Annotated in this window: 52 protein-coding genes (1 of these 52 cut by a window edge); 36 read left to right on the top strand and 16 right to left on the bottom strand. The window is 67.4% G+C overall.

Going from position 1 to position 56689, the window contains the following annotated elements; translation table 11 throughout:
• Window positions 1-1563, top strand: the end of a protein-coding gene (ceoB, locus tag CFB40_RS30350; protein WP_089433382.1) for a multidrug efflux RND transporter permease subunit CeoB. 1638 nt of this gene lie to the left of the window's left edge; 1563 of the gene's 3201 nt are visible here — the last part of the coding sequence; the start codon falls outside the window, past its left edge; its stop codon occupies window positions 1561-1563.
• Window positions 1564-1573: 10 nt separating this feature from the next.
• Window positions 1574-3109, top strand: a complete 1536-nt coding sequence (gene opcM, locus CFB40_RS30345; RefSeq protein ID WP_089428987.1) for a multidrug efflux transporter outer membrane subunit OpcM — start codon at window positions 1574-1576, stop codon at window positions 3107-3109.
• 101 nt (window positions 3110-3210) lie between these two features.
• On the opposite strand, the gene CFB40_RS30340 is transcribed toward opcM, so the two are convergent.
• A complete protein-coding gene (locus CFB40_RS30340; protein ID WP_089433381.1) occupies window positions 3211-3807 on the bottom strand; it encodes a TetR/AcrR family transcriptional regulator in 597 nt (198 codons plus the stop codon).
• 125 nt (window positions 3808-3932) lie between these two features.
• On the opposite strand from CFB40_RS30340, the gene CFB40_RS30335 reads away from it, so the two are divergent.
• On the top strand, window positions 3933-4364 hold the full coding sequence (locus CFB40_RS30335; RefSeq protein ID WP_089433380.1) for a Tautomerase enzyme: 432 nt from the start codon (window positions 3933-3935) through the stop codon (window positions 4362-4364).
• A 65-nt stretch (window positions 4365-4429) separates the two neighbouring features.
• On the opposite strand, the gene CFB40_RS30330 is transcribed toward CFB40_RS30335, so the two are convergent.
• Window positions 4430-5320: a LysR family transcriptional regulator gene (locus CFB40_RS30330; protein WP_089433379.1), complete on the bottom strand. Its 891-nt coding sequence runs from the start codon at window positions 5318-5320 to the stop codon at window positions 4430-4432.
• A 99-nt stretch (window positions 5321-5419) separates the two neighbouring features.
• On the opposite strand from CFB40_RS30330, the gene CFB40_RS30325 reads away from it, so the two are divergent.
• On the top strand, window positions 5420-5869 hold the full coding sequence (locus CFB40_RS30325; RefSeq protein WP_089429227.1) for a PACE efflux transporter: 450 nt from the start codon (window positions 5420-5422) through the stop codon (window positions 5867-5869).
• 149 nt (window positions 5870-6018) lie between these two features.
• Here the strand turns inward: CFB40_RS30325 and CFB40_RS30320 are convergent, their stop codons facing one another.
• The 5 genes from CFB40_RS30320 to CFB40_RS30300 all read right to left on the bottom strand — a co-directional run bounded on the left by CFB40_RS30320 (window position 6019) and on the right by CFB40_RS30300 (window position 12223).
• A complete protein-coding gene (locus CFB40_RS30320; RefSeq protein ID WP_089433378.1) occupies window positions 6019-6870 on the bottom strand; it encodes an alpha/beta fold hydrolase in 852 nt (283 codons plus the stop codon).
• A 271-nt stretch (window positions 6871-7141) separates the two neighbouring features.
• Window positions 7142-7471: a DUF3579 domain-containing protein gene (locus CFB40_RS30315; protein ID WP_089433552.1), complete on the bottom strand. Its 330-nt coding sequence runs from the start codon at window positions 7469-7471 to the stop codon at window positions 7142-7144.
• Between the two features lie 25 nt (window positions 7472-7496).
• Window positions 7497-8858, bottom strand: a complete 1362-nt coding sequence (locus CFB40_RS30310; protein WP_089433377.1) for a sigma-54-dependent transcriptional regulator — start codon at window positions 8856-8858, stop codon at window positions 7497-7499.
• Entirely contained in the window at window positions 8848-10731 is a 1884-nt protein-coding gene (locus CFB40_RS30305) for a sensor histidine kinase (RefSeq protein WP_089428994.1), read from the bottom strand. The genes CFB40_RS30310 and CFB40_RS30305 overlap by 11 nt, the downstream gene beginning before the upstream one ends.
• A gap of 127 nt (window positions 10732-10858) precedes the next feature.
• A complete protein-coding gene (locus tag CFB40_RS30300; RefSeq protein WP_089433376.1) occupies window positions 10859-12223 on the bottom strand; it encodes a 2-hydroxycarboxylate transporter family protein in 1365 nt (454 codons plus the stop codon).
• A gap of 433 nt (window positions 12224-12656) precedes the next feature.
• Between CFB40_RS30300 and CFB40_RS30295 the strand changes: the two genes are divergently transcribed.
• From CFB40_RS30295 to CFB40_RS30245, 11 genes are all read left to right on the top strand, one after another.
• Complete coding sequence (locus CFB40_RS30295; protein WP_089433375.1) at window positions 12657-13487, top strand: MetQ/NlpA family ABC transporter substrate-binding protein; 831 nt, start codon at window positions 12657-12659, stop codon at window positions 13485-13487.
• An 11-nt stretch (window positions 13488-13498) separates the two neighbouring features.
• Window positions 13499-14917: an LLM class flavin-dependent oxidoreductase gene (locus CFB40_RS30290; RefSeq protein ID WP_089429229.1), complete on the top strand. Its 1419-nt coding sequence runs from the start codon at window positions 13499-13501 to the stop codon at window positions 14915-14917.
• 18 nt (window positions 14918-14935) lie between these two features.
• Complete coding sequence (locus tag CFB40_RS30285) at window positions 14936-16126, top strand: methionine ABC transporter ATP-binding protein (RefSeq protein WP_089428997.1); 1191 nt, start codon at window positions 14936-14938, stop codon at window positions 16124-16126.
• The gene (locus CFB40_RS30280) at window positions 16119-16775 is read left to right on the top strand and encodes a methionine ABC transporter permease (protein WP_046546161.1); all 657 of its coding nucleotides are present in this window, start codon (window positions 16119-16121) and stop codon (window positions 16773-16775) included. Before CFB40_RS30285 ends, CFB40_RS30280 begins: the two co-directional genes overlap by 8 nt.
• 54 nt (window positions 16776-16829) lie before the next feature.
• A complete protein-coding gene (locus CFB40_RS30275; protein WP_089428998.1) occupies window positions 16830-17672 on the top strand; it encodes a hypothetical protein in 843 nt (280 codons plus the stop codon).
• The gene (locus CFB40_RS30270; protein ID WP_089433374.1) at window positions 17669-18880 is read left to right on the top strand and encodes an acyl-CoA dehydrogenase family protein; all 1212 of its coding nucleotides are present in this window, start codon (window positions 17669-17671) and stop codon (window positions 18878-18880) included. Before CFB40_RS30275 ends, CFB40_RS30270 begins: the two co-directional genes overlap by 4 nt.
• Window positions 18881-19016: 136 nt before the next feature.
• The gene (gene zigA, locus CFB40_RS30265; protein ID WP_089433373.1) at window positions 19017-20225 is read left to right on the top strand and encodes a zinc metallochaperone GTPase ZigA; all 1209 of its coding nucleotides are present in this window, start codon (window positions 19017-19019) and stop codon (window positions 20223-20225) included.
• Window positions 20226-20283: 58 nt separating this feature from the next.
• The gene (folE2, locus tag CFB40_RS30260; RefSeq protein ID WP_179255321.1) at window positions 20284-21204 is read left to right on the top strand and encodes a GTP cyclohydrolase FolE2; all 921 of its coding nucleotides are present in this window, start codon (window positions 20284-20286) and stop codon (window positions 21202-21204) included.
• The gene (locus CFB40_RS30255) at window positions 21198-21776 is read left to right on the top strand and encodes a 6-pyruvoyl trahydropterin synthase family protein (RefSeq protein ID WP_089433371.1); all 579 of its coding nucleotides are present in this window, start codon (window positions 21198-21200) and stop codon (window positions 21774-21776) included. Before folE2 ends, CFB40_RS30255 begins: the two co-directional genes overlap by 7 nt.
• Window positions 21776-22336 (top strand): gamma carbonic anhydrase family protein, encoded by a 561-nt coding sequence (locus CFB40_RS30250; RefSeq protein ID WP_089433370.1) that lies wholly within the window; start codon window positions 21776-21778, stop codon window positions 22334-22336. The genes CFB40_RS30255 and CFB40_RS30250 overlap by 1 nt, the downstream gene beginning before the upstream one ends.
• A gap of 3 nt (window positions 22337-22339) precedes the next feature.
• A complete protein-coding gene (locus tag CFB40_RS30245; protein WP_089433369.1) occupies window positions 22340-23716 on the top strand; it encodes a dihydroorotase in 1377 nt (458 codons plus the stop codon).
• Here the strand turns inward: CFB40_RS30245 and CFB40_RS30240 are convergent.
• A complete protein-coding gene (locus tag CFB40_RS30240; protein WP_089433368.1) occupies window positions 23713-24177 on the bottom strand; it encodes an Lrp/AsnC family transcriptional regulator in 465 nt (154 codons plus the stop codon). The two genes, CFB40_RS30245 and CFB40_RS30240, sit on opposite strands and share 4 nt — an antisense overlap.
• 154 nt (window positions 24178-24331) lie before the next feature.
• Here CFB40_RS30240 and CFB40_RS30235 point away from each other — a divergent pair, with 154 nt between their 5' ends.
• The gene (locus tag CFB40_RS30235; protein WP_089433367.1) at window positions 24332-24961 is read left to right on the top strand and encodes a LysE family translocator; all 630 of its coding nucleotides are present in this window, start codon (window positions 24332-24334) and stop codon (window positions 24959-24961) included.
• A gap of 32 nt (window positions 24962-24993) precedes the next feature.
• Here the strand turns inward: CFB40_RS30235 and CFB40_RS30230 are convergent, their stop codons facing one another.
• A complete protein-coding gene (locus CFB40_RS30230; RefSeq protein WP_089433366.1) occupies window positions 24994-25842 on the bottom strand; it encodes a helix-turn-helix domain-containing protein in 849 nt (282 codons plus the stop codon).
• 196 nt (window positions 25843-26038) lie between these two features.
• Here CFB40_RS30230 and CFB40_RS30225 point away from each other — a divergent pair, with 196 nt between their 5' ends.
• Together CFB40_RS30225 and CFB40_RS30220 are read left to right on the top strand one after the other, a co-directional pair.
• A complete protein-coding gene (locus tag CFB40_RS30225) occupies window positions 26039-27001 on the top strand; it encodes a DUF2167 domain-containing protein (protein WP_089433365.1) in 963 nt (320 codons plus the stop codon).
• Entirely contained in the window at window positions 26998-27723 is a 726-nt protein-coding gene (locus CFB40_RS30220; RefSeq protein WP_089433364.1) for a site-2 protease family protein, read from the top strand. The genes CFB40_RS30225 and CFB40_RS30220 overlap by 4 nt, the downstream gene beginning before the upstream one ends.
• A 78-nt stretch (window positions 27724-27801) precedes the next feature.
• Here the strand turns inward: CFB40_RS30220 and CFB40_RS30215 are convergent, their stop codons facing one another.
• A complete protein-coding gene (locus CFB40_RS30215; protein ID WP_089429008.1) occupies window positions 27802-29181 on the bottom strand; it encodes an MFS transporter in 1380 nt (459 codons plus the stop codon).
• A gap of 247 nt (window positions 29182-29428) precedes the next feature.
• On the opposite strand from CFB40_RS30215, the gene CFB40_RS30210 reads away from it, so the two are divergent.
• Both CFB40_RS30210 and CFB40_RS30205 read left to right on the top strand, forming a co-directional pair.
• A complete protein-coding gene (locus CFB40_RS30210; RefSeq protein ID WP_089433363.1) occupies window positions 29429-31006 on the top strand; it encodes an aldehyde dehydrogenase (NADP(+)) in 1578 nt (525 codons plus the stop codon).
• Window positions 31007-31262: 256 nt separating this feature from the next.
• Complete coding sequence (locus CFB40_RS30205; protein WP_089433362.1) at window positions 31263-31814, top strand: hypothetical protein; 552 nt, start codon at window positions 31263-31265, stop codon at window positions 31812-31814.
• Between the two features lie 136 nt (window positions 31815-31950).
• Here the strand turns inward: CFB40_RS30205 and kdgD are convergent, their stop codons facing one another.
• The gene (gene kdgD / locus CFB40_RS30200; protein ID WP_089433361.1) at window positions 31951-32865 is read right to left on the bottom strand and encodes a 5-dehydro-4-deoxyglucarate dehydratase; all 915 of its coding nucleotides are present in this window, start codon (window positions 32863-32865) and stop codon (window positions 31951-31953) included.
• Window positions 32866-33094: 229 nt separating this feature from the next.
• On the opposite strand from kdgD, the gene garD reads away from it, so the two are divergent.
• The 4 genes from garD to CFB40_RS30180 all read left to right on the top strand — a co-directional run bounded on the left by garD (window position 33095) and on the right by CFB40_RS30180 (window position 36486).
• On the top strand, window positions 33095-34648 hold the full coding sequence (garD, locus tag CFB40_RS30195; RefSeq protein ID WP_089429012.1) for a galactarate dehydratase: 1554 nt from the start codon (window positions 33095-33097) through the stop codon (window positions 34646-34648).
• A 279-nt stretch (window positions 34649-34927) separates the two neighbouring features.
• A complete protein-coding gene (locus CFB40_RS30190; RefSeq protein WP_089429013.1) occupies window positions 34928-35320 on the top strand; it encodes a nuclear transport factor 2 family protein in 393 nt (130 codons plus the stop codon).
• Between the two features lie 79 nt (window positions 35321-35399).
• Window positions 35400-35855, top strand: a complete 456-nt coding sequence (locus tag CFB40_RS30185; protein WP_089429014.1) for an RbsD/FucU family protein — start codon at window positions 35400-35402, stop codon at window positions 35853-35855.
• A 193-nt stretch (window positions 35856-36048) separates the two neighbouring features.
• Window positions 36049-36486: a DoxX family protein gene (locus tag CFB40_RS30180; RefSeq protein ID WP_069260786.1), complete on the top strand. Its 438-nt coding sequence runs from the start codon at window positions 36049-36051 to the stop codon at window positions 36484-36486.
• A gap of 133 nt (window positions 36487-36619) precedes the next feature.
• Here CFB40_RS30180 and CFB40_RS30175 read toward each other — a convergent pair whose 3' ends face one another.
• Window positions 36620-37927, bottom strand: a complete 1308-nt coding sequence (locus tag CFB40_RS30175) for an MFS transporter (protein WP_089429015.1) — start codon at window positions 37925-37927, stop codon at window positions 36620-36622.
• Window positions 37928-38256: 329 nt separating this feature from the next.
• Window positions 38257-39393, bottom strand: a complete 1137-nt coding sequence (locus CFB40_RS30170; protein WP_089433550.1) for a branched-chain amino acid ABC transporter substrate-binding protein — start codon at window positions 39391-39393, stop codon at window positions 38257-38259.
• Window positions 39394-40051: 658 nt separating this feature from the next.
• On the opposite strand from CFB40_RS30170, the gene CFB40_RS30160 reads away from it, so the two are divergent.
• Window positions 40052-40846 (top strand): AraC family transcriptional regulator, encoded by a 795-nt coding sequence (locus tag CFB40_RS30160; RefSeq protein WP_089429017.1) that lies wholly within the window; start codon window positions 40052-40054, stop codon window positions 40844-40846.
• 79 nt (window positions 40847-40925) lie between these two features.
• Here CFB40_RS30160 and CFB40_RS30155 read toward each other — a convergent pair whose 3' ends face one another.
• Together CFB40_RS30155 and CFB40_RS30150 are read right to left on the bottom strand one after the other, a co-directional pair.
• Window positions 40926-41189, bottom strand: coding sequence for a hypothetical protein (locus tag CFB40_RS30155; RefSeq protein WP_039367795.1), 264 nt, complete (start codon window positions 41187-41189; stop codon window positions 40926-40928).
• Window positions 41190-41477: 288 nt separating this feature from the next.
• Window positions 41478-43370: a bifunctional sugar phosphate isomerase/epimerase/4-hydroxyphenylpyruvate dioxygenase family protein gene (locus CFB40_RS30150; RefSeq protein WP_089433360.1), complete on the bottom strand. Its 1893-nt coding sequence runs from the start codon at window positions 43368-43370 to the stop codon at window positions 41478-41480.
• Window positions 43371-43626: 256 nt separating this feature from the next.
• Here CFB40_RS30150 and aroQ point away from each other — a divergent pair, with 256 nt between their 5' ends.
• From aroQ to CFB40_RS30130, 4 genes are all read left to right on the top strand, one after another.
• Window positions 43627-44082 (top strand): type II 3-dehydroquinate dehydratase, encoded by a 456-nt coding sequence (gene aroQ, locus CFB40_RS30145; RefSeq protein WP_089429019.1) that lies wholly within the window; start codon window positions 43627-43629, stop codon window positions 44080-44082.
• Window positions 44079-44933: a shikimate dehydrogenase gene (locus CFB40_RS30140; RefSeq protein ID WP_089429020.1), complete on the top strand. Its 855-nt coding sequence runs from the start codon at window positions 44079-44081 to the stop codon at window positions 44931-44933. Before aroQ ends, CFB40_RS30140 begins: the two co-directional genes overlap by 4 nt.
• A 32-nt stretch (window positions 44934-44965) precedes the next feature.
• Window positions 44966-46309, top strand: coding sequence for an MFS transporter (locus tag CFB40_RS30135; RefSeq protein WP_089429021.1), 1344 nt, complete (start codon window positions 44966-44968; stop codon window positions 46307-46309).
• 131 nt (window positions 46310-46440) lie between these two features.
• Window positions 46441-47466 (top strand): IS110 family transposase, encoded by a 1026-nt coding sequence (locus tag CFB40_RS30130; protein ID WP_089431894.1) that lies wholly within the window; start codon window positions 46441-46443, stop codon window positions 47464-47466.
• A gap of 282 nt (window positions 47467-47748) precedes the next feature.
• Here CFB40_RS30130 and CFB40_RS30125 read toward each other — a convergent pair whose 3' ends face one another.
• Window positions 47749-48858: a 2-aminoethylphosphonate--pyruvate transaminase gene (locus tag CFB40_RS30125; protein WP_089433359.1), complete on the bottom strand. Its 1110-nt coding sequence runs from the start codon at window positions 48856-48858 to the stop codon at window positions 47749-47751.
• Between the two features lie 259 nt (window positions 48859-49117).
• Here CFB40_RS30125 and phnS point away from each other — a divergent pair, with 259 nt between their 5' ends.
• Genes phnS through CFB40_RS30090 form a run of 7 tightly spaced genes read left to right on the top strand, consistent with a single transcriptional unit; the run spans window position 49118 to window position 56406 of the window.
• Window positions 49118-50206, top strand: coding sequence for a 2-aminoethylphosphonate ABC transporter substrate-binding protein (gene phnS / locus CFB40_RS30120; protein WP_089429023.1), 1089 nt, complete (start codon window positions 49118-49120; stop codon window positions 50204-50206).
• A 34-nt stretch (window positions 50207-50240) separates the two neighbouring features.
• Window positions 50241-51344: a 2-aminoethylphosphonate ABC transport system ATP-binding subunit PhnT gene (phnT, locus tag CFB40_RS30115; protein ID WP_174974178.1), complete on the top strand. Its 1104-nt coding sequence runs from the start codon at window positions 50241-50243 to the stop codon at window positions 51342-51344.
• A complete protein-coding gene (locus tag CFB40_RS30110) occupies window positions 51322-52242 on the top strand; it encodes a 2-aminoethylphosphonate ABC transporter permease subunit (protein ID WP_089433358.1) in 921 nt (306 codons plus the stop codon). Before phnT ends, CFB40_RS30110 begins: the two co-directional genes overlap by 23 nt.
• A complete protein-coding gene (gene phnV, locus CFB40_RS30105) occupies window positions 52232-53092 on the top strand; it encodes a 2-aminoethylphosphonate ABC transport system, membrane component PhnV (RefSeq protein WP_089429024.1) in 861 nt (286 codons plus the stop codon). The genes CFB40_RS30110 and phnV overlap by 11 nt, the downstream gene beginning before the upstream one ends.
• The gene (gene phnA, locus CFB40_RS30100; protein ID WP_089433357.1) at window positions 53089-54396 is read left to right on the top strand and encodes a phosphonoacetate hydrolase; all 1308 of its coding nucleotides are present in this window, start codon (window positions 53089-53091) and stop codon (window positions 54394-54396) included. The genes phnV and phnA overlap by 4 nt, the downstream gene beginning before the upstream one ends.
• Window positions 54393-55847, top strand: coding sequence for a phosphonoacetaldehyde dehydrogenase (gene phnY / locus CFB40_RS30095; protein WP_089433356.1), 1455 nt, complete (start codon window positions 54393-54395; stop codon window positions 55845-55847). The genes phnA and phnY overlap by 4 nt, the downstream gene beginning before the upstream one ends.
• A 4-nt stretch (window positions 55848-55851) precedes the next feature.
• The gene (locus CFB40_RS30090) at window positions 55852-56406 is read left to right on the top strand and encodes a phosphonate degradation HD-domain oxygenase (protein ID WP_089433355.1); all 555 of its coding nucleotides are present in this window, start codon (window positions 55852-55854) and stop codon (window positions 56404-56406) included.
• Window positions 56407-56689: the final 283 nt, after the last annotated feature.

The following is a 56689-nucleotide window of genomic DNA, read 5'->3' as shown; positions in this document are numbered from 1 at the left end:
ACGCTGATGCTCGGCGTGTACCTCGTGCTGGTGGGCGCGACCGTGCTCGTGTCGAAGGTCGTGCCGGGCGGCTTCGTGCCCGCGCAGGACAAGGAATACCTGATCGCGTTCGCGCAGCTGCCGAACGGCGCGTCGCTCGACCGCACCGAGAAGGTGATCCGCGACATGGGCTCGATCGCGCTGAAGCAGCCGGGCGTCGAGAGCGCCGTCGCGTTCCCGGGGCTGTCGGTGAACGGCTTCACGAACAGCTCGAGCGCGGGCATCGTGTTCGTCACGCTCAAGCCGTTCTCGGAACGGCACGGCAAGGCGCTGTCGGCCGGCGCGATCGCGGGGGCGCTGAACCAGAAGTACGGCGCGATGAAGGACTCGTTCGTCGCGGTGTTCCCGCCGCCGCCGGTGCTCGGCCTCGGTACGCTGGGCGGGTTCAAGATGCAGGTGGAGGATCGCGGCGCGGTCGGCTATGCGCGGCTCGCGGATGCGACCAACGACTTCATCAAGCGCGCGCAGCAGGCGCCTGAGCTTGGCCCGTTGTTCACGAGCTACCAGATCAACGTGCCGCAGCTCAACGTCGATCTCGATCGCGTGAAGGCGAAGCAGTTGGGCGTGCCGGTGACCGACGTGTTCAACACGATGCAGGTGTATCTCGGCTCGCTGTACGTGAACGACTTCAACCGCTTCGGCCGTGTGTATCAGGTACGTGTGCAGGCCGATGCACCGTTCCGCCAGCGTGCGGACGACATCCTGCAGTTGAAGACACGCAACGACCGTGGCGAGATGGTGCCGCTGTCGTCGCTCGTCACCGTGACGCCGACGTTCGGCCCGGAAATGGTCGTGCGCTACAACGGCTACACGGCGGCCGACATCAACGGCGGCCCGGCACCGGGCTTCTCGTCGGGCCAGGCGCAGGCCGCGATCGAGCGCATCGCGCATGAAACGCTGCCGCGCGGCGTGCGGTTCGAATGGACCGACCTCACGTACCAGCAGATTCTTGCCGGCGATTCGGCGATGTACGTGTTCCCGATCAGCGTGCTGCTCGTGTTCCTCGTGCTCGCGGCGTTGTATGAAAGCCTGACGCTGCCGCTCGCGGTGATCCTGATCGTGCCGATGAGCATTCTGTCGGCGCTGACGGGCGTGTGGCTCACGCAGGGCGACAACAACATCTTCACGCAGATCGGCTTGATGGTGCTGGTGGGGCTGTCGGCGAAGAACGCGATCCTGATCGTCGAATTCGCGCGTGAACTCGAACACGACGGCAGGACGCCGCTCGAGGCCGCGATCGAGGCGAGCCGGCTGCGGCTGCGCCCGATCCTGATGACGTCGATCGCCTTCATCATGGGTGTGGTGCCGCTCGTCACGTCGACGGGTGCCGGTTCGGAAATGCGCCATGCGATGGGGGTCGCGGTGTTCTTCGGGATGCTCGGCGTGACGCTGTTCGGGCTGATGCTGACGCCGGTGTTCTACGTCGTGCTGCGCACGCTCGCGGGCGGCAAGATCCACGTCGCCGGGAAGGACTCGGCGGGTTACGGTGTGCCGTCCCAGCACGTGCCGGCTTCGGATGCTTGAGGACAGGAAGATGAATAACTTGCACAACACGAATGGCCTGATGCGCTTCGCGAAGGTGGCGGCCGCGAGCACCCTGCTCGCGACGCTGCTCGCCGCGTGCGCGGTGGGGCCCGACTACAAGCGCCCGGATGCGCCGACGCCTGCCGCATTCAAGGAAGCGCCGACGCTTGCCGCCGGCGAGCAGGCCGGCACGTGGAAGACGGCCGAGCCGGCGGACGGCGCGCATCGCGGCGAATGGTGGAAGGTGTTCGGCGACCCGGTGCTCGATTCGCTCGAGACGCAGGCGCTCGCCGCGAACCAGAACCTGAAGGCCGCGGCTGCACGTGTCGAGGAAGCACGCGCGGCGACGCGTTCGGCGCGCTCGCAGTGGTTCCCGCAGGTCGGCGCCGGCTTCGGGCCGACGCGCGAGGGGCTGTCGTCGGCGTCACAGTTCCAGCCGCAGGGCACGGGGCCGACCAACGCGACGCTGTGGCGCGCGCAGGGCACCGTGTCGTATGAAGCCGACCTGTTCGGCCGCGTCGGCCGCAACGTCGAGGCGTCGCGTGCCGACCAGGCGCAGAGCGAAGCGCTGTTCCGCTCGGTGCAGCTCGCGCTGCAGGCGGACGTCGCGCAGAACTACTTCGAACTGCGTCAGCTCGATTCCGACCAGGACTTGTACCGCCGCACGGTGGAGTTGCGCGAGCAGGCACTGAAGCTCGTGCAGCGCCGCTTCAACGAAGGCGACATCAGCGAGCTCGACGTATCGCGCGCGAAGAACGAGCTGGCGACCGCGCAGGCCGATGCGGTCGGCGTCGCGCGGCGGCGCGCGGCGTCCGAGCATGCGCTCGCGATCCTGCTCGGCAAGGCGCCCGCGGATTTCGCGTTCAAGGAAACGCCGATCGTGCCGGTCGCGGTGAAGGTGCCGCCGGGCCTGCCGTCCGCGCTGCTCGAGCGCCGTCCGGACGTGTCGGCGGCAGAGCGCGCGATGGCGGCCGCGAACGCGCGGATCGGCCTCGCGAAGTCGGCGTACTTCCCGAAGCTCGACATCACGGGGGCGTTTGGGTATGAAGCGTCGACGCTCGGCAACCTGTTCCTGTGGTCGAGCCGCACGTTCCTGCTCGGGCCGTTCGCCGGTACCGCGCTGACATTGCCGCTGTTCGACGGCGGCCGTCGTGCGGCCGGCGTGCAGCAGGCGCGCGCGCAGTACGACGAGCAGGTCGCGAACTACCGGCAGCAGGTGCTCGTCGCGTTCCGCGAGGTCGAGGACAATCTCGCCGACCTGCGCCTGCTCGACGACCAGATCCGCGCGCAGGATGCGGCCGTCAACGCGTCGCGGCGCGCGGCGACGTTGTCGCGCACGCAGTATCAGGAAGGGGAGGTCGCGTATCTCGACGTGATCGACAGCGAACGCTCGGTGCTGCAGTCGCAATTGCAGTCGAACCAGTTGACCGGCGCGCAGGCCGTGTCGACCGTGAACCTGATCCGCGCGCTGGGCGGCGGATGGGGGCCGGCACCGACGGCGGTGGGCGATGCGGCGACGGGCAAGGCGGAGGTGGCTGCGCGGTGATGCACCGGCCCGAGACGGGCCGACTTACTGGGTAGTCGATCGAAGAACCCCGATCCGTGGCGACGCGGATCGGGTTTTTTATTGGCGGTCAGTCACGGCGGTCAGGCCTGTTGCTCCGGTTTCACCTCTGTGCGTTCCGCGATCACCACCGCGTAGCGGCCGACCGCATCGGCGATGCGATGCGCCAGTTCCGGATCGCGCACCGCGCGCGCGAGCGTGACGCCGCCCGACAGCAGCGCAAGAAACGCGATGGCCCGATCGTCATCGGGTGGGTTATCCATTCCTGCCGACACTTCGTCAACGATCTGCCGCAGTGCCTGCTCGTAAGCGTCGCGCGTTTCGTCGTCGGCGCGCATCACTTCCGGGGACAGGCTTGGCAGCGCACAGCTTTCACCGAGCTCGCAAGTGCGTCGCGGCCCGAGGTAGAACGACACGAACGGGCGCCGCCAGCGCGCGCCATGCTCGGCCTTGAACGTCGCGACGCCTTGCCGGAGCTGGGCGAGGCCATCGAGGACGACCTGCCGGAACGCTTCGCCCTTCGTTTTGAAATGGCCGTAGAACGCGCCGTTGGTGACGCCCGCCGCCTTCGTCAGCGGACCGATGCCGGAGCCGCCATACCCCTCCTCGCGGAACAGCCGGCTCGCGGCTTCGAGGATGCGCGTACGGGTTTCGTGCTTGTGCTCGACGGAATAACGCATGACAGGCTCGCTTCAGAGTGATCACTCTTTATCTTGCATAGAGAGCGATCAGTGTCTAATGTATAGAGAGTGACTGGTATTTATATCACGTCACCTGACCGATGACCTGACCAGGAGAAAGTGCGATGCCGATTACGCTGACAGTATCCGAAGGGGTTTTCACGCCGGACGACGAGGGGGCGGTGTTTGCCGAGTTGACCGATGCGCTGCTGGACGTCGAGGGGCTTACCGGGAATGCGTTCCTGGCGCCGAACGTGGTGGGCACGCTCAACGTGCTGCCGCGAAACCGGACCTTCGTGCATGGACGCGCGGAACCCGCCGCGTTCGTCGAGCTGAAGCTGCCCGCCGTGGCGCTCGCGGCGCCCGACCGTCAGCGGCAATTCGTCGAACGGGCGACGGCGATCGTGCTGCACCGCGCCGGCGGGCGGCTGACGCCCGCGCAGGTGTGGGTGAACGTCGTCCATGCGGTCGATGGTGGATGGGGCATTGCCGGACGACGCTACGACAACGCATCGCTCGTCGATTCGATCCAGAGCGCGGCGGCGGCAGCGCACTGATCGCAACTAACGGTCAAGCCATCAGGCGTTGACCGACGGCGTGGCGGCGCTCGCCGCCACGCCGGTCATTTTTCATCGCCTGCAGCCCGCAGCGCGCGAACCAGTTCGCTGGCCGCCTTGCCGAGCCCTGTGTGCTTCGGCCGCCTCAGGAACACGGGCAGCGGCAACCCGTTGCGGATGTTCGCGAACACGAGCGGCGCGAGTTCGCCGTCGGCGACGTATCGGCCGGTCACGGATTCGGGCAGGTTCGCCCAGCCATGTCCGGCCTTCACCAGCGCGATTGCGGTCGCCATGTCGGTCACCTTCCACGTGCGGTTGCCGATCAACGGCCGCACGTCGGTCAGCGGCCGCTCGGGATCGGCGATCACGATCTGCCGGAAGCCCGACAACCGCTCGATCGCTTCCGGTTGCGCGCATTCGGCGATCGCCGGATGGCTCGGCGCGGCGACCGCGACGAGCGTCTCGGTCCACAGCGCGTGGATCTGCTCCTGCGGATGCAGGTCGAGCCCGCCATACGCGACACAGAGATCGACGGCGCCGCGATGCAGCGCATCGATGATCACGTCCTGCGGCGCCGTGACGATGCTGATCGCGAGCGCCGGGTATTTCGCGGCGACGGCCGTCAGCGCGTGGGCGACCGGCGCGCCGTCGAGTTCGGCCGCGAGGCCGAGCCGCAACGTATCCTCGACGCCTTCCGACAGGTGCTGCGCATGCGCGCGCAGCGCGTGCAGCCGCTCGGCGATCGAGCGCGCGTCGGGCAGCAGCGCCGCCATCGCGGCGGTCGGCGTCGGTTCGCGCGTGCCGCGGTCGAACAGCACGAGGTCGAGCTCGGCCTCGAGGTTCGCGATCGCCATGCTGATCGCCGACGGCGTGCGGCCGAGCGCCCGCGCGGCCGCGGAAAACGAGCCTTTGTCGATGACGGTCAGCAGCATGTCGATGTGGTCGCTGGTCAGCATGCACTGGCCTCCTGTCAGAAAAATTGAAAGGACCTGACTTTTGCGGACGCGCTACCCGCTGATAGTCTCGCCACCTTGTTCGATAGAAGGTGGATGGTCATGCAAGGGTGGAAGAGACGCATAGTCTACGTCGTGATGTTCGAGGTGCTCGGCATTCTGATCGCATCGTCGGTGCTCGGCATGCTGAGCGGCGCGAGCGTGGCGGCGAGCGGCCTGCTGGGCGTGATGATCTCGACGACGGGTGTCACCGTCAATTTTGTGTACAACCTCGTGTTCGAGGCTTGGGAGCGCAGGAGTGCGGCGACGACGCGCACGGTCGGACGCCGTGTGGTGCATGCGATCGGCTTCCAGGTCGCGCTCGTGACGTTCCTGATCCCGCTGATCGCGTGGTGGCTCGACGTGTCGCTGCTGCAGGCGTTCCTGTACGACGCGGTGCTGATCGTGTTCTTCCCGATCTTCACGTTCACGTACAACTGGGCGTTCGACAGCGTGTTCGGGCTGCCCGATGCGGTCACGCGCAAGGCGGAGCCGGAGCCCGCCGCGTGGTAAGCCGTGCTGAAGGAATTGCGCAGGCAGGCAGATTGACGGAACGGACGCGCCGGTCACGCACGGCGGTTGATGAAGCGGCGATGCGGCACGGATCCGCATCGTCGTTGAACAGCGAGGAGAACGGGCGGCGCGGAAACCGCCCGCGAGCGTTACGCGGCGACGAACTCGTGCACGAAGCGGTTGAACACGGCGGGGCTCGCGGCGTTCATCCCGTGCGATGCGCCGGCGACGGTCTGCCGTTGCGCATTGCCGATCCATTGCGACAGCGTGTCGACGTTGTTGCGGAACATCTTCGGGCTGCGCTGGCCGTCGATCAGCAGCGTGCGGCATGCGATGTCGCCGGCCGTGTGCTGCGAGTACGCGGGCAGCGGGTCGCGCAGCTGCTTCGGCAGCGTGCTCGCGTTGTCGATCGCCATCGTGCGGAAACGCGACGTGCTCTTCTTCCATGCACCCGGCAGGCTCACGGAATCGACGAACATCTCGAGGCCCGATTCGACGTCGCCTTGCCCGATCAGGTTCACGGCCTGCGTGCGCAGCGCGATCGCGGCGGCGGGCAGCGCGGCTTCGCGCACGCCCGGCTGTTGCAGCGGGCCGCCCGGATCGGCGAGCGTCAGCGATTCGACGAGATGCGGATGCTGGCGCGCGACGTTAAACGCAACGCTGCCGCCGCGCGAGTGGCCGACCAGGTGCACGGGGCCGAGGTCGAGCGCGTCGATGAATTCGGCGAGCTCGTCGACGTGGTTCTGCCAGCTGAACTCGTCCTGGATGCCCGCTTCGACGGCCGGCCAGTAATGGCTGAGGCTCGGCGCGATGCAGCGGTAGTGGGCCGACAGCGCGGCGAGCTGCGGATCCCAGTAGCGGTAGTCGCACAGCGAGCCGTGCACGAACACCATCGGCGCGCCGCTGCCCCGCTCGACATACGGCAGGCTGATGCCTGACGAAAGCGTCGCAAATTGCAGGTCGGGGTTCGCGAGCACGGACGGCTCGATTCGCATGTTCATGACTGAAAGACTCAAAGGTGCGTCAACACGACGCAACTATGCATCACGGCGACCTGCAAGGAAAACGCATAATTTTCATCGTGACGATCAATTTTATTGATGGCTCGGCCGGAAACCCTTGTCGTGAGGGGACGGGTGTCGATGCTTTCAATCATCTGACGATTGGTCGAGGCGCTGGAAAGGCTGGAAAAGGGCGTGCGGCGACCTGCGCACCTGCACATCGCATGTTTGGAAAACGGGAAGAAGGCGAGCCGCGAAAGCGGCCGGCGCGTCAGCGCACCGCCAGCGCGGGCGCGGTCTGAAGCACGACGGGGAGGTCGTTGTCGGTCGCGAACTGCATCGCGAAATCGAATGCGTCCGCGCATACGGTGCGCAATTCATCCGACACGAACAGGCATTTGACGTTGCCGTCGACGACGGGCATCGCGAGCCGCGACAGCGCGCACGGATAGCCGGGCCGCCGTTCGCCGACGAACAGCGTGATGACGCCCGCGAGGCGCTCGGGCCAGTCGCTCGGGCGGAAGGCTTTCTGCGCGTGCGTGACGCCGCGGATCAGGTGGCCAGTGACGCGGCCGTGTTCGGTGATGTCGATGCGATCCATGCTGGAGTGCGTGTCCTCGTTCGCGTCATTCGCCGTCATCGGCCGCCGCGTCGCCGCGCGCGGGAATCCGCAGGTTGCGCAGCTTGTGATAGAGCGTTTTCTTCGGCATCCCGAGCGCTTCGCTTGCGTCCGCAACATTGCCGTTGTGACGCTGCAGCATGTCCTCGATCAGCATCCGCTCGAAATACGCGAGCTGCTCCGCGAGCGTGCCGCCCGCGGCCGGCGTGCCGCCGGACGACAGCAGGCTGTCGCCAGTCAGCCCGAGTACGAAGCGGTCGGCCACGTTCTGCAGCTCACGCACGTTGCCGGGCCACGCATGCGTCATCAGTTCGGACACCTGCGCAGCCGTGACGACCGGTGCCGGCTGCCCGAAGCGGCGCGCGGCCGCGAGCACGAAATGCTCGAACAGCAGCGGCACGTCCTCGCGCCGCTCGCGCAGCGGCGGCAGTTCGATCTGCGCGACGTTGAGGCGATACAGCAAGTCCGCGCGAAAGCGGCCGTCGGCCGCGAGCTCGGCGAGATCGGCCTTCGATGCGGCGACCACGCGGCAGTCGACCGGAATCAGCTCGTTCGCGCCGAGCCGCTCGACCACGCGCTCCTGCAGCACGCGCAGCATCTTGACCTGCAGCGGAATCGGCATCGTCTCGATCTCGTCGAGGAACAGCGTGCCGCCGTCCGCCCATTCGATCTTGCCGATGCGCTTCTTGATCGCGCCGGTAAATGCGCCGGCTTCATGGCCGAACAGTTCGCTCTCGAACACCTGCTCAGGCAGGCCGCCGCAGTTCAGCGCGACGAAATGCGCGTCGCGCCGGCCGCCGAAGTCGTGCAGGCTGCGCGCGATCAGTTCCTTGCCGGTGCCCGTCTCGCCGGTGATCAGCACCGACACCGACGTATCGGCGAGGCGCAGGATCTTCTTGCGCACGTCGGCCATCGCGGGCGACTTGCCGAGCACGAACGCCTCGATGCCCTGCCAGTTGTTCAGCGCCGCGCGCAGCCCCTGGACCTCGAGCGTCAGGCGGCGCTTCTCGACCGCGCGCGCGACGCGCCCCGCGATCACGTCCGACGAGAACGGCTTCTCGATGAAGTCGTACGCGCCGACCTGCATCGCGCCGACGGCCGTCGAGATGTCGGCATGGCCGCTGATCAGCACGACCGGGATCTGCGCGTCGATGGCCATCACGCGATCGAGCAGCTGCAGCCCGTCGATGCCCGGCATCCGCACGTCCGACACGATCACGACCGGCGCGCCGGGCGCGACGTGATGCAGCGCGTCGGCGGCCGACGCGAACGCGTCCACTGCGAAGCCGGCAAGCGCTACCGCCTGCTCGACGCCGATCCGGACGTTTTCATCGTCCTCGACGACCAGCACCCGAATCTCATCTTCCATGCTCTGTCCTTTGCAGCGTGGCCGCCGCGAATTCGATACTGAACTGCGCGCCGCCTTCGTCGCGGTTCGTCGCGGCGATCTTCGCGCCGAACGCCTCGACGATGCGCGACGTGATCGCGAGGCCGAGCCCGAGGCCCTGGCCGCGCGGCTTGGTCGTGACGAACGGCTCGAACAGATGCGGCAGCACGTCGGGCGCGATGCCCGCGCCGCTGTCGGCCACGGTAAAGCGCACGCGGCCGGCTTCGTCCGGCCCGGCGGCCTCGATGACGATACGGCGCACGCTCGCGTCGTGCACCGCGTCGAGCGCGTTGCCGAGCAGGTTCACGATCACCTGCTGCAACTGGCTCGATTCGGCCGACACGGCGGTGCCCGGCGCGATGTTCACGTCGAGCTGCACGCCTTCGTCGCGGATCCGCGCATCGTAGATGAGCCGCGCATGCGCGACGGCCTCGTTCAGCGACACCGCGACGCGCTCGACGTCCGGCTTGCGCGCGAAGGTCTTCAGCTCGCCGGTGAGCACCGCCATGCTGTCGACGAGCTTGCCGATCCGTTCGAGATTGGCGAGCGCCGGCGCGGGCTGGCCGCGCTCGAAGAACGTGCGCGCGTTGTCGCACAGCGTGCGGATCGCGACGAGCGGCTGGTTCAGCTCGTGCGTGAGGCCGGCGGCCATCTGCCCGAGCACCGCGAGCTTGCCCGCATGCACGACTTCCTGCTGCGATGCGCGCAGCCGCTGCTCGGTGCGCTCGCGCTCGACGATCTCGCGCTGCATCCGTTCGTTCGCGGCCGTCAGCGCGGCCGTGCGCTGCGCGACGGTCAGCTCGAGCTGGTCGTTCGCGCGCCGCAGCGCGTCCTGCGCGTTCAGCCGCGCGACGATCGCCCGGCGGCGCTGGATCGCGTAGCCGGCGAGCAGCGCGGCGATCAGGAACGCGCCGGTGACGAACACGAAAGCCGTCTGCTGCTGGCGCCGCGCGCCCGCGATGTCGAGCAGCACCATCAGAGAATCGCCGGCCTGCGGCGCGGGGCGCGACATCACGAGATAGCGCGTGGTGCGGCCGCTGTGGCGCGTATCGGGGAAGGTGCCGAACCACGCGGCCGCGCTGCGGTCGCCGATATGGCGGTACGGCAGCGCGTCGACCGTGCGGCCCGCGTATTGCCGCGACGCCTGGATGTCGCGCTGCTGCTGCGCGGTGATCGGGCGCAGCGCGGTGAATTTCCAGGCGGGTTCGGTCGAGATCACGACCACGCCGTTGCTGTCGACGACCATCGCGGCGACGCCCGGCGCGCGCCACGCCGATTCGAGCGAATCGACGCTGATCTTCACGGCGGCCACGCCGATCGGCACGCCTTCGTCGCGCACCGCGCTGGCGAAGTAGACGCCCGGCACGCCGGTGTTGGTGCCGATGCCGAAGAAGCGGCCGCTGCCGCGCGCGAGCGCGTCCTTGAAATACGGCCGGTACGACACGTTGGTGCCGACGAAGCTGAGCGTCTCGTTCCAGTTGCTGGCGGCGATCACGTCGCCCTGCAGGTCGATCACGTCGACCGCGCCGCTGCCCGCGTCGCGGTTCACGGCTTCGAGGTAGGTGTCGACCGTGTGCACGAGTTCGGGGGCGTCATGCGGCGCGGCTTTCAGCATCGTGCGCACGCCATCCTGCCGCGCGACCAGGCCGGGCAGGATCTCGAAGCGGCCGAGTTCGCTCTTCAGGCTCGACGCATACAGGTCGAGCCGGTGCGCGCCGGTTTCCTCGAGCGCGTCGATCGCGCGTTCCCACGCGAAATCGACGGCCGCGGCCGCCACGCACACATACAGCACGCCGGCCGATGCCCAGCCCCACCACGGGATTCCCTTGAAGCTTTTCTGCACGTTCGCCCTCATCGAAGCCCGCAACCGTCCGCACGGCGTGACGCCCGAAACGACACCCCGAACGACGCGCGCCGCGCGCCGGCTGGGCCGGCGGCGGCGCGTGCGAAGCGGCCTGCGCGACGGTGCGCGCGGCGGCGCGTCATCCGAAGTGGGCGACCAGGATCAGCGTGACCGTGACGACGATCGCGCCGCCGATCCGCGTCGCGATCTGCGCGAACGGCATCAGCTGCATCCGGTTCGCGGCGGTCAGGATCGCGACGTCGCCGGTGCCGCCTTGCCCGCTGTGGCAGGCGTTCACGATTGCGGTGTCGATAGGGTACATCTTCATCAGGCGGCCGACCACGAAACCGGTGCCCATCAGCGTCGCGACGGTCGACACGATGGTGACGACGTTGACGATCGTGAACGCGGCGGTCAGCTTGTCCCACGGCGTCATCGCGACGCCGATCGCGAACAGCAGCGGGTACGTGACGGCGGTCGAGAAGAACTTGTAGACGACGAACGCGCCTTCCTGCAGCGGCGGCGACACCGCGCGCGCGAGCTTCACGAGCACCGCGAGGAACAGCATCGCAACCGGCGCGGGCAGGCCGAACAGCTTGTGCGCCATCAGGCCGACCAGGTACAGCGTGATGGCCGTGATGCCGGCGCCCGCGATGTGCGAGACGTCGACGTGGCCGCGGATTTCCTCGTTCTCGGGCGTCATGTCGCCCGATTCGCCGACCTGCAGGCGGCCGTTGCCGGTCAGGTGCGGGAAGCGCTTGCCGAGCATGTCGAGCGCGCCCGACAGGATGATCGCGGTCAGGCTGCCGAGCATCACCGGCGGCAGCACCATCGCGAACATTTCGCCTTGCGGCAGGTGCATCAGTTCCGAATAGCCGATCGACAGCGGAATCGCGCCTTCGCCGACGCCGCCGGCCATGATCGGCACGACGATGTACAGCAGCGTGTGGCGTGCGCCGAGGCCGAGCGCGGTGCCGACCGCCGTGCCGACGATCGCGGCCGCGACCGAGCCGGCCGCGAGCGGGATGAAGATCTTCACGAAGCCCTGGATCAGCACGCGGCGATCCATGCTCAGGATGCTGCCGACGATGATCGACGCGATGAACAGGTACAGGAAGTTGGTCGACTTCGTGAACTCGACGGTCAGGTTCAGCACCGGCTTCGGCAGCACGTGGTAGTACGTGAGCGCCGACGGCACGAAGGTCGCGAAGATCGCGGCCGCGCCGATGTTGCGCAAGAGCGGCAGGCGCTTGCCCAGTTCCGCGCAGGTGAAGCCGAAGAACGCGAGCACCGCGATCGCCATCGAGATCTCGCCGGGCACCTTGCCGGTCACCGAGAAGCCGACGATCAGCGCGAGCAGGATGAAGTAGACGGGCAGCGGAATGATGCCGATGCGGATTTCCATCAGTTTCCACCAGCCTTCCGGCCAGAAGCGCGCGCGCGGGGCGGCGACGGCGTCGGAAACCGGCTCCGGATGGGACGGGGTATGGATAGAGGTCTGCAAGACGTGTCTCCTGATGTTGGTATGCCTGCATGGCTTCGCGGCATCGTGTGCCGTCTATTACGCAACCCCCGTGCCAGAAATCCGGCCTGCCGGAATATTTTTAATGCATTGATTTATAAGGGGTTTGTTTCGTCTGCGGAAAGGGAGTCCCGGCCCGCTGGCCGAGATTTCGGAATTCGCCCGGCGCCCAGGCCGAGATTTCGGCCTGGCGGCCGGCCGGGCAGCCGGTCAGGCCGCCGATCCCGCATGGCCGCCCGCCATATCGCCGCGCGCGATTTTCTTCGCACAATCGCTTCGTAGACCGCCCCCGCGCCGCTCTCTATCATCGGCTGATCTTTTCCGATGCGTTTGACCTCTGTCCGGAGAACGCCCGTGCGTTCGCCGCGGCGTCGCTCATCCATCGATACCGTCTTTGGACAGGAGAGTGGTTTCCATGCTGCATGCCGTTTTTTCCGCCCGCTTTTCCGCCGGCCGCATCGCGCGCCTGCTGGCTGCCGCCGTGCTTGGCGTCGCCTTGCTCAATGGCGCGCACGCGGACACCGCGCCGCTGAAGGTCGGCATCTCGACCAGCCCGCAGATCGAGGCGCTGAAGGTCGCCGCGAAGGAAGCGAAGGCGCAGGGGCTCGACGTGAAGATCGTCGAGTTCACCGACTGGAATACGCCGAACGCGGCGCTCGCGAACAAGGACATCGACGTCAACTACTTCCAGCACATCCCGTTCCTCGAGAACGCGAACAAGCAGGGCGGCTACAACTTCGTGTCGATCGCGCCCGGCACGATCATGAAGATCGGCCTCTATTCGAAGAAGGTGAAAAGCTTCAGCGAGCTGAAGGACGGCGCGAAAGTCGCGATCGCGAACGATCCGGTGAACGGCGGGCGCGGGCTGCTGTTGCTGCAGCGCGCGGGGCTCATCACGCTGAAGCCGGGTGCCGACTACCGCGCGACGACGCATGACATCGTCGCGAACCCGAAGCACCTGAAGATCATCCCGCTCGAAGCGTCGCAGCTCGCGCGCTCACTCGACGACGTCGATCTCGCGCAGGGCTACCCGAGCTTCATCAAGCTCGCCGGCACGACCGACCCGAACAGCGCGCTGCTGTTCGACGGCACCGAGAACAAGATCTTCGCGATCCAGTGGGTCGTGCGGCCGGACAGCGTGAACGATCCGCGCATCCGCAAGTTCATCTCGATCTATCAGCACTCGCCTGCGGTGCGCAAGGCGCTCGACAACGCGTTCGGCTCGCTGTACGCGATCGCGTGGTGACGGAGGCGGGCATGACGACGGCGAACCGCAAGAAAATCCTGCTCAACGCGTTCAACATGAACTGCGTCGGGCACATCAACCACGGGCTGTGGACGCATCCGCGCGACCGCTCCGCGCACTACACCGATCTCGACTACTGGGCCGACCTCGCGAAGACGCTCGAACGCGGCAAGTTCGACGGGATCTTCCTCGCGGACATCGTCGGCGTGTACGACGTGTTCGGCGGCGGCCCCGACGCCGCGCTGCGCGAATCGGTGCAGGTGCCGGTCAACGATCCGCTGCTGCTCGTGCCCGCGATGGCGCAGGTCACGCGGCACCTCGGCTTCGGCGTGACCGCGAACCTCACCTACGAGCCGCCATACCTGTTCGCGCGCCGCATGTCGACGCTCGATCACCTGACGAAAGGGCGCGTGGGCTGGAACATCGTCACCGGCTATCTCGACAGCGCCGCGCGCGGGATGGGCCTCGCGCAGCAGATCGGCCACGACGACCGCTACGAGCGCGCGGACGACTACATGGACGTCGTCTACAAGCTGTGGGAACAGAGCTGGGACGACGATGCGGTGATCCGCGACGCGCAGGCGCGCGTGTTCGCGCAGCCGGGCAAGGTGCGGCGCGTGAAGCACGACGGGCCGTTCTATTCGATCGACGCGATTCATCTGAGCGAGCCGTCGCTGCAGCGCACGCCGGTGCTGTACCAGGCCGGTTCGTCCGCGCGCGGCGTCGAGTTCGCCGGCCGTCACGCGGAATGCGTGTTCGTGAACGGGCAGAGCAAGGCCGCCGCGCGTGCGGCGACACTCGACATTCGCGCGGCCGCTGCACGGCAGGGCCGCGACCCGGCGTCAATCAAGATCTTTGCCGGCGTGAGCGTCGTGACGGCCGAGACTGAATTGCTTGCCCGCGAGAAGTTCGACGAGTACCGGCGCTATGCGAGCGCCGAGGCCGGTCTCGCGCATTTCGCGAGCTCGACCGGCATCGACTTCGCGAAGTACGGACTCGACGAACCGATCTCGTACGTGAAGACCGATTCGATCCAGTCGGCCGTCGACGCGATCTCGCGCAAGAGCACGACCGGCACGTGGACCGTGCGCCGCATGCTCGAACAGATGTCGCTCGGCGGCCGCTATGCGCCGATCGTCGGCTCGCCGTCGCAGGTCGCGGACGAACTGCAGTCGTGGATCGACGAGACCGGCATCGACGGCTTCAACCTGACGCGCACCGTGATGCCCGAGTCGTTCGAGGATTTCGTCGACTGGGTCGTGCCCGAGCTGCAGAACCGCGGCGTCTACAAGGAAGACTACGATCCCGCGCCGACGCTGCGCGAGAAGCTGTTCGGCGCGGGCCCGCGCCTGCCCGCGTGGCATACCGGCGCGCAGCACCGGCCGGGCGCCGCCGTGCACGCCGAATCCGCGCATCCCGCGCATGTCTGAACGTGACGGAGCGAAGCGATGACGCAATTGTTCGATACGCTGGGTTTCATTGAGACGTCGGCAGTACGTGCGGGAGCCGAGGCAACGGCACATGACGAAGCGGCCGCGTCGGCCGAATCGACCCGCGCCGGCGCCGCCGTATCGCTGGAGCAGGTCGGCAAGGTGTTCGCGACGCCGCGCGGCCAGGCTGCCGCGCTGCGCGACGTGACGCTCGACGTGCGGCGCGGCGAGGTTTTCGGGATCATCGGCCGCAGCGGCGCCGGCAAGTCGACGCTGCTGCGGCTCGTGAACGGCCTCGAGCGGCCGAGCTCGGGCCGCGTGCGCGTGCAGGGCGTCGACGTCGGCGCGCTCGACGAGAACGGGCTCGTCGCGTTGCGGCGCCGCACCGGGATGGTGTTCCAGCATTTCAACCTGCTGTCCGCGAAGACGGTGTTCGAGAACGTCGCGCTGCCGCTGAAGATCGCCGGCGTGCCGAAGGCCGAGCGCGTGCGCAAGGTCGAGGCGCTGCTCGACCTCGTCGGGCTCGCCGCGAAGCGCGACGCGTATCCGGCCAGCCTGTCGGGCGGGCAGAAGCAGCGCGTCGGCATTGCCCGCGCGCTCGTGCACGATCCGGAGGTGCTGCTGTGCGACGAGGCGACGTCGGCGCTCGATCCCGAGACGACGCAGTCGATCCTCGCGCTGCTCGCCGACATCAACCGTCGCCTCGGGCTGACGATCGTGCTGATCACGCACGAGATGGAAGTGATCCGCGCGGTGTGCGACACGGTCGCGGTAATCGAGCAGGGCGAAGTCGTCGAAACGGGCCCCGTGTGGCGCGTGTTCGGCGATCCGCGCCACGGCGCGACGCGCGCGCTGCTCAGCACGCTCGTGCACGACCTGCCGGCCGAACTGGCCGCGCGCGTGCAGCCGTTGCCGGCACAAGCCGCGTTGCCTGAAGGCGCGCAGGTCGTGCTCGACGTCCGCTATACGGGCGAGAGCGGCGGCGAGCCGGATGTCGGCGCGCTCGCGGTGGCGCTCGGCGGCTCGGTGCGTTTCCTGCACGGCGGGATCGAGCGCATCCAGGGGCACGCACAGGGGCGGCTCGTGATCGCGGCGGCACTGCGTGCGGACGACGCCGGCCAATCGACCGCCCGCGGCGGCGCGGTGGCCGCGCTGCTCGAACGCGCGCGGCGCCACGCGAATCACGCGGAGGTGCTCGGCTATGTTTGATCTCTGGTGGCCCGAACTGCTCGACGCGATCCGCGACACGTTGTCGATGGTCGCAGCGTCGGCCGTGATTGCCGCGCTGATCGGCATCCCGCTCGCGGTGATCCTCGTGACGACCGCGCCCGGCGGCATCTACGAGCGGCGCGGCGTGAACGCGGTGCTCGGCGCGCTCGTCAACGTGTTTCGCTCGACGCCGTTCATCATCCTGCTCGTCGCTTTGCTGCCGTTCACGCGCGTGCTGATCGGCACGACGATCGGCGTCTGGGCGGCCGTCGTGCCGCTGTCGATCGCCGCGATCCCGTTCTTCGCGCGGATCGCCGAGGTGAGCCTGCGCGAAGTCGACCGCGGGCTGATCGAGGCCGCGCTCGCGATGGGTGCGAAGCGCCGCCACATCGTCTGGCACGTGCTGCTGCCCGAAGCGCTGCCCGGCATGCTCGGCGGCTTCACCATTACCGTCGTCGCGTTGATCGGCTCGACGGCGATGGCGGGCGCCGTCGGCGCGGGCGGCCTCGGCGATCTCGCGATCCGCTATGGCTACCAGCGTTTCGACACCACCGTCATGGCGACCGTGATCGTGATCCTGATCGCGCTCGTCTCGGCCGTGCAAATCACGGGCGACCGCCTGGTCCGACGCGTGACCAGGCGTACCTGAGCGACGCCACAAGCGTCCGCTCGCTTCATTCATGATCCTGAGAGAAAGAAACCTATGACCTTGCCCATCGGCGCGCCGCGCGAATGGAACGGACAATTCGAGGAAGCGCTGTTTCTCGACGTGGCGCGACGCCATCGTCCTGACTTCCCGGCGAAGCTCGCCACGCCGCCGCGCGAGCCGCGCAACGACGACGAACTGGCCGCCGTCGCCGACTACTACACGAAGATGGCGTCGCATGACCTGTTCATCGTGCAGGTCGTCGCGAAGGCGATCGACACGCTGTTCCGCGACGATCCCCATTTCCAGCTGATCCTGTCGCGCCAGCTCGGCGACGACGGCGCGCACGCGGTGATCGGCCGCGAACGCGTGACCGAACTGACGGGGCGTGATCCGCTGCCGGAAGTCGACCGGCTCGTCGCCGCGCACTGGGCGCGCATCGGCGACATCGCGGTGCGCGACATCGCCGGCTTTCTCGCGTTCGAATGGCATTACGAGCTGCACATCCTCGCGAAGCTGTGGATCCAGCGCAAGACCGGCCGCATCGGCGATTCCGCGATGCGCGAGCACGGCGAGAACCGGATCCGGCCGGACGAGGAATGGCATCGCGTGCAGATCGTCCAGTGGTGGTTCGACACGTTGAAGGCGCTGCCGGCAGCCGAACGCGATGCGCTGATCGATCGCGTGATCGCGGCCGACGAGGAAACGCAGGCGCGGCTCGACGGTTACCTGCACGACGAGTACGCGCACACCGCGCACGTGTTCGGCGCGGATATCGCCGAATACCGCGCGATCTACGACGACTGGCGGCGCGAGATCCTGTCGCGGCTGACCGGCCGCACGCTCGACGCGCTGGTGCCGCTGTCGGGTGAAGCGGTTGCGCAGGAAGCCGTCGCATGAACGATCCGCGTGGCCCGGCGACCTTTGCGCCCGATACCGATACGCCTGCTTTCGACCACGTCGCGCTGGCGCGCGCGATCGACGCGTTGCGCACCACGGCCGCCGCGCGCGACCGCGCGGGCGGTCATGCGGCGCAGGAGAAGCAGTGGCTCGCCGATGCGGGCCTGCTGACGCTCGCGGTGCCGCGTGCGTTCGGCGGGCAGGAAGCCGCGTGGCCCGGGATCTACGATGCGATCCGGCAGATCGCGCGCGTCGACAGCGCGCTCGCGCATCTCGTCGGGTTCCAGTGCCTGCAGGTGGTGAGCGTCGACGTGTGGGGGAACCCCGCGCAGCGCGAGCGCTACCTGCGTGGCACGGTCGAGCAGCAATGGTGGTGGGGCAATGCGGTCAATCCGCTCGACACGCGGCTCGTGGCCACGGCCACGCCTGACGGCGGCTACCGGCTCGATGGCGTGAAGGGTTTCTGTTCGGGCACGCGCGGCTCGCAGCGCATGACGGTGTCCGCGCACGATCCGGACACCGGCCGCACCGTGTTCGGCGTGGTGCCGACCGATCGCGCGGGGATCACGGTCAACGAAGACTGGGATCCGATCGGCCAGCGCCAGACCGACAGCGGCAGCGTGCGCTTCGACGGCGTGACGCTTGCGGCGGACGAGGTGCTGCACCGTTCCGAGACGCCGCCGACCCCGCGCGCGACGCTGCGCACGCTCGTGTCGCAGCTGGTGCTGACCAACCTGTTCGTCGGGCTCGCGGAAGGCGCGCTGGCGGAAGCGCGCGACTACGTGCTGAAGCATGGCCGCCCGTGGATCCAGTCGGAGGTCGCGCAGGCGAGCGACGATCCGTACACGCTGCAGCGCTTCGGCGACATGCGCGTGCGGGCGATCGCCGCGGCGGCGCTGGCCGATCGCGCGGCCGCCGCGTTGCAGCGTGCCTGGGCGCGGCAGGATGCGCTGACGGCCGACGAACGCGCCGAGGTGGCGCTCGCGGTATCGGAGGCGAAGATCGTCGCGCAGCGCGCGGCGCTCGAGAACGGCGAGGCGCTGTTCGACGCCTGCGGCGCACGCGCGACAGCCGCGTCGCTCGGCCTCGACCGCTTCTGGCGGAACGCGCGCACGCATACGCTGCACGATCCGCTCGACTACCGGTTGCGGGATGTGGGCCGGTTCGCGCTGACGGCCGAGTTGCCGCAGGCGTCGCTCTATACATGACGGCGTGATGCCGGAGCGGCGCGGTCCGCTCCGGACAAAACCTAACCGGCATGCTGGACGTTTGAAATGATATGTTATATCGTTGCGATACTATGTATCACTCGATGATCGTCCACTCTCCTCCCGGAATCGCCCGATGAGCCCCGCACTCTCCCCGTCCACGCGGCTTCCCGTGACCGTCCTGTCCGGCTTCCTCGGCGCCGGCAAGACGACGCTGCTCAACCACATCCTGAACAATCGCGAGGGCCGGCGCGTCGCGGTCATCGTCAACGACATGTCCGAGGTCAACATCGACGCCGCGCTCGTGCGCGACGGCGGCGCGGGGCTGTCGCGCACCGACGAGAAGCTGGTCGAGATGAGCAACGGCTGCATCTGCTGCACGCTGCGCGAGGATCTGCTGATCGAGGTCGACCGGCTCGCGCGCGACGGGCGGTTCGACCAGCTCGTGATCGAATCGACCGGCATCTCGGAGCCGCTGCCGGTGGCCGAGACGTTCACGTTCGAAGGCGAGGACGGCCGCAGCCTCGGCGAAGTCGCGCGGCTCGACACGATGGTGACGGTGGTCGACGCGTTCAATTTCCTGCGCGACTACGCGTCGCGCGACAGCCTGCAGTCGCGCGGCGAATCGATGGGCGAGGAAGATGCGCGCACGGTCGTCGATCTGCTGATCGACCAGATCGAGTTCTGCGACGTGATCGTGATCAACAAGATCGACCTGATCGATGCAAGCGCGCGCGAGCGGCTGGTCGCGCTGCTGCGTGGCTTGAACCCGCGCGCACGGATCGAGATCGCCGAATTCGGCAAGGTGCCGCTCGAGCGCGTGCTCGACACCGGCCTGTTCGACTTCGACGCGGCGTCGCGCGCGCCGGGCTGGCTGCAGGAGATGCGCGGCACGCACACGCCCGAGACCGACGAATACGGCATTCGCAGCTTCGTCTATCGCGCGCGCCGGCCGTTCCATCCGCAGCGTTTCTTCGAGCTCGTCGAAAGCGAATGGCCGGGCGTCGTCCGCTCGAAGGGGTTCTTCTGGCTCGCCACCCACCCGACCGTCGCGGGTTCGTGGTCGCAGGCCGGCGCGGTCGCGCGGCACGGGCCGGCCGGCTACTGGTGGGCGGCCACGCCGCCCGAGCGCTGGCCGGAGGACGCGGAAGCCGTTGCGCAGATCCGTGCGCGCTGGGACGAACGCGTCGGCGATGCGCGGCAGGAACTCGTGCTGATCGGCATGGACATGGACGAGCCCGCGCTGCGCGCGCGCTTCGACGCGTGTCTGCTGACCGATGCCGAGATGGCCACCGGCCCCGAACACTGGACCACGTGGGACAACCCGTTTCACGACTGGCCCTGACCTGAACGCGCTTCCTGCATCGATCCGGATGGAGAAGGCGCTCCACCGGATCCCGAGCATGAACGCACCGCTTCCCGATATTTCCCTGACCGATGCCGCGCCGGGCGGCCGCCCGCTCGAATGGGTCGGCATGCAGGGCATCGACCTGCCCGTTGCCGTGGCCGAGCCCGGCTGCCGGCGCGACGTGCATGCGCGCGCCGACGTGCAGGTCGATCTGCCTGCGCCGCACGTGAAGGGCATCCACATGTCGCGGCTGTACCGGCTGCTCGACGGGCTCGATGATGGCGCGGCGCTGTCGCCGGCCGGCCTTCAGCGGGTGCTGCACGCGATGGTCGACAGCCATCGCGACTGCGACACGCGCAGCGCGCGGCTCCGGTTGCGCTTCGACTTGCTGGCGCGCCGCGCCGCGCTGGTGACCGACGGGCTGGCCGGATGGAAAGCCTATCCGGTCCGGCTCGACGCGACGCTGACCGGCTCCCGGTTCGAGCTGCGCGCGCAGGTGACGGTCGTCTATTCGTCGACGTGCCCGTGCTCGGCCGCGCTGTCGCGGCACTGGGTCGAGCAGGCGTTCCTGGCGGCATTCGGCCGCGACGATCGCGTGGAGCCGGCGGCAGTCGCCGCGTGGCTGAAGCGGCACGCGACGGCGGCCACGCCGCACAGCCAGCGCAGCGAAGCCGTCGTCAGCGTGGCGCTGCCCGACGATGGCGCGACGCTGGGGCTGATCGACCTGATCGATCGCATCGAGCATGCGCTCGGCACGCCGGTGCAGACGGCTGTCAAGCGCGCGGACGAGCAGGCCTTCGCGGTGCTGAACGGCGGCAACCTGATGTTCGTCGAGGATGCCGCGCGCCGGGTCCAGGCCGCGCTGGACGGCCACCATGCGACCCCGCACGTGCACGTGCGCCATCTGGAAAGCCTGCATCCGCACGATGCGGTGGCCTGGGCCGCGCCGGTGCGCGAAGGCGCCGACGCATGCTGATCCGCAAGCTGTTCCGCTTCGAGAACGCGCACGTCGTGCGCGGCTGCAGCACGCGGCGCTGCTCGCATTCGATCCATGGTCATTCGTACCGCGTCGAGCTGCTGCTGGAAGCGCACGCGCTGGATCACGGGCAGATGATCTACGACTTCGGGCTGCTCAAGGGCGACGTGCGCGACCTGATCGACGCGTTCGACCACGCCGTGACGCTGTGGACGGATGACGACCCGTGCTATGTCGAGAGCATGCGCCGGCATTCCGAGCGCTGGGTGCTGCTGCCCGTGTCGCCGAGCGCGGAGCAGTTCTCGCGCGTGTTCTTTCGCCTCGTCGATGCGGCACTGTCCAGCACCCGCATGACGAACGGCGAAGCTGACGTGCGGCTGCATTCGATCATCGTTCACGAGACCGAGACCGGTTACGCGCAGTGCTTTCGCGACGATGCGTTCAACCCGCGCATGGGCCGCATCGACCTGGACGACATCGTGTTCGCGCCGGCCATCGCCGGACAGTGGCGCGATCCGGGCCTGTTCGAGCGGATCAAGCGCGGCCGCCCCACTTCAAGGCAGGAATCCTGATGATCAGAAAGAACCCGCGCGGCGACCTGCCGCAGATCCACCCGAGCGCCTTCGTCGATCCGACCGCCATTCTGTGCGGGCTCGTGATCGTCGAGGAGAACGTGTTCATCGGCCCGTACGCGGTGATCCGCGCCGACGAAACGGATGCCGGCGGCCGGATCGCGCCGATCGTGATCGGTGCGCATTCGAACATCCAGGACGGCGTGGTGATCCATTCGAAGTCGGGTGCGAGCGTCACCATCGGCCAGCACACGTCGATCGCGCATCGCGCGATCGTCCACGGGCCGTGCAAGGTCGGCAACGGCGTGTTCGTCGGCTTCAACAGCGTGCTGTTCAACTGCACCATCGACGACGGCTGCGTGGTGCGCTACAACGCGGTCGTCGACGGCTGCCACCTGCCGCCGGGTTTCTACGTGCGTTCGACCGAGCGCATCGGGCCGGAAACCGATCTCGCCGCGTTGCCGCAGGTGACGGCCGACGCGAGCGATTTCTCCGAGGACGTTGCACGCACGAACAATGCGCTGGTGCTGGGCTACAAGCACATCCAGAACGAGTTCTGAGTCATGGACGAGCCCATCCGACGTGAAGCGGGCGTGAGCGATGCGTTGCGGCGACGTCACGCCGACCTGCTGGTGCACGGCGGCACGGTGATGACACCCAACGGGGCCGAGCGTATCGACATCGCGTGCGTGGACGGCCGTGTCGTCGGGCTGGGCGCGTTGCACGGCACGTGGAGCGCCGACGTCCGGCTGGATGCCGGCGGCCTGCACGTGTTGCCGGGCGTCGTCGACAGCCAGGTGCATTTCCGCGAACCGGGCTTGACGCACAAGGAGACCCTCGAGGCCGGCACGCGCGGCGCGGTGCTCGGCGGCGTCACGACGATCTTCGAGATGCCCAACACGCATCCGCTGACGCTGACCGCGCAGGATCTGCAGGCCAAGCTGGATCTTGCGCGCGGCCGTGCATGGTGCGACTACGCGTTCTACATCGGCGGCTCCGCCGCGAACGCCGAACGGCTGCCGGTACTCGAAAACCTGCCGGGCTGCGCGGGGGTGAAGGTCTTCATGGGCAGTTCGTTCGGTGACCTGCTGGCCGACGACGAAGCCGTGTTGCGCCGGATCGTGCGCAACGGGCGGCGGCGCATGGCCGTGCACGCGGAAGACGAGGCGCGGCTGCGCGAACGCCGGGGGCTAGTCGAAGCGAGCGGCGACGTGCGGGACCATCCTCGCTGGCGCGACGAGGAAAGCGCGCTGGCCGCGACGCGGCGCATCGTCGGGCTGGCTGCCGAGACGGGCCGCCGGCTGCATGTGCTGCACGTGTCCACCGCCGGCGAAATGGCGTTCCTCGCGCGGCACCGGCATCGCGTGACGGTCGAGGTCACGCCGCATCACCTGAGCCTGTACGCGCCCGATTGCTACGAGCGGCTCGGCACGTTCGCGCAGATGAATCCGCCGGTGCGCGAGCGGCATCATCAGGACGCGCTGTGGCAGGCCGTTCGCGATGGCGTGGTCGACGTGATCGGCAGCGATCACGCGCCGCATACGCGCGACGAAAAACACCGGCCCTATCCGCAGTCGCCGAGCGGGATGACCGGCGTGCAGACGCTGCTGCCGTTGATGCTCGATCACGTGCATGCGGGCCGCCTGAGCCTCGCGCGGCTGGTCGACCTGACGAGCGCCGGGCCGGCGCGCATCTTCGGCATCGCGGGGAAAGGGCGGGTCGCGGCGGGCTACGACGCCGATTTCAGCATCGTCGACTTGCGTGCGCGTCGCATCATCCGGGACGAATGGATTGCGAGCGTGAGCGGCTGGACGCCCTATGACGGGTGCACGGTGACGGGCTGGCCCGTGCACACGGTCGTGCGCGGGCAGGCCGTCGTGCGTGACGGTGCGTTGAACGGGGCCCCGGCAGGGCAGGCCGTGACGTTTCTGGATGCCTAGATCGGCAGGCGAACCGTCTGCTTGATGCGCTTCAGCGGAATCTCGGTTTCGACGTTGCGGACGCCTTCGATCTGCGTGAGCGTCTCCATCTGGAAGCGCTGGTAGTCGTCGAGATCGCGCGCGATCACGCGCAGCAGATAGTCGTAGCTGCCGGCCATCAGGTGGCATTCGAGTACTTCGGGCGCTTGCTCCATCTCGCGTGCGAAGTGTTCGACCGTCTTCTTGTCCTGGCGCTCCAGCGTGACGCGCACGAACGCGGTGAATCGCAGGTCGACGGCAGCCGGGTTCAAGAGTGCGACATATGCGTCGATCACGCCTTGTTCCTCGAGCAGATGAACGCGGCGCAGGCATGGCGTGGGCGACAGCCCGGCCTGTTGCGCGAGTTCGGCATTCGTCTGGTTCGAATTCCGTTGCAATGCACGCAGAATGCGCCGGTCGATCGCGTCCAGTTTGATTGGCATTTTTTGCTACCAGAAGCTTGAAAACTAGAGATTAGCTCCAAATCGCGGATTTCACGTAGCCAAATACGCATCCAATCTCCACGGAAGGGCACCGATAATCTGAAGACCGGCCGGGCGATTCTCGTCCGCCGGCTATCCCTTCAGGAGCGCTCCCATGTCACATCTATCCTGGCTGCCATTCATCGCAACGTCGCTTCTGATCATCGTCACGCCGGGTCAGGACATGGTGCTCGTGATGTCGCGCACGCTGTCCGGCGGCACGCGCGCGGGCCTCGTGACGGCCGCGGGCGTCAGCGTCGGGCTGCTCGTTCATACGATGCTCGCGACGCTCGGTCTGGGCGCGCTTCTTCAGGCATCCGAATGGCTGTTCACGGCGCTGAAGGTGATCGGTGCGCTGTATCTGTTGTACCTTGGCATCACGTTGCTGCGGTCGTCGGGCGAACTGACGCTCGCGAGCGGCCGCGACGGTGCGCAGGCATCGCGGCTTCGCACGTTCGCGCAAGGCGCGCTGTCCAACGTGTCGAATCCGAAGGTTGCGCTCTTCTATCTGGCGTTCCTGCCGCAATTCGTGCCGGCGGGCACCGCGCATCCGATGCTGTCGCTGTTCGTGCTGGGCGCGACGTTTGCCGGCCTGACGTTTCTCGTCAAGGGGCCGGTCGCGTTGTTCGCGGGCCTGCTGTCTGCATCGATCCGCCGCAATCCGCGCATCCTGACGCGCATGCATCGCGTCAGCGGCGTGGTGCTGCTGGGGCTGGGCGTGAAGCTGGCGCTCGAGCGCCGCTGATCGCGGCCGCGGCGCCGGCGCGCCTGCCGGCTTTATTCCACCGGCAACGCGTCCGCCAGCGCCCGCATTGCCTCCACCGTCTCCGGGTTCGCCGGAAAGAACGCCTCGATCGCGAGTTCCGACAGCGTCACGTCGACCGGCGTGCCGAACACCGTCGTCGTGCTGAAGAACGTCAGTTCGCCGGCCGCCGTGCGCAGCCGCAGCGGCACGGCGATCTCCGCGAAGTCGGTGCGCGCGTGCGTGTCGTCGGGCTGGCCGGCCGGCGCCGGATACGCGGCGAGTTCGTCACGCAGCGTGTGCAGCGTGCGGTCGCCGCTCGCATCGATCTGCCGCTGCAGCCGATGCAGGATGTGCGCGCGCCATTCGTGCCAGTTGACGATCTGCGACGCGAGCCCGTCCGGATGCAGGCTTAGCCGCAGCACGTTGACGGGCGGCTGCAGCAGCGCCGGGTCGGCTTGCGCGACCAGCGCACCGAGCATCCGGTTCGCCGCGAGCAGCGTCCAGTGGCGGTCCACGGCGAGCGCCGGATAAGGCTCGTGGCCGCGCAGCACGGCTTCGACCGCATGGCGCGCGGCATCCAGTTGCGGATCCGAAAACGGCCGTTCGCGGAACAGCGGCGCGAAGCCGGCCGCGACGAGCAGCGCATTGCGCTCGCGCAGCGGCACGTCGAGCCGCTCGGCGAGATGCAGCACCATCTCGCGGCTGGGCTGCGCGCGGCCCGATTCGACGAAGCTCAGGTGGCGCGCGGAGACGTCCGCGTCGAGCGCGAGCGCCATCTGGCTCAGTCGCCGGCGTTGCCGCCACGTGCGCAGCAGCGGGCCGATGCCTGGCGCGCGGCCGGCGGACGGGGAGGGCGAATGGAGGGCGGCGGTCGGGTTCATGTGGCAGATGATAGGCAATCCCGCGCACCTTGGGCATTACCTCTGACGTAAGCATCGCGCCGTTCCCCGGGCGTGTCACCGCGCTGCGTTACCATAGCCCCCGTGCCAACTGAGAGACGACGCCGGACCCGCGATTGAAAACGCCTGGGCCGGTGCCGTGCATATTTACGACAAGGCATTCCAGGGGAATCCAACAATGAAAAAACTTGCCGTCCGGCTCGCCTGCGTGGCGACGCTCGCATTCGCCGCGACCACCAGCCACGCGCAGACCGAAGCTGCACAGGTGGAAATGAGGGCCGCCGCCGCGGCCGCCAACGACGCGGTCGTGAAGGGCCCGACCGACATCGACGTGAAACACGAAGCCGTGCTGAAGCTGAAAGCCGGCGAATCGTTCGTGCCGGCTGCCGAAGCCGGCCGCTACCTGCGCTCGATGGGCAACTCGATCGACGAATCCAAGCTGGTCGGCCTCGTGCTGCCCGACGATCCCGATGCCGACTGGATCTCGGTCGTGTCGTTCGAGCCGAGCGGCTATATCCGCGACGACGACGCGAAGGACTGGAAGCCCGACGAGTTGCTGAAGAGCCTGCAGTCCGGCACCGAGGAAGACAACCCGGGGCGCAAGGAGCGCGGCCTTCCGGAGACCGAGGTGGTCGGCTGGGCGAAGGCGCCTGCCTACGACGCGGCCACGCACCGGCTCGTGTGGTCGGCGATCATCCGCGACAAGGGCGCGGCCCCGAACGCCGAGAACGACGGCGTGAACTACCGGACGCTCGTGCTCGGCCGTGACGGCTACCTGTCGCTGACGATGGCGTCGACGCTTGCCGACCTGCCGAAGTACAAGGCGTCGGCCGACGAGCTGCTGTCGAACATCCGCTTCAACGACGGCAAGCGCTATGCCGATTTCAACAAGTCGACCGACCACGTCGCCGAGTACGGCCTCGCGGCGTTGATCGTCGGCGTCGGCGCGAAGAAGCTCGGCCTGCTCGCGCTGATCGGCGCGTTCGCGGTGAAGTTCTTCAAGATCGGCGCGGTCGCGCTGCTGGCCGGCGGTGCGGCACTGAAGCGCTTCTTCGGGCGCAAGCCGAAGGCGGCCGCGGTGCCGGCCGTCGCCGAGGCATCCAGCGTATCCGATGCGTCCGGCACGGAGCGCAAGGAATGACGAAGCTGTTGCTGCTGATCTTCGGCGGCCTCAAGCTCGGCAAGGTGCTCATGTCGGCGGGCACCATGCTGGCGTCGATCGCGGTCTACGCGCTGTTCTACGGCTGGCGGTTCGCCGCCGGTTTCGTGGCGCTGCTGCTGGTGCACGAGGCCGGCCACTACCTCGCCGCGCAGCGGCGCGGGCTCGACGTCGGGCTGCCGACCTTCATCCCGTTCGTCGGCGCGTGGATCCAGCTGAAGGAGATGCCGCACGACGCGGAAACCGAAGCGTACGTCGGGCTCGCCGGGCCGTTCGTCGGCACGCTCGGCGCGCTGGCCTGCTACGCGGCCGCGCGCCACACCGACAGCAACCTGCTGCTCGCGCTGTCGTATACGGGCTTCTTCCTGAACCTGTTCAACATGATTCCGCTGTCGCCGTTCGACGGCGGCCGGATCACCGCGGTGCTGTCGCCGCGCATCTGGTTCGCGGGCGTGCCGGTGCTGATCGCGCTGTTCGTGTACCGCCCGAGCCCGTTGCTGATCGTGATGGCGATCCTCGCGCTGCCGCAACTGAAGCGTGCGTGGCGCTACGACCCCGACGCGCCGGAGAACCGCGTGTACTATGCGACGTCGATCGAGACGAAGACGACGTACGCGCTCTGCTACGTGGGCCTGCTCGCGTTCCTCGCGCTGATGACGTCCGGCGTGCACGACATGCTGCGCGCCGCGCATTCGTCGATCTGACAGCGGATATCTGAGGTCGAATGCAACAACGGCGGCCGTTTTCATGCGGCCGCCGTTGCTTTGTCTTGAAGCCGAACGTCAGGCGTCGCGATGACGCAGTTCGACGCGTTTGATGTCCTTCACGATCACGAGATAGCTGAACACGGTGACGAGCGCGTTCAGCCCGACGAACACGAGCGCGCCGTTGAACGAGCCGCTCGCGCCGACGAGGTAGCCGATCGCGATCGGCGCGATGATGCCGGCCGTGTTGCCGAACATGTTGAACAGGCTGCCCGACAGGCCGATCGCTTCCTTCGGCGCGGTATCCGCGACGACGGCCCAGCCCAGCGAGCCGATCCCCTTGCCGAAGAACGACACGGCCATCAGCACGATCACCAGCACTTCGCTGTCGACGTAGTTGCAGCCGATGATGACCATCGACAGCGCCATCCCGCCGACGATCGGGATCTTGCGCGCGAGCGTGAGCGACACGCCGCGGCGGATCAGCCCGTCCGACAGCATCCCGCCGAGTACGCCGCCGAGGAACCCGCAGATCGCGGGCAGCGACGTCATGAAGCCGGCCTTCAGCAGCGACATGCCGCGCGCCTGCACGAGATAGATCGGGAACCACGTGAGGAAGAAGTACGTGAGCACGTTCACGCAGTACTGGCCGAGGTACACGCCGATCAGCATCCGGTTCGACAGCAGCTGGCGCACGTAGTACCAGCCGGCCACGCGGCTGCTTTCGGAGCGCGCGCCGTTGCTGCTGCGTGCGGCGGTGCGCACGAGGCCGCCGCCTTGCTCGATATGCTCGAGTTCCGCGCGGTTCACGGCCGGATGGTCGGCCGGATCCTTCATGACCCGCAGCCACAGGAACGCGAGCGCGATGCCGGCGAGGCCGAGCCACAGGTACACCTGGTGCCAGCCGTACGCATGCGTGAGCCACGCCATCAGCGGCGAGAACACCACGGCCGCGAAGTACTGCGCGGCGTTGAAGATCGCCGACGCGGTGCCGCGTTCGGCGGTCGGGAACCAGCTCGCGACCACTTTCGCGTTCGCCGGAAAGGCGGGTGCTTCGGCGATGCCGACCGCGAAGCGCATCGCGAACAGCGCGGCGACCGCGAACGCGGCGCTGCCGCCGAGGCCGATCGTGCTCTGCAGCAGCGTGAACGCCGACCACAGGAAGATGCTGGCCGCATACACGCGCCGCGCGCCGAAGCGGTCGAGCAGCCAGCCGCTCGGCAGTTGCGCGAGCACGTACGCCCAGCTGAACGCCGAGAAGATGTAGCCCATCGTCACCGGATCGATGCCGAACGCCTTGCGGATCGGCGTGCCGGTGATCGACAGCGTCGCGCGGTCCGCATAGTTGAGCGTCGTGACGACGAACAGCATCGTCAGGATCCAGTAGCGCACGGCGGTCCGGCGCGCGGTGCGCGCGAGGTCGAGCGGAAGCTCGCGAGAAGGGGTTTGATTAGGCACTTTAATGTATGTCGTCGTATGACTTGGCGACAGTTTATTGGCAATAATCAGACGTAGAAACCTCGGGTTTTCCCTCTGGATGGTGGCGTGAAAGGGTAAAAATCCCAGATATTGGCCGGTGAAATAAGGGTTTTGCGCGTGGCGGCACCCGCCCGACAATTGACGTGAATATTGATGCTCAGTGGGCGGACATCATATCTGTTGAGCTACAATGAACGATCTATTTTCGAACCACGGAGCACACCCCATGCAACTGACTGGAGAGATGCTGATCGGCGCCGAAGCGGTCGCCGGCTCGGCCGGTACCTTGCGCGCGTTCGACCCGTCGAAGGGCGAGCCGATCGACGCGCCGGCGTTCGGCGTTGCGGCGCAGGCCGACGTCGAGCGCGCATGCGAACTCGCGCGCGATGCGTTCGACGCGTACCGCGCGCAGCCGCTCGCGGCCCGCGCGGCGTTTCTCGAAGCGATCGCGGATGAAATCGTCGCGCTCGGCGACGCGCTGATCGAGCGCGCGCACGCCGAAACGGGCCTGCCCGTCGCGCGGCTGCAGGGCGAGCGCGGCCGCACCGTCGGCCAGCTCCGGCTGTTCGCGCGCGTCGTGCGCGACGGGCGCTTCCTCGCCGCGTCGATCGATCCCGCGCAGCCGGCGCGCACGCCGCTGCCGCGTTCGGACCTGCGGCTGCAGAAAGTCGGGCTTGGGCCCGTCGTCGTGTTCGGGGCGAGCAATTTCCCGCTCGCGTTCTCGGTGGCCGGCGGCGATACGGCGTCGGCGCTCGCGGCCGGCTGCCCGGTGATCGTGAAGGCGCACGAGGCGCATCTCGGCACGTCCGAGCTGGTCGGCCGCGCGATCCGCGCCGCCGTCGCGAAAACCGGCATGCCGGCGGGCGTGTTCTCGCTGCTGGTCGGCCCCGGCCGCGTGATCGGCGCGGCGCTCGTCAGCCATCCGGCTGTCCAGGCGGTCGGCTTCACGGGGTCGCGGCAGGGCGGCATGGCGCTCGTGCAGCTCGCGAACGCGCGCCCGCAGCCGATTCCCGTTTACGCGGAAATGAGCAGCATCAACCCCGTCGTGCTGTTCCCGGCGGCGCTTGCCGCGCGCGGCGACGCGATCGCGACGGGCTTCGTCGATTCGCTGACGCTGGGCGTCGGCCAGTTCTGCACCAACCCGGGCCTCGTGCTCGCGATCGACGGCCCCGATCTCGACCGCTTCGAAACCGTCGCCGCGCAGGCGCTCGCGAAGAAGCCGGCCGGCGTGATGCTCACGCGCGGCATCGCCGATGCGTATCGCAACGGCCGCGGCAAGCTGGCCGAACTGCCGGGCGTGCGCGAAATCGGCGCGGGCGAGGCGGCGCAGACCGACTGCCAGGCCGGCGGTGCGCTGTACGAAGTCGGTGCGCAGGCGTTCCTCGCCGAGCCGGCGTTCAGCCACGAGGTGTTCGGGCCGGCGTCGCTGATCGTGCGTTGTCGCGATCTCGACGAAGTCGCGCGCGTGCTCGAAGCGCTCGAAGGCCAGCTGACGGCCACGCTGCAGATGGACGCCGACGACAAGCCGCTCGCGCGCCGGCTGTTGCCGATCCTCGAACGCAAGGCGGGCCGTCTGCTGGTCAACGGCTACCCGACCGGCGTCGAGGTGTGCGATGCGATGGTGCACGGCGGGCCGTTCCCGGCCACGTCGAATCCGGCCGTCACGTCGGTCGGCGCGACGGCGATCGAGCGCTTCCTGCGGCCCGTGTGCTACCAGGATTTCCCGGACGATCTGCTGCCGGAAGGGTTGCAGGAAAGCAATCCGCTCGCGATTCCGCGGCTGCGGGACGGGAAGGCGGAGTAATCGGCCCGCACGGCTGATGGCGTCATGACGGCGGTCAATGCGCCGATTGCGTGCCTGAAATCGGAAAGGCGGAGGTAGCCGGTCGGCTGCTTCCGCCTTTTTTGCGTGCTTCGGAAGCTGTCGGAGAACGGGTGCATGCCACCCCGGCAGACTTTCGCCGCCCCCGCTTTTCTCCTACAGTACCGAAGCCCCGGGTCGACCGACCTGCGGGCGAAGCCTGAGAGATCCAGAAAAAGTCTAAAAGGGTACCGAATCCATGAATATCAACAAACGTGGCGACCACCTGTTCGCGGCCGGATTGTGGAAAGCGATCGGCGACGTCGCGAAATCCGTGCGCACCCAGATCGGCCAGTACAGCGAAGGACGCGTGCTCGCGAATGCACTGCTGGAATTCCAGCGCGACCTGAGCGGCAGCGAATTCGACATCACGATCAACCAGGGGCGGCTCGTCACGGGTTCCGACGCGCATTCGCTCGTGTTCGGTCAAGCCGTTCGCCGTTTCCGGCAGGACATGGAAGCGCTGGTGTTCGCGCTCCAGTACCGGCGCGGCATCGATGAACGCGATCCGGGCCTGCGCACCGAAGCGTTGATGCAGGCGAACAGCCAGCTCGCGACCGCGAAGCAGTCGGCGACGATCACGGTCGGCCGGTTCTTCGACGCGGTCGTTGACCGCGACGTACTCGGGCAGATCCTTGGCAGCGAATCGAATTCGCGCGCGCGATCGGGTGCGCAGGACCAGATCGAGGCGACACGCGTCAAGCTGGGGAACGTGCGTTACCGGATCGTCGGGGTCATCGCGCAGATGTGACGGTGGCGACACGCATTGCGGCGGATGCGTGCGTCATCGCGGAAAGCGCGCAAAAGGTCGCGGCCGGCGAATGCCGGCCGCGATGTAGCACTGCCGGCGCGGCGCCAATGCGACGTGCGCCGCCGACGAACACCGCTTATTGCGGCCCCATCTTCTTGATCAGCACATCGAGCTCCGCCGCTTCTGCATCGGTGAGATCGACGAGCGGCGCGCGCACCGGGCCTGCGTCATGGCCGACGAGCTTCGCGCCCGCCTTCACGATGCTGACCGCATAGCCCGCGCGGCGATTGCGGATCTTCAGGTACGGCAGGAAGAATTCGTCGATCAGGCGGCCGACCGTGACGTGGTCGTCCTTCGCGATCGCTTCGTAGAATGCCATCGCCGTCTTCGGGATGAAGTTGAACACCGCCGACGAATACACCGGCACGCCGAGCGCCTTGTACGCGGCCGCATAGACTTCAGCCGTCGGCAGGCCGCCGAGGTACGCGAAACGGTCGCCGAGGCGGCGGCGGATCGTCACCATGCTTTCGATTTCGCCCACGCCGTCCTTGAAGCCGATCAGGTTCGGGCAACGATCGGCGAGGCGCTCGAGCATGTCGGCGTTCAGCTTCGAATTCGCGCGGTTATACACCACGACACCGATCTTCAGCGCACGGCACACCTGCTCGACGTGGTCGGCGATCCCTTCCTGGCTGGCTTCGGTCAGGTAATGCGGCATCAGCAGCACGCCGCTCGCGCCGAGGCGCTCGGCCTCCTGCGCATATTCGATCGCGACGCGCGTCGCACCGCCCGCGCCGGCGAGGATCGGCACCTTGCCCTTGCAGGTTTCCGTCGCGACACGGATCACGTCCGAATACTCGCGCTGCGTGAGCGAGAAGAATTCACCGGTGCCGCCGGCCGCGAACAGCGCGCTCGCACCGTACGGCGCGAGCCATTCCAGGCGCTCGGCATAGGTGGACGGGCGGAAGCTGCCGTCGGCGTCGAAATCCGTCAGCGGAAACGACAGCAGGCCGTGGGAAATGATCTGTTTGAGTTCTTGCGGTGAGGTCATGGTTGGGTCGTCCGTCTAGCGCGAGTGCTGGGTTCGTTGGGAACGGCATACGAGCCACATTGGCGATGTCGTTGTATGTCATCGTACAACGAGGGGAGGGGCGACGCAAGCGGTTTGCGGGTCGATAAATAGTAGGGTCTTTCCGGATAAGGGTTTACGCAGCATCGCCGAGCAAGGTCGAATGTCATATGATGACTAACGATATGGCCGATAGCCTCCAGGAATTCCGATGACTGCTTCCCCGCTCTATATCCGTGTGCATCCGGACGACAACGTCGCGATCGTCGTCAACGACGGCGGCCTGCCCGAGGGCGCGATGTTCGCCGACGGGCTGACGCTGCGCGAAGGCGTGCCGCAGGGGCACAAGGTTGCGCTGGTCGATCTCGCGGCCGGCGACCCGATCGTCCGCTACAACGTGGTGATCGGCTATGCGCTGGTCGAGCTGCGCCGCGGCAGCTGGGTCAACGAACGCACGATGCGCATGCCCGAGCCGCCGGGGCTTGACGACCTGCCGCTCGCAACCCGCGCCGCGCCGCCGCTGCCGCCGCTCGAAGGCTATACGTTCGAGGGCTTCCGCAATGCCGACGGCTCGGTCGGCACGCGCAACATCCTCGCGATCACGACGACCGTGCAGTGCGTGTCGGGCGTCGTCGAGCACGCGGTGAAGCGGATCAAGGCCGAGCTGCTGCCGCGCTACCCGAACGTCGACGACGTGGTCGGGCTCGAGCACACGTACGGTTGCGGCGTGGCGATCGACGCGCCCGACGCCGACATCCCGATCCGCACGCTGCGCAACATCAGCCTGAATCCGAACTTCGGCGGCGAGGTGATGACCGTGAGTCTCGGCTGCGAGAAGCTGCAGCCGGAGCGCCTGCTGCCGCCCGGCACGATTCCGGTCGCGGCCGACGGTGCGACCGACAACGGCGGCGTGGTGTGCCTGCAGGACGCCGCGCACGTCGGCTTCAACTCGATGATCGACTCGATCATGACGATGGCCGAATCGCATCTCGAGCGGCTCAACCGCCGCCGCCGCGAGACGTGCCCGGCATCGGATCTCGTCGTCGGCGTGCAGTGCGGCGGCAGCGATGCGTTCTCGGGGCTCACCGCGAACCCGGCCGTCGGCTTCGCGGCCGACCTGCTGGTGCGCGCGGGCGCGACGATCATGTTCTCCGAGGTGACGGAAGTGCGCGATGGGGTCGCGCAGCTCACGTCGCGGGCGGCGACCGAGGACGTGGCGCGCGAGATCATCCGCGAGATGGACTGGTACGACCGTTACCTGCAGCGCGGCCGCGTCGACCGCAGCGCGAACACGACGCCCGGCAACAAGAAGGGCGGCCTGTCGAACATCGTCGAGAAGGCGATGGGCTCGATCGTGAAGTCGGGCAGCGCGCCGATTGCCGGCGTCGTGCGTCCCGGCGATCGCGCGAAGCAGAAGGGGCTGCTGTACGCGGCGACACCCGCGAGCGACTTCATCTGCGGCACGCTGCAGCTCGCGGCCGGGATGAACCTGCACATCTTCACGACCGGCCGCGGCACGCCGTACGGTCTCGCGCAGGTGCCGGTGATCAAGGTCGCGACGCGCAGCGACCTCGCGCGCCGCTGGCACGACCTGATGGATCTCGACGCGGGGCAGATCGCGACCGGCGCGGCCACGATCGAGGACACGGGCTGGGCACTGTTCCGGCTGATGCTCGATGTCGCGAGCGGCAAGCGCCGCACGTGGGCCGAGCAGTGGAAGCTCGCGAATGCGCTGACGCTGTTCAATCCGGCGCCGGTGACCTGACACGCGCGGCCGTTGCCGCCGGACGAAGCGGGCGCCCGAGGGCGCCCGTTTTCATTGCGGTGGAGCACGTGTCGGCTGGATGTCCACGATGAGGAGAACTGATGCATGGCGGCCCACGTCCGGCGTGCGGAGCAGCCATGGGCTCGAAGCGACCGGCGCGATTTCCTTACCCCGCACGTAATCGACTGCCCGCGCGCGGCCGGCGACGATGACTGCACGCGAACACGCAACACGCCACGTTCGCGACATCGTCCTCTCATCGACACTAGGAGCCTCGCCATGAACACCGCCCAATCCGCTTCTTCCGTTCACGCCGACCTGATCGACCGCTACTTCGACGCCTGGAACGAACCCGACGTCGCGCGCCGCCGTGCGCTGATCGACGCGACCTACGCGAGCGACGCGGCCTATCGCGATCCGCTGATGGCCGGCGACGGCCACGCGGGCATCGACGCGATGATCGCGGCCGTGCAGGCGCGTTTCCCCGCATTCCGCTTCCGCCGCACGACCGACGTCGACGGCTTCGGCCAGCACCTGAGGTTCTCGTGGGCGCTCGTGTCGCCCGACGGCGCGGCGATCGTGAAGGGCTCGGACTTCGGCACCGTTGACGCGTCGGGCCGCCTCGCGTCAGTGACGGGTTTCATCGACGAAATGCCGGCCGCGGCGTCGTGACGCGAGCGACGCATGCGCAGCGGCCACCGGGATCGGGTAACGTTATGCGATTCGTTCCTGATCCCGGAGACTAGCCGACATGCTGAAGAATCTCGACCCGCTGCTGCACGCCGACATCCTGCACACGCTGCGCGCGATGGGCCACGGTGACGAAATCGCGATCTGCGATGCGAATTTCCCGGCGGAATCCGTCGCGGAGCACACGGTGGTCGGCCGCGCGTTGCGGATCGACGGCGCCGATTCGGCGCGCGTCGCGCGCGCGGTGCTGTCCGTGCTGCCACTCGACACGTTCGTCGACACCCCCGCGTGGCGGATGGAAGTCGTCGGCGATGCGGCGGCGGTGCCGCCCGTGCAGCGCGAAGTGCAGGCCGAGATCGACCATGCGGAGGGGCGCGCGGTGCCGCTCGCGGGCATCGACCGGTTCGCGTTCTACGAGCGCGCGCAGCAGGCCTACGCGGTGATCGTCACCGGCGAGCTGCGCGGCTACGGCTGCTTCATCTTCAAGAAGGGCGTGTTGTTGAGCGACGCGGGCTAAACGCCTTTTCATCCCGCCGCCTTCGGGCCGCGCGGCCGCCGCCGTGTAAAGATTTGCTACAACCTTTTTCTTGGACACGGCCGAAACTCTGTCTATGCTGGCCCATTTGCCGCGGGCCCCGCAGGGTCGCGCGGCGCCGAACCACCCGGGTGTGCCCCGAGCGGCCGGCCGAATTGCATACGAGGAGAGAGGCATGACGCGTTCCGTCGATTCCGGCGTCATTTTTTTCGCGCGCCTGGCGCTGGCGGCGTTGTTCCTGTGGGGCGGCGTGATGAAGCTGCTCGGCTACGGGGATTTCATCGGCTACCTGCATGGGCTGAACGTGCCGTATCCGCAGGTGATCGGGCCGATCGTCGTCGCGATCGAGGGGCTCGGCGGGCTGCTGCTGATCGTCGGCTACAAGGTGAAGCCGCTCGCGCTGCTGATGGCGTTCTACACGGTCGCGACCGCGATGGTCGGGCACAATTTCTGGGACGCGACGGACGCCGCGGTCCAGCACGACATGGTGATCCATTTCTGGAAGAACATCGCGATCGCCGGCGGTTTCCTGCTGCTGTTCGTCACCGGCGCCGGCGGCGCGAGCATCGACGGCCTGCGTCGGCCGAGTACGACGTACGGCAGCCTGCGCTGATCGCACGCACGCCGTTGCGCTGAAGCAAAACAAAAGGGCCGAATCCCGCGGGATTCGGCCCTTTGTTCATGGAGCGCGTGCATTCGGTCATTCAACGCGGTGCTGGACGCCACCGCACGCGCATCGTCGCCGCTCAGTGCGGCGAATCCTCCTTCGCATCCTTCGAGAACTGCACGGCGATCGCGCCGACCACGCAGATCGCCGCGACATACACCACCGGTGCGAGCGGATTCGACTTCATCATCAGCGACACGATCACCGGCGTGAGGCCGCCGAAGATCGCATACGCGACGTTGTACGAGAACGAGATGCCCGAGAAGCGCACGACGGCCGGGAAGCTCTTGACCATCACGAACGGCACCGCGCCGATCGTGCCGACCATGAAGCCCGCGATTCCGTAGTAGAGCGGCAGCGTCGACGCGTCGGCCGCGACTTGCACGAACAGCAGGTAGTAGCACGCGGCCAGCCCGATGCCGCCGATGCCGAGCACGCGCTTCGCGCCGATCCAGCCCGCGAGCGAACCCGCGGTGATGCAGCCGGCCGTCAGGCACAGCGTCGCGACGCTGTTCGCGAACAGCGTCGTCGCGGGTGTCAGGTGGAACTGCTTCTGCAGCAGCGCGGGCGTCATCAGGATCACGACGACGATCGCGGCCGACAGCATCCACGTGAGCAACATCGACACGATCACCGCGCGGCCGTGGTCGCGCAGCACGGCCTTCAGCGGAATCTCGGCCGCGAGCGCCTTCTTCGCCTTCATCTCGGCGAACACCGGCGTCTCGTGCAGCCAGCGGCGCAGGTACACCGAGAACAGGCCGAACACGCCGCCGAGCAGGAACGGGATGCGCCACGCGAACGCGCCGACTTCGGCGCTCGAGTAGCGGCTGTTGATGCCGGCGGCCACCAGCGAGCCGAGCAGGATGCCGGCCGTCAGGCCCGCGGTCAGCGTGCCGCACGCATAGCCGATGTGGCGCGACGGCACGTGCTCGGACACGAACACCCATGCGCCCGGCACTTCGCCGCCGACGGCCGCGCCCTGCAGCACGCGGAACAGCAGCAGCAACACCGGCGCGAGGATGCCGATCGTGTCGTAGGTCGGCAGCAGGCCCATCAGCAGCGTCGGCACGGACATCATCAGCACGCTCAGCGTGAACATCCGCTTGCGGCCGAACAGGTCGCCGAAGTGCGCCATGATCACGCCGCCGAGCGGACGCGCGAGATAGCCGGCCGCGAAGATGCCGAACGTCTGCAACTGGCGCAGCCAGTCGGGAATGTCGTGCGGGAAGAACAGTTGCCCAATCGCCGGCGCGAAGAACACGAAGATGATGAAGTCGTAGAACTCGAGGGCGCCGCCGAGTGCGGCAAGGCCAAGGGTCTTGTAGTCGCTGCGCGTGAGCGCGCGTTCGGCGGCGCGAGGCACGCCGCTCAATTCGGAAGCTTGCATGGTCAGGACGATTGGTTTTCGAATAGTGTTGTCGGTGCTGCGTCTCCAGGGCCCGCTTTTCGGCATGGACTGACAAGGCGCGGCTTGCGTCGTCGAAGCGTGCCGCGTGCCGGGTGAGGCACGAAACACGCGCCGCCGCACCGGGATGGGGCGCGGCGGAGACGAAGCGTCAAAGCGGGTGGGGGGATTCTACAGGAGCGCGAAATGCACGCGCGTGGGCGCGCGCCGAGGAACGGTTCGGATCGCGAAGCCGAAGCAGACGCAGAAGCGCGCGCGGCGCGGGCGGCCGGTGAGCCGCTGACGCGCCGCGCGGGGCAGGGTTTTGCGTATCAGTTGCCGGCGATCGTATCGACCGGCTTGAACGCGCCGTGCTCGACCTTGTAGATCGTCACCGGCGCATCCCTCAGGTCGCCTTTCGTGTCGTACGCGATGCTGGGGGCCGACACGCCCTTGACCGACACCTTGCCGAGATACGGCGTGTACACCTTCGGGTCGGTCGAGTTCGCGTCCTTCATCGCGGTGAGCAGCGCGATCGTGCCGTCGTACGAGTACGGCGAGTAGGTGATCACGTCTTCGTTGAAGCGCGCCTTGTAGCGTGCCGCGTAGCCGGCGAAGCCCGGCATCTTCTCCTTCGGCAGCCCGCCCATGTAGACGATCGCGCCTTCGGCCGCGTCGCCGCCGACCTTCAGGAACGTCGGCGAGCGCGACATCTCGCCCGTCACGAACGCCGACTTCATCCCGAGCTGGCGCATCTTGCGGATCATCGGCGACGATTGCGCGTCGCCGCCGCCGTAGAAGATCGCGTCCGGGTTCATCCCCTTGAGGTTGGTCAGGATCGCGGAGAAATCGAGCGCCTTGTCGTTCGTGAAGTCGCGCTTGATGATCGTGCCGCCCGCCGCTTCGACGGCCTTCGCGAATTCGTCGGCGATGCCCTGGCCGTAGGCCGTGCGGTCGTCGATGATCGCGATGCGCTTGAAGCGCAGCGTCTTCACCGCGTACGTGCCGACGATGCGGCCCGCCTGTGCGTCGCTCGTCAGCAGCCGGTAGGTCGTCTTGTAGCCGCGCGCCGTGTATTGCGGCGACGTGGCCATCGAGATCTGCGGCAGCCCCGCGCGATCGTACAGGTCGGACGCGGGAATGCTCGTGCCCGAGTTGAAGTGTCCGATGATCCCGCGGACGTTGTCGTCGATCAGCCGCTGCGCGACGGTCGTGCCCGTGCGCGGGTCGGCCTGGTCGTCCTGCGAGTCGAGCTGGAACGTGACGGGCTTGCCGCCGATCGTCGGACGCGTCGCGTTGAAATCGGCGATCGCGAGCTGCACGCCCTTCTGCATGTCCGTGCCGTAGTTCGACTGCGGGCCGGTCAGCGGTGCGGCGAAACCGATCTTGACGACGTCGGCGGCGATGGCGTGCGCGCCCGACAGTGCGCAGGCAGCGGCCAGCGCGACGTGCGATACCTTCAGCTTCACTTTCACTTCCCCTTGATGGCGTGGTTGGGCCGCCGGCTGGCGGGCCGGCGCCGGTAAACCGGGCGAGACGGTTCGGTCGGCAGGCCGATGCGAGGGCCATGCGTGCGTGCCGCGTGCTGCCCGGGCTGTGCCGGAATCGGCGCACCTGATGGCCGATGCCGCAGGCCATGCATGCCGATTGCTGCCGCGGCGTGAGGTCGTCTCGTGACCGTGAAGCGAAGTCTAGATAGCGAAAATGCGTGCGTCTTGCGCGTTCGATGCGCGGCCGGCGACGATATCGGCATATCGTCGATAACCCTGATATATGCCGAAATCGTCACGCCGAATGCGCAAACGCGCCAAGACGCTGCACGTCCGCATTTCTATGCTGGCGAGTTCGAGCGTACGGTGCCGGTGTGCGAATGCGCCAGTCCGCGCGTGGCGTGCCGCCACCGACGCACGCGGGGTGGCTGCGTCGACACAAGCGGATTCGCGGCGGGCCGCCGCACGCTCGACGCAGTGGTTGCGCGCGCAACCTATGTCGCATGACGATGCCGGCCGATCGGCGGTACGTTGCGACGGCCGCCGCCAACTTGCCCGCCTTTGCGATCGGCGCGACGCGATCGAAGGGGCGCTTCTATAATCGACGCCATCTGCCACTCGCATTGCGGTTGCCGGGATGACGCCCTTGCTTGCCGTACCGCCCATGAGCCTGTCCGAACCGTTGCGCTACCAGCCCGACAACGCCGATTTCGGCGCGATGCTTGCGCACTTCCGCCTGCTCGAACCGGTGTTCGATGCACTGCCGGACGTCGCGTTCTTCGTGAAGGATGCGGGCGGCCGCTACGCGATCGTCAATCGCACGCTGGCGATGCGCTGCGGCTACAAGGACAAGCGCGACCTGCTCGGCAAGACGGCCGACGAAGTGTTTCCGCGCCGCTTCGGCCGCAGCTATTTCGAGCAGGACATGGCGACGATCAACGCCGGCCAGCAACTGGTGGACCAGCTCGAACTGCACCTGTATCCGGGCCGTCAGCCGGGCTGGTGCCTGACCTGCAAGGAGCCGCTGCGCGACGCCGCGGGCAGGGTGGTCGGCCTCGCGGGCATCTCGCGCGACCTGAAGGCGCACGAGGGATCGCACCCGGCGTACAGCCGGCTCGCCGACGTCGTGCAGCACATCCAGGATCACTACGTGCAGCCGCTGAACCTGAAGCAGCTCGCGCAGATGGCGGGAATGTCGGTCGCGCAGCTCGAACGCTACTTCCACAAGGTGTTCCACCTGACGCCGCGCCAGGTGCTGCTGAAGACGCGGCTCGACGCGGCCACCGCGCTGCTCGTCACGCACGACAAGGTGACCGACGTCGCGGCGCTATGCGGCTATACGGATCACAGCGCGTTCACGCGCCAGTTCAAGGCGACGGTCGGCGTCACGCCGACGGAATACCGGTTGATGCTGCAGGAGCGGGCAGGGTGACGCGACACGCCGACAGGGCCGGCGAGTCGCTGGGAATCGGGGTGATGCGGGAAAACGGGAAAGGGATGAAAACGGCGGCTCAGCGGTAGCCGAGCCCTTTCAGGACGGCGGTGCCGTCTTCGGTCAGCCGGAAGCTGGGTGCCGTTTCGGTGTCGAGCTTGACCATCTCGACGAGACCGGCTTCCTGCAGCGCAGGCAGTTCGGGTTTGGCATTGGCGCCGATCGGTGCGTGCAGCAGCACGAGCAGCGTCGCGATTTCATGATGACTGAGCAGGCGGCGCAGCATCGTCTTCTTTGCAGGGGGCGCGGCCGGGCGGCCCGCGGGTGCTTCTACGGCGCTCATCGCTTTCCTCCTTTTCGAGATAACCATCGGGTACTGGCTGCGGATGGTGCCGTCGAAGACTTAAGCGATTCTTAAAACCGCACGGGGCGACGGGATGCTGCGCTGCGGTATGGGTTACGGGATGTAACGCCATATGGGAAGCGGTTTCCGGCCCGATCGCGGCGAGCCGCGCGGGCGGGGGCGCGGCCGAGCGATTCACCACGATGGTGCGCGCAGGACGCGGCCCTTTGAAGCAGCCGCGGGCCGAGGATGTGATGCGCCCCTTGAATCCCTGTCGGCTTCCTTCCCTTATTTCCTGCGCTGCGCCTGTGCGGCGAGGCGCACGGCCGCATTCGTCGCGCCGTAGCCGTCGTATCCGCCGCGCCGCTCGACGATCTCGAGCGAGAAGCGGTTGTCGACCAATTCTGTATACGCGTGCAGGAATTCGCCGCCGTGCTCGTCGCGGTCGTACAGCAGGTGATGCGTGCTCAGCGTGTCGATCAGCTCGTCCGACAGCGCGTAGCGCGCGGCGAGATCGTCGTAGTAGTTCGGCGGAATGCGCAGGAACGGAATGCCGTCGGCCGCGAACGCGGCGACCGTCTTCACGATGTCGTCCGTGCGGAACGCAACGTGGTTCAGCCCCGTGCCGTGGTAGCGGTCGAGCGATTCGGCGACCGCCGTGTGCCGGTCGACCGACGCGTTCAGCGCGATCCGCACCGAGCCGTCGGCGCTGCGCACCGCGCGGCTGCGCATCAGCCCGTACGGGTCGGGCACGAGCCAGCTGCGCTCGGCCTCGAAGCCGAATGCCGTCTTGAAGAACAGGATCCACGTATCGAGCGCGTCGGCCGGCAGCGCAAGGCATACGTGGTCGATACCCGTGAGCGGGCCGACTTCGCTCGGGCCGTCGATGTCGGTCAGCACGAAATCCGATTCGTACAGCGTCGGCGCGTTCGGCGCTTCGTCGACGAAGTATTCGAGGCTGCCGTCCGGCGCCTGCACGCTCGGCAGCACGCGCTCGTTCGGCCCGACGCGGCCGGAGAACGGCGCATAGCCGAAGCCGGCCGCGCGTTCGAACGCCACTTTCGCGTCGTCGACACGGAATGCCGATGCGCACAGCGACAGCCCGTGCTGCTGGAAGAACGCATCGGCGAACGAGTCGCGCTCCGCGTTCAGCACGATCGACGCGGCGCCGTGCTGGAACAGCGTCACGTCCTTCGAGCGATGGCGGCCCGCGAGCCGGAAGCGCATCCGGCCGAGCCATTCGCCGACGGTCGTCGCCGCCTGCGCGTCGACCGCGAATTCGATGAACTGGAACCCGACGTGCGCGGGCGGCGCCGGCGGCGCGAACAGCGGTTGGCCGGCGGCCGGTGCGCGGCCGTCCTGCGCGAGCCGCTCGCGCGTCAGTTCTTCCAGATAAAGCAGCGAACGATGCCCGTCGGCGGCGGTGATCGCGGTCGGCGCGGCGCGGAAGCCGTCGTTGAAGATCTCGAGCGACAGCGGCCCCGTATAGCCCGACTGGATCACGCGCGCGGTGAAGCGTGCGAGGTCGAAGTCGCCCTGGCCCGGGAACGAGCGGAAATGGCGGCTCCATTCGAGCACGTCCATCACGAGCTTCGGCGCATCGGCGATCTGCACGAACGCGATCCGGTCGCCGGGGATGTCCGCGATCGCGTCCGGCGAATCGTCGAGCGACAGCGTGTGGAAGCTGTCGAGCGCCAGGCCGAGGTGCGGGCTGTTCACGGCATTCACGAGTTTCCACGCATGGCCGTAGCGCTTCACGACGCGGCCCCACGCGAGCGCTTCGTACGCCGCGACCACGCCGGCCTGCCGCGCGGCTTCGGCGAGCGCGCCGAGCTGGTCGACGAGTAGCCCGTCGTCCGCGATCGTGTCGGCCGACACGTTGCTGCACACCAGGATGCGGTCGGTGCCGAGCGCATGCATCACGTCGAACTTGCGCTTGATCCGGTCGAGGTTGCGGGCGAGCTGGGCCGCGCTCACCCCCTCGAAGTCGCGAAACGGCTGGAACAGCACGATGTCGAGGCCGAGATCGGCGGCCATGCGCCGGACGTCGGCCGGCGATCCATCGAAGTAGACGAGGTCGTTTTCGAAGATTTCGACGCCGTCGAAGCCTGCGGCCTGGACGGCGGCGAGTTTCTCGGCGAGCGTGCCGGACAGTGACACGGTGGCGATCGAGCGCTGCATGGGCGATTCCTGAGGATGAGCGGGCATGGCGTCGGCCGAACCGACCCTGAATGAACCAGTCGTTGAGTTCCTGACGGGCGCCATATCCCGAATTTACTAGGCTGGTGATGCGTATTGTACAAACTAACTAGGTGGTACAAATTAGCGAAAACCCGAAAAGACAGCCCGCTTGCACGGGCGCACACTAGCGCCACATTCCGATGTCTTCGGGGCGGCGCCGATCGTGGTCCGCCCCTGTTTCAGGAGCAGAAACACGATGAGCAAGCACAAGGTGCTCGTGCTGAACGGCCCGAACCTGAATTTGTTGGGCACACGCGAGCCCCATATCTACGGCGCGGAAACGCTCGCCGATGTCGAGCAGCGCTGCCGTACGGCGGGCGAGGCGCTCGGGCTGGAAATCGACTTCCGCCAGTCGAACGCCGAGCACCAGCTGATCGACTGGCTGCATGCCGCGCGTCATGACACGCACGGCATCGTGATCAACCCGGCCGCCTATACGCATACGTCGGTGGCGCTGGCCGATGCGCTTTCCGCGATCGCGAAGCCGGTGATCGAAGTGCATATCTCGAACGTGCATCGCCGCGAGGCGTTCCGGCACCATTCCTATGTGTCGGCGCTCGCCGAAGCCGTGATCTGCGGCTGCGGCACCGAAGGCTACGTGTTCGCGCTGCAGCGTCTGGCGACGCTGTTCGCGCAGGGAGCCGCGCGATGAGCCGCCCGTCGTTTCTGATCGGCCTGATCGGCCAGGGCATCGGCGGCTCGCTGTCGCCCGCGATGCACGAGGAAGAAGGCTTCCGCCAGGGGTTCGGCTATGTCTACCGGCGCATCGATCTCGACGTGCTGGGCGTGACCGTCGACGCGCTGCCGCAACTGCTCGACGCCGCGCAGCGGATGGGCTTCAACGGGCTGAACATCACGCATCCGTGCAAGCAGCGCGTAATCGAGCACCTCGATGAATTGTCGGACGATGCGCGCGCGCTCGGCGCGGTGAACACCGTGCTGTTCAAGGACGGCAAGCGGATCGGCCACAACACCGACTGGTCGGGTTTCGCGAAATCGTTCCGCCGCGGGTTGCCCGGCGCGTCGCTCGAACGCGTCGTCCAGCTCGGCGCGGGCGGCGCGGGCGCGGCCGTGGCGCACGCAGCGCTGCAGATGGGCGCGGCCGAACTGACGATTTTCGATGTCGACGGTACGCGCGCCGCCGCGCTCGCCGCCGAGCTGCAGCAGCGCTTCCCGGCGGCCCGCGTCGTGCAGGGCGACGATCTCGCGGCCTCGATGCGCGCCGCGACGGGCCTGATCCACTGCACGCCCACCGGCATGGCCAAGCATCCGGGCCTGCCGCTGCCGGCCGAACTGCTCCACGCGGGCATGTGGGTGGCCGACATCGTGTACTTCCCGCTCGAAACCGAACTGATCCACGCGGCGCGCGCGGCCGGTTGCGCCACGTTGCCGGGCGGCGGGATGGCCGTCTACCAGGCGGTCGACGCGTTCGAGATCTTCACCGGACGCACGCCCGACGCCGAGCGGATGTTCGAACACTTTCAGTCGCTCGTCGCGCGCTGACCCCTTCCATAAAGAGAGACCAGGAGACGACCATGCAGCACACCACCCACACGAGCGCCGCGCCGGCGCAGGCGTCCGGCACCGTCCGGCGCACTTCGGCGCGCTACAAGATTCTCGCGCTGCTCGCGATCGGCACGATGATCAACTATCTCGACCGCACCGTGCTGGGGGTGGCTGCGCCTCAGCTCACCAAGGAGCTCGGCATCAACGCGGCCGTGATGGGCATCATGTTTTCCGCATTTTCGTGGACGTATGTCGCGATGCAGGTTCCCGGCGGCCTGTTCCTCGACCGCTTCGGCAGCAAGATCACCTATTACTGGTCGATGACGCTGTGGTCGTTGTGCACGTTCCTGCAAGGCTTCGTGCCGGGCGTCGCGACGCTGCTCGCGTGCCGGCTCGGCCTCGGGGTGACGGAAGCGCCGTGCTTCCCGACCAACAGCCGCGTCGTCGCGACGTGGTTCCCGCAGAACGAGCGTGCGATGGCGACGGGGACCTACACCGTCGGCGAGTACATCGGCCTCGCGTTCTTCAGCCCGGTGCTGTTCGCGCTGATGGGGGCGTTCGGCTGGCGCTCGCTGTTCTGGGTCGTCGGCGCGGTGGGTATCGTGTTCGGCCTGGTCTGGTGGAAGTTCTATCACGAGCCGCGCAACCATCCGGGTGCGAATTCGGAGGAGCTGGCCTATATCGAGGCGGGCGGCGGTCTCGTACACGGTGCGCGCAAGAGCGGCGACAAGGGCGACAAGCCAGCGCAGGCCAAGTTCAGCTGGTCGATGGTCGGCAAACTGGTGAAGAAGCGCCAGCTCGCGGGCATCTGCCTCGGCCAGTTCGCCGGCAACTCGACGCTCGTGTTCTTCCTGACCTGGTTCCCGACCTACCTCGCCACCGAACGCCACATGGGCTGGCTGAAGATCGGCTTCTTCGCGGTGATGCCGTTCATCGCCGCGTCGGTCGGCGTGATGTTCGGCGGGATCTTCTCCGACTGGCTGCTGCGTCGCGGCAAGTCCGCGAACCTCGCGCGCAAGCTGCCGATCATCGCGGGCCTGCTGCTCGCATCGACGATCATTCTCGCGAACTACGTGCAGAGCAACGAAGCCGTGATCGCGATCATGTCGGTCGCATTCTTCGCGCAGGGGATGGCTGCACTCGGCTGGACGCTCGTGTCGGACATCGCGCCGGACGGCCTGCTCGGCGTCACGGGCGGCATCTTCAACTTCGCGGCGAACCTGGCGGGCATCGTCACGCCGCTCGTGGTCGGCTTCATCGTCGCGTCGACCGGCTCGTTCGTCGGCGCGCTCGTGTTCATCGGCGTGATCGCGCTGGTCGGTGCGGCGTCGTACATCTTCGTGGTCGGCGACATCAAGCGGATCGAGCTGTAAGCACCGGCTCCACGCAGATCCTGTGCGTTAGCCCGGCAGCCGCAAGGCCGCCGGGCTTAATAGGATGGTCAGCCCGATCCTCACTCAGTGGACTACGCTGAGTGAGGATTTTGTCCTTCTGGAGGGCCATCATGGACACGGTATCGCTGATCGGAATCGATCTCGGCAAGCACTGCTTCCACCTGCATGGACAGGATGCGTCAGGCAGGATGGCGTTCCGTAAAAAGCTCACGCGTAGCCAGATGTTCACGCTGCTGGGCAATTTTCCGCGTTGCATTGTGGTCATGGAGGCCTGCGCCGGTGCTCACTGGATCGCACGTCGACTTCAAGCGCTGGGCCATGAGGCCAAGCTGATTTCTCCGCAATTCGTCAAACCGTTCCGGCAAGGCAACAAGAACGATTTCGCGGACGCCCAGGCGATCTGCGAAGCAGCCGCTCGTTCGAGCATGCGTTTCGTGAGCCCGCACAACGAAGCCCAGCAGATCGTTTCAGCCTTGCACCGTGTGCGCGAGCGGCTGGTGCGTGACCGCACCGGCACGATCAATCAGATTCATGCGTTTCTGTTGGAGTTCGGTATCAGCTTGCCGCGCGGCATGGCAGTGATCCGGCGACTGCCTGCCGTGCTCGAGGCAGAATCGTTGCCGCCGAGGCTGGTGGTCGTGCTCGAACGTTTGCAGGCGCACTTCAAGTATCTGGACGAGCAGATCCACCAGCTCGAACGTGAGTTGCTTACCCAGCTACACGAGGATGAACGCAGCGAACGACTGCTCGAGATTCCTGGCATTGGCCCGATGACCGCCAGCGTGTTGATGTCAGAGTTGGGCGATGCCCAGCAATATGGCTCAGCAAGGCAGTTTGCAGCTTCGGTCGGTCTGGTGCCGCGGCAGTACAGCACCGGCGGCAAACCAACGCTACTGGGCATCAGCAAGCGTGGCGACAAGGAACTGCGACGGCTGCTGGTGCAATGTGCGCGGGCCATCATGCAGCGCATCGAGCACCGCACGGATGCATTGGGCGTCTGGATTCGCAGCCTGTTGGCGCGACGACACTCGAACGTGGTGGCCTGTGCCCTGGCCAACAAACTGGCGAGGATCGCCTGGGCCATCCTCGCCAAAGGGACACACTACCGGAGCATCGAGGCTGTTCCCTCAGTCTGACGCTTCCTATCGCTTACGGCTTCAGTTTCAGTAGTCACCTCTGGTTTTGCGACGCGAGATACGTGAAGGCATAAACGACTCAACGGCCGGGCAAGTAACCTGACACAAAAAACAGCACCTCAATGCTGTGGGCTTTTTGAGGTTTGCCCGGCGCGGCTCCCATCATGGGGCGGGATCTTTCCCATCCGCGACCCCGGATAGATTCGAGCAAGTCCACTTTAGGTCAACACTGCCTCGCTTGCAAAAATCGGGCTGACCATAGATTTTTGCGTGGTACGGCGCTTATGCGCGCTGCACTGCGATGCCGAGCGATTCGACCGCCTGCGCAATGGCCGCTACCGCGCGGCGGATATCGTTCGAGTCGATCGCGCCGATGCAGCCGACACGGAACGTCTCGAGCTGCGTGAGCTTGCCCGGATACAGGATGAAGCCCGCGTCGCGCACCGCGTCGTAGAAGCGGCGGAAATCGTAGGCCGGGTGGTCGGGCGCGTGGAACGTGACGATCACCGGCGCCTGCACGCTCGGATCGAGGAACGGCGTGAAGCCGAGCGCGTGCATCGACTCGACCAGCGTCCGGCAGTTGTCCACATAGCGCGCGCCGCGCGCCGGCTGGCCGCCTTCGGCGAGGTACTGATCGAGTGCGGCGCGCAGCGCGGCGATCACGTGCGTCGGCGGCGTGAAGCGCCACTGGCCCGTCTTGCGCAGGTACGCATATTGATCGTGCAGATCGAGCGCGAGCGACGGCGAGTTGCCTTCGCTCGCGTCGAGCGCGTCGCGCCGCACGATCGCGAACCCCATCCCCGGCACGCCTTCCAGGCATTTGCCGCTCGCCGAGATCAGCGCATCGATGCCGCTGCCGGCCAGCGTGATCGGCAGCGCGCCGAACGAGCTCATTGCGTCGACGATCAGCCGCTTGCCGTGGCGCCGGCACACGGCGGCGATGTCGTCGAGCGGGTTCAGGATGCCGGCGCTCGTCTCCAGATGCACCTGCGCGACATGCGTGATGCGCGGCTCGCGTGCGAACGCGGCTTCGAGCGCGGCCGGATCGACGGCCGCGTCCTCGCCGAACGGCAAGGCGATCGCTTCGATACCGAGCCGGCCGAGGATCTTCAGGATGCGCGCGCAGTACGCGCCGTTGTCGGGCACCAGCACGACGCCGTCACGCGGCACCAGCGTGCCGAGCGCGGCTTCGACCGAGAACGTGCCGCTGCCCTGCATCGGCACGCACACGTACTCGTCGCCGCCGTGCGCGATCGCGACGAGATCCGCGCAGACGCTGGCCGTCAGTTGATTGAACGCGGCATCCCACGAGCCCCAGTCGTGTTGCATTGCGTGGCGGGTTGTGGCGGACGTGGTGAGCGGGCCAGGCGTAAGAAGAATCGGATCGGACATGGTTTTCCTCTGCAAAGATCGGAAGAAACGCCGGGCGGCATTTCTGAATGACTTGCATGATATTGGCAAAATGTGTCATTTTTTGGAAATTGCCGCATTCGTCACGGGTTTGTCATCGAACGCTGTGATCCTTCGCTTGCCGCGCGAAACCTAACCTCGGCGCGGTAGCGAGGCGGGCCGTCGATCGGCCTTGCCCGGAGATAACAGGAGAGCCGGATCGTGCCCCGGCCATTTGGTGTTCCGCCTACGGAGAAGTCAGATGACACTGCAGAAACCCTCGCGCGCCGCTGCCGGCGCGTTCCGCAAGCTTGCGCTGGCCGCCAGCGTCGCCGGCCTGATGGGCGCCGCGCTGCCCGCACATGCGGCGAACGCGGTCGTGCTGTATACGGCAGACGGCCTCGAGAACCTCTATCGCGATGTGCTGCCGGCTTTCGAGAAGAAGGAAGGCGTCAAGGTCAACATCGTGACGGCGGGCAGCGGTGAAGTCGTCAACCGCGCGAACATCGAGAAGAACTCCCCGAAGGCCGACGTGATCGTCACGCTGCCGCCGTTCATTCAGCAAGCTGGCCAGATGGGCCTGCTGCAGCCGTACCAGAGCGTGAACTACAAGAACGTGCCGGCCATCGCGAAGGCTGAAGACGGCACGTGGGCAACGTTCGTGAACAACTACTTCTCGTTCGCGATCAACCCGGACGTCGTGAAGAGCCAGCCGAAGACGTTCGCCGACCTGCTCGCGCCGGCCTACGCCGGCAAGGTCGCGTACTCGAACCCGGCCACCGCCGGCGACGGGATGGCCGTGCTGATCCTGACGACGTCGCTGATGGGCGAGGACAAGGCGTTCGACTACCTCGCGAAGCTGTCACAGAGCGTGAAGTTCCACACGAAGGGCACGGGCTACCTGAACGTGCTGCTGTCGCGTAACGAAATCAGCGTCGCGAACGGCGACCTGCAGATGGACCTCGACGATGCCGAACACGGCGCGCTGTCCGTCAAGCCGATCTTCCTGGCCGCGAAGGAAGGCGACCAGCCGACCACGTTCCAGCTCCCGTACGGCATCGGCCTGATCAAGAGCGGCCCGAACCAGGACGCCGGCAAGAAGCTGATCGACTACCTGATGTCGACGGACGTGCAGTCGAAGGTGCCTGACATGTACGGCATCCCGGGCCGCACGGACGTGCCGCTGGCCGGCAAGAACGGCGAAGCGGTCAAGAAGGCGATCGCGGGCGTGAAGCTGATCCCGGTCGACTGGACCCAGGTGATGGCGAAGAAGCCGGTGTGGATCGAGCGCTGGAAGAAGGACGTGATCGGCAGCTCGGGCAAGCAGCTCGACGTCGTCAAGCCGAAGTGATCGGCGCACGCCGCCTGTATTTGTGAGCAAGAGGATGAACCCGGTGGAAACCGCCCTGACCCATCCCGGCGCATTCGGCGCCGCCGAACCGCAGGCTACGCTGCGGTCCGGCGCGCCGGGCGGCGTGCAGATCGAACACCTGAGCGTGCGCTACGGCGCACGCACGGTGCTGGAAGATCTGTCGCTGTCGATCGGTGCCGGTGAATTTCTGACCGTGCTCGGCAAGAGCGGCTGCGGCAAGACCACGCTGCTGCGCTTCATCGCCGGGTTCGTGAAGGCCGACGGCCTGACCGGCACGCTGACCGTTGCCGGACGCGACCTGACCTATGCGCCGCCGCACAAGCGCAATCTTGGTCTGCTGTTCCAGAATTACGCGCTGTTCCCGCACCTGACGGTGTTCGAGAACGTCGCATTCGGGCTGCGCGCACGCGGCATGGCGTCGTCGGAAGTGACGCGCCGCGTCGCCGATGCGCTGAAGCTCGTGCAGCTCGGCGATGCGGGCCATCACCTACCCGCGCAACTGTCGGGCGGGATGCAGCAGCGCGTCGCGCTGGCGCGTGCGCTCGTGATCGAGCCGGACGTGCTGCTGCTCGACGAGCCGCTGTCGGCGCTCGACGCCAACCTGCGCGCCTCGGTGCGCAGCGAACTGAAGGCGCTGCACGAGCGCCTGCCGAACCTGACCGTCGTCTGCGTCACGCATGACCGCGACGATGCACTCGTGCTGTCCGATCGCGCGCTGCTGATGCGCGACGGCCACATCGCGCAACTCGGCACGCCGCAGCAGCTGTACGACGCGCCGCAGGACGGCTACGTCGCACGCTATCTCGGCCCGGCGAACCTGCTGCCGCCGCACGTGATCTTCCCGCTCGGCGATCCGCGCCACGAAGTGCGCGGCAAGGTGGCCTGCGTGCGCCCCGAGCGCCTGACCCTGATGCCGCCCGCCGCAGGCGGGCTGCACGGCACGGTGTCGTCGGTCGAATGGCAAGGCGCGGACCTGTCGATCGCGGTCACGATCGATGCGGCGCCCGACGAGCCGGTGCGCGTCACGATGCAACGCGGCCGCGGTGCGGCTCCCGAGCGCGGTGCGCGCGTTTCCCTGCATTGCGAGGCAGACGATGTCGTCCTTATCGAGCCCTGAAGCCGGCCTGCCGCCGCACGTGCTCGCGTCGGCCGCTGCGCACGCTGCCGCCGCGCGGCGCCGCAAGCGCATGGGCGACCTGCACCTGGCCGCGCTCGCGATCGTCCTGCTCGGACCGCTCGTCGTCTATCCGCTGGTGCGGCTCGTGCTGCTGAGCGTGTCGGGCGACCATGGGCTGAGTTTCGCCGCGTACCGCACGTTCTTCGGCAACCCCGATACGCGCAGCGTGCTGCTGACCACACTCGGCGTGCTGTTCGCGAGCGCCGGCACCGCGTCGGTGCTCGGCGTGCTGCTGGCCGCGCTGCTGTTCTTCAAGCCGTTTCCGGGCGCGTCGCTCGTCACGCGTTTCCTGGAACTGTACGTCGCGTTCCCGTCGTTCCTCGTCGCGTTCACGCTGATCTTCCTGTACGGCTCGCAAGGCTCGATCAGCATCGCGTTGCAGCACCTGTTCCATCTCGAGAATCCGCCGCTCGATTTCCTGTTCGGCATCGGCGGCGTGATCCTCGCGCAGACCGTGTTCTATACGCCGTTCGTCGTGCGCCCGACGCTCGCGTCGTTCGCGACGCTCGACCTGCGGCTGATCGAAGCCGCGCGCAGCCTCGGCGCGTCCGGCTGGATGCTGGCACGTCGCGTCGTGCTGCCGATCGCATGGCCGGGCATCGCTGCCGGCACCGTGCTGTGCTTCCTGCTGACGCTGAACGAATTCGGGATTCTGCTCGTGCTCGGCAGCGCGCGGCTCGTGACGCTGCCGGTTGCGATCTACAGCAGCGCGACGGTCGACCTCGACCTGCCGACCGCGTCGGCAGGCGCGGTCGTGATGCTCGCGCTGTCGCTGGCGCTGTATGCGGTTTATCGCTGGGTGAACCGGCGTGCGACGGGAGGGAACGATGTCCGCTGAATTCCGTATCGGGCAAGCCGTGCCGCGCCACCAGATCGGCTGGGGCGACACGGTGCTCAAGCATGCGTCGCGCGCGGCGCTCGCGCTGGCCGCGTTCGCGTGCTTCTGGCTGTTCGTGTTGCCGGTCATCGTCGTCGCGCTGTCGAGCGTGTCGACGCAGTGGTCGGGCACGATTCTGCCGGCCGGCTACAGCCTGCGCTGGTTCGAGCGGCTCGGGTCGCCGGAATACGATGCGCTGCTGACGAGCCTGGAAATCGGCTTCGGCGTGTCGGCGGTCGGCACGATTCTCGGGCTGTGGCTCGCGCTGGCGCTCGAGGGACGTGACCGGCGCGGCCTTGGCGCGGTGGTCGACGCGCTCGTGATGGTGCCGAACGGTGTGCCTAGCGTTGTGCTGGGGCTCGCGGTGCTGATCGCGTATCACCAGAAGCCGGTCGACCTGTCGAGCTCGGCGGCGATCGTCGTGCTCGTGCAGCTCGCGCTGATCTTGCCGTTCTGCTATCGCTGCGCGGCCGCCGCGCTGCGTCCGGAACTGACCGTGCTGCGCGAAGCGGCGGCAAGCCTCGGTGCCCCGCCCGCGATGGTGCTGCACCGCGTGCTGCTGCCGCAGCTCGTGCCGGCGCTGCGCGCGAGCCTCGCGCTCGGTTTCGCGCTGTCGCTCGGTGAGCTCGGCGCGACGCTGACGGTTTATCCGCCCGGCTTCGCCACCGTGCCGATCGTCGTGATCGGCCAGGTGGAGCGCGGGTATTACCTTCCGGCATCGGCACTGTCGCTGCTGATGCTCGGCGCGTCGCTCGCGGCGCTGCTGCTGATCGCTGCGCGCGTGCCGCGCGGCAAGCGGGTGGCATCATGAACGCCGCGTTCGCCTTGCGCCAGCCTGGTGAAGCGTCGGCGGCCGGCGCATCGACGGGGCTCGCGGGACGTTCCGTCGACGTCAACGGCCGGCATTACCGGCTGCCGGTCGAGCCGACCGTCGTCGTCTGCGTCGACGGCTGCGAGTACGACTATCTCGAACGGGCGGTGGCAGCGGGCGTCGCGCCGTTCATCGGCCGGATGATCGCGGAAGGCACGGCCTGGCGCGCCGACTGCGTCGTGCCGACCTTCACCAACCCGAACAACCTGTCGATCGTCTGCGGCGTGCCGCCGGCGGTCCACGGTATCTGCGGCAACTATTTCTGGGATCCGACCGCCGACGGCGGACGCGGCGCCGAAGTCATGATGAACGACCCGGCCTACCTGCGGGCCGGCACGCTGCTCGCGGCGGCGGCCGACGCCGGTGCGCGGGTCGCCGTCGTGACGGCGAAGGACAAGCTGCGCCGGCTGCTCGGCTGGCAACTGAACGGCATCTGCTTTTCGGCCGAGAAGGCCGCGCAGGCGAATCTCGCGGAAAACGGGATCGTCGACGTGCTCGACTGGGTCGGCCTGCCGTCGCCGGACGTCTACAGCGCGGCGTTGTCCGAATTCGTGTTCGCGGCCGGCGTGCGGCTTGCGCAGACGCGCCAGGTCGACCTGATGTACCTGTCGACCACCGATTACGTACAGCACAAGTGCGAGCCGGGGAGTGCCGGCGCGAACGCGTTCTACGCGATGATGGATGGCTACCTTGCGCAGCTCGACGCGCTCGGCTGGGCGATCGGCCTCACGGCCGACCACGGGATGAACGCCAAGCACGATCCCGCGACGGGCCGGCCGAACGTCATCTATCTGCAGGACGCATTCGACGGCTGGTACGGCGCGCAGGCCGCGCGCGTGATCCTGCCGATCACGGATCCGTACGTCGTGCACCACGGCGCGCTTGGCTCGTTTGCGACCGTCTATCTGGCGCCTGGCGTGGACCGCGCCGAGGCGATGTGGCGCGTCGGCGGCCTCGACGGCGTCGAGCTCGTGCTCGACAACGCGGAAGCCGCCGCCCGTTTCGAGCTGCCGGCCGACCGGATCGGCGATCTCGTCGTAATCGGCCGCCGTGACATGACGCTCGGCACGCGCGAGCGCGAACACGATCTATCGGGCCTCACGGTGCCGCTGCGTTCGCATGGCGGCGTGTCGGAGCAGGAAGTGCCGCTGCTGTTCAATCGCCGTATCGAGCCGGCCGATCCCGCGCGTCGCCCGCGCAACTTCGACGTGTTCGATTTCGTGCTGAACCGGGTCGCGACATGATGGCTCATCCCCGACACGATCACCCGGCGTTTCGTGCAGAGGCGCTGCGCTGGTGCGGCACGCGCGCGACGCGGGAACGCACGCTCGACGTCATGGACCCTTACACGGGCACGCGCGTCGGGACGGTGCCGCTGGCGAGCGTCGACGATGTGCGCGCGGCATTCGACTATGCGATGGCGTACCGGCCGAAGCTCACGCGGTACGAGCGTTCGCAGATCCTCGAGCGTGCGGCCGCGCTGCTGCGCGAGCGCACCGAGGAAGCGTCCGACCTGATCACGCTCGAATCGGGGCTGTCGAAACAGGACTCGCGCTACGAGATCGGCCGCGTGGCCGACGTGTTGAAGTTTGCGGCGGTCGAGTCGCTGCGCGACGACGCGCAGAGTTTCTCGTGCGACCTGACGCCCCACGGCAAGGCGCGCCGCGTGTTCTCGCAGCGGCAGCCGCTCGACGGTGTGATCGTCGCGATCACGCCGTTCAATCATCCGATGAACCAGGTGGCGCACAAGATCGCGCCGGCGATCGCGACCAACAACCGCGTGATCGTGAAGCCGTCGGAGAAGGTGCCGCTGTCGGCGTTCTACCTGGCCGACCTGCTGTATGAAGCCGGGCTGCCGGAGCCGATGCTGCAGGTGCTGACCGGCGATCCGCGCGAGATCGCGGACGAACTCGTCACGCATCCGCACGCGTCGCTGATTACCTTCACGGGCGGCGTGGCGATCGGCAAGGTGATTGCCGCGCGGGCCGGCTACCGCCGCATCGTGCTGGAACTGGGCGGCAACGATCCGCTGATCGTGCTCGACGATGCCGATCTCGACCGCGCGACGTCGCTGGCGGTGCTCGGGTCGTACCGGAATTCGGGCCAGCGCTGCACGGCCGTCAAGCGGATGCTGGTGCAGCGTTCGATCGCGCCGGCGTTTACCGAGTTGCTCGTCGAGAAGACGCGTGCATGGAAGTACGGCGATCCGTTCGATCCCGCGAACGAAATGGGCACGGTGATCGACGAGGAAGCGGCGCGGCTGTTCGAGGCGCGAGTGGAAGAGGCGGTCGCGCAGGGCGCGCGCTTGTTGACCGGCAATGTGCGGCGCGGCGCGCTGTATGCGCCGACCGTGCTCGACAACGTCGATCCGTCGATGACGCTCGTGCGCGAGGAGACCTTCGGCCCGGTATCGCCGGTGATCACGTTCGACACGATCGACGACGCGATCCGGATCAGCAACGGGACGGCGTTCGGGCTGTCGTCGGGCGTCTGTACCGACAGCACGGCGGCGGTCGTGCGGTTCGTGAACGAGCTGAACGTCGGCACGGTGAATGTATGGGAGGTGCCCGGCTACCGGATCGAGCTGTCGCCGTTCGGCGGGATCAAGGATTCGGGGCTCGGTTACAAGGAAGGCGTTCAGGAGGCGATGAAGAGCTTCACGAACCTGAAGACGTTTTCGCTGCCTTGGGAGTGAATGAATGGCATTGACGGTGGAAGAGATCCACGGGCTGTATCGCGAGCATGGCCATGTGGCCTATAGCGGCGAGCCGGTCACGCAACTCGAGCATGCATTGCAGAGCGGGTTGCTGGCCGAAGAGGCGGGGGCGGACGAAGCGCTGGTCGCGGCGGCATTCCTGCATGACCTCGGGCATCTGCTGAATCGCCAGGGCGAGACGCCGAGCGCGCGCGGGATCGACGATCTGCATCAGTATTACGTGCTGCCGTTCCTGCGGCCGCTGTTCCCCGACGCGGTGCTGGAGCCGATCCGGCTGCACGTCGACGCGAAGCGCTGCCTGTGCCGCACGGACGCCGGCTACTTCGAGAGCCTGTCGCCTGACTCGGTGCGCAGCCTCGCGCTGCAGGGCGGCATCTTCAATGAAGAGGAGGCGGCGGCGTTCCTGCAGCGCCCGTTCGCGCAGGACGCACTGCGGCTGCGCCGCTGGGACGATACGGCGAAGGAAGAAGGCAAGGTGACGCCGGATCTCGATCACTATATGGAGATCGTCGCGCGCCAGGTGCGCGCGGCGGCCTGACGGTTCGGCTGCCTCTATATAAGGCCCCGTACGCGGCAGCGTACGGGGCCTTATATTTTTTGAGAAACCCCTTGCGCAGATCGAAGAGGCTGCCTACAATCACGCCTCTTTCGCGCTAACGGAAACGCAGCGCGGGAGAAGGGAAGCAAGGTAGGCGGTGTGCTGGAGTCTGGAGCGCGCCACTGGCCTGGAAGTTGAACCCCGCAGTCGCAACGATGTAGTGTAAAAAGTTGTTGACGAACTGCGAAACACGGTTCATAATCTCGCTTCTCTGCTGCTGAAA

It is taken from the genome of Burkholderia sp. AU31652 (assembly GCF_002223155.1).
GTDB lineage: Bacteria > Pseudomonadota > Gammaproteobacteria > Burkholderiales > Burkholderiaceae > Burkholderia.
The sequence above is the reverse complement of the archived record's forward strand: the minus strand, read 5'-3'. Positions and strand labels throughout refer to the sequence as shown.

Coding starts and splice junctions, on each gene's coding strand:
- opcM (WP_089428987.1), top strand. CDS start 1,574: ATGAATAACTTGCACAACACGAATGGCCTGATGCGCTTCGCGAAGGTG.
- CFB40_RS30340 (WP_089433381.1), bottom strand. CDS start 3,807: ATGCGTTATTCCGTCGAGCACAAGCACGAAACCCGTACGCGCATCCTC.
- CFB40_RS30335 (WP_089433380.1), top strand. CDS start 3,933: ATGCCGATTACGCTGACAGTATCCGAAGGGGTTTTCACGCCGGACGAC.
- CFB40_RS30330 (WP_089433379.1), bottom strand. CDS start 5,320: ATGCTGACCAGCGACCACATCGACATGCTGCTGACCGTCATCGACAAA.
- CFB40_RS30325 (WP_089429227.1), top strand. CDS start 5,420: ATGCAAGGGTGGAAGAGACGCATAGTCTACGTCGTGATGTTCGAGGTG.
- CFB40_RS30320 (WP_089433378.1), bottom strand. CDS start 6,870: ATGAACATGCGAATCGAGCCGTCCGTGCTCGCGAACCCCGACCTGCAA.
- CFB40_RS30315 (WP_089433552.1), bottom strand. CDS start 7,471: ATGGATCGCATCGACATCACCGAACACGGCCGCGTCACTGGCCACCTG.
- CFB40_RS30310 (WP_089433377.1), bottom strand. CDS start 8,858: ATGGAAGATGAGATTCGGGTGCTGGTCGTCGAGGACGATGAAAACGTC.
- CFB40_RS30305 (WP_089428994.1), bottom strand. CDS start 10,731: ATGAGGGCGAACGTGCAGAAAAGCTTCAAGGGAATCCCGTGGTGGGGC.
- CFB40_RS30295 (WP_089433375.1), top strand. CDS start 12,657: ATGCTGCATGCCGTTTTTTCCGCCCGCTTTTCCGCCGGCCGCATCGCG.
- CFB40_RS30290 (WP_089429229.1), top strand. CDS start 13,499: ATGACGACGGCGAACCGCAAGAAAATCCTGCTCAACGCGTTCAACATG.
- CFB40_RS30285 (WP_089428997.1), top strand. CDS start 14,936: ATGACGCAATTGTTCGATACGCTGGGTTTCATTGAGACGTCGGCAGTA.
- CFB40_RS30280 (WP_046546161.1), top strand. CDS start 16,119: ATGTTTGATCTCTGGTGGCCCGAACTGCTCGACGCGATCCGCGACACG.
- CFB40_RS30275 (WP_089428998.1), top strand. CDS start 16,830: ATGACCTTGCCCATCGGCGCGCCGCGCGAATGGAACGGACAATTCGAG.
- CFB40_RS30270 (WP_089433374.1), top strand. CDS start 17,669: ATGAACGATCCGCGTGGCCCGGCGACCTTTGCGCCCGATACCGATACG.
- zigA (WP_089433373.1), top strand. CDS start 19,017: ATGAGCCCCGCACTCTCCCCGTCCACGCGGCTTCCCGTGACCGTCCTG.
- folE2 (WP_179255321.1), top strand. CDS start 20,284: ATGAACGCACCGCTTCCCGATATTTCCCTGACCGATGCCGCGCCGGGC.
- CFB40_RS30255 (WP_089433371.1), top strand. CDS start 21,198: ATGCTGATCCGCAAGCTGTTCCGCTTCGAGAACGCGCACGTCGTGCGC.
- CFB40_RS30250 (WP_089433370.1), top strand. CDS start 21,776: ATGATCAGAAAGAACCCGCGCGGCGACCTGCCGCAGATCCACCCGAGC.
- CFB40_RS30245 (WP_089433369.1), top strand. CDS start 22,340: ATGGACGAGCCCATCCGACGTGAAGCGGGCGTGAGCGATGCGTTGCGG.
- CFB40_RS30240 (WP_089433368.1), bottom strand. CDS start 24,177: ATGCCAATCAAACTGGACGCGATCGACCGGCGCATTCTGCGTGCATTG.
- CFB40_RS30235 (WP_089433367.1), top strand. CDS start 24,332: ATGTCACATCTATCCTGGCTGCCATTCATCGCAACGTCGCTTCTGATC.
- CFB40_RS30230 (WP_089433366.1), bottom strand. CDS start 25,842: ATGAACCCGACCGCCGCCCTCCATTCGCCCTCCCCGTCCGCCGGCCGC.
- CFB40_RS30225 (WP_089433365.1), top strand. CDS start 26,039: ATGAAAAAACTTGCCGTCCGGCTCGCCTGCGTGGCGACGCTCGCATTC.
- CFB40_RS30220 (WP_089433364.1), top strand. CDS start 26,998: ATGACGAAGCTGTTGCTGCTGATCTTCGGCGGCCTCAAGCTCGGCAAG.
- CFB40_RS30210 (WP_089433363.1), top strand. CDS start 29,429: ATGCAACTGACTGGAGAGATGCTGATCGGCGCCGAAGCGGTCGCCGGC.
- CFB40_RS30205 (WP_089433362.1), top strand. CDS start 31,263: ATGAATATCAACAAACGTGGCGACCACCTGTTCGCGGCCGGATTGTGG.
- kdgD (WP_089433361.1), bottom strand. CDS start 32,865: ATGACCTCACCGCAAGAACTCAAACAGATCATTTCCCACGGCCTGCTG.
- garD (WP_089429012.1), top strand. CDS start 33,095: ATGACTGCTTCCCCGCTCTATATCCGTGTGCATCCGGACGACAACGTC.
- CFB40_RS30190 (WP_089429013.1), top strand. CDS start 34,928: ATGAACACCGCCCAATCCGCTTCTTCCGTTCACGCCGACCTGATCGAC.
- CFB40_RS30185 (WP_089429014.1), top strand. CDS start 35,400: ATGCTGAAGAATCTCGACCCGCTGCTGCACGCCGACATCCTGCACACG.
- CFB40_RS30180 (WP_069260786.1), top strand. CDS start 36,049: ATGACGCGTTCCGTCGATTCCGGCGTCATTTTTTTCGCGCGCCTGGCG.
- CFB40_RS30175 (WP_089429015.1), bottom strand. CDS start 37,927: ATGCAAGCTTCCGAATTGAGCGGCGTGCCTCGCGCCGCCGAACGCGCG.
- CFB40_RS30160 (WP_089429017.1), top strand. CDS start 40,052: ATGACGCCCTTGCTTGCCGTACCGCCCATGAGCCTGTCCGAACCGTTG.
- CFB40_RS30155 (WP_039367795.1), bottom strand. CDS start 41,189: ATGAGCGCCGTAGAAGCACCCGCGGGCCGCCCGGCCGCGCCCCCTGCA.
- CFB40_RS30150 (WP_089433360.1), bottom strand. CDS start 43,370: ATGCAGCGCTCGATCGCCACCGTGTCACTGTCCGGCACGCTCGCCGAG.
- aroQ (WP_089429019.1), top strand. CDS start 43,627: ATGAGCAAGCACAAGGTGCTCGTGCTGAACGGCCCGAACCTGAATTTG.
- CFB40_RS30140 (WP_089429020.1), top strand. CDS start 44,079: ATGAGCCGCCCGTCGTTTCTGATCGGCCTGATCGGCCAGGGCATCGGC.
- CFB40_RS30135 (WP_089429021.1), top strand. CDS start 44,966: ATGCAGCACACCACCCACACGAGCGCCGCGCCGGCGCAGGCGTCCGGC.
- CFB40_RS30130 (WP_089431894.1), top strand. CDS start 46,441: ATGGACACGGTATCGCTGATCGGAATCGATCTCGGCAAGCACTGCTTC.
- CFB40_RS30125 (WP_089433359.1), bottom strand. CDS start 48,858: ATGTCCGATCCGATTCTTCTTACGCCTGGCCCGCTCACCACGTCCGCC.
- phnS (WP_089429023.1), top strand. CDS start 49,118: ATGACACTGCAGAAACCCTCGCGCGCCGCTGCCGGCGCGTTCCGCAAG.
- phnT (WP_174974178.1), top strand. CDS start 50,241: ATGAACCCGGTGGAAACCGCCCTGACCCATCCCGGCGCATTCGGCGCC.
- CFB40_RS30110 (WP_089433358.1), top strand. CDS start 51,322: ATGTCGTCCTTATCGAGCCCTGAAGCCGGCCTGCCGCCGCACGTGCTC.
- phnV (WP_089429024.1), top strand. CDS start 52,232: ATGTCCGCTGAATTCCGTATCGGGCAAGCCGTGCCGCGCCACCAGATC.
- phnA (WP_089433357.1), top strand. CDS start 53,089: ATGAACGCCGCGTTCGCCTTGCGCCAGCCTGGTGAAGCGTCGGCGGCC.
- phnY (WP_089433356.1), top strand. CDS start 54,393: ATGATGGCTCATCCCCGACACGATCACCCGGCGTTTCGTGCAGAGGCG.
- CFB40_RS30090 (WP_089433355.1), top strand. CDS start 55,852: ATGGCATTGACGGTGGAAGAGATCCACGGGCTGTATCGCGAGCATGGC.